Consider the following 57,069-nt stretch of genomic DNA (forward strand, 5'->3'; position numbering starts at 1 on the left):
TAGGATGCGCGCCCTCTTGGCGTCAACCAGCCGACCCTTCGTTCCACAGCCTTTGGAACCCGACACAGCTATGTCATCGCGTAAATTTGGACTTAACCTGGTGGTGGTTCTGGCAATCGCCGCCCTGTTCACCGGTTTCTGGGCGCTGATCAACCGCCCCGTCTCTGCGCCGAACTGGCCGGAGCAGATCTCCGGTTTCTCCTATTCACCGTTCCAGCAGGGACAGTTCCCACAGAAGGATCAGTATCCGTCCGACGATGAAATGCGCCGCGACCTGGAGATCATGAGCAAGCTGACGGACAACATCCGCATCTACTCGGTCGACGGCTCCCTGCAGGACATCCCGAAACTGGCGGAAGAGTTCGGCCTTCGCGTGACCCTGGGGATCTGGATCAGCCCCGACCAGGAGCGCAACGAGCGGGAAATCACCCGCGCCATCGAACTGGCCAACACTTCGCGCAGCGTGGTTCGCGTGGTCGTCGGCAACGAAGCGATCTTCCGCAAGGAAATCACCGCCGAACAACTCAGCGTGCTGCTCGACCGCGTGCGCGCGGCCGTAAAAGTGCCGGTGACCACCTCCGAACAGTGGCACGTCTGGGAAGAGCACCCGGAGCTGGCCAAGCACGTCGACCTGATCGCCGCGCACGTTTTGCCGTACTGGGAATTCATTCCGGTGGACAAGGCCGGGCAGTTCGTTTTCGATCGCGCCCGTGACCTGAAAAAGATGTTCCCGAAAAAACCGCTGCTGCTGTCCGAAGTGGGCTGGCCGAGCAACGGCCGCATGCGCGGTGGCGCCGATGCGTCGCCGGCGGATCAGGCGATCTACCTGCGCACACTGGTCAACAAGCTCAACCGTCAGGGTTTCAACTACTTCGTGATCGAAGCGTTCGACCAGCCATGGAAGGCCAGCGACGAAGGTTCGGTCGGCGCTTACTGGGGCGTGTTCAACGCCGCGCGCCAACAGAAATTCAACTTCGAAGGCCCGGTGGTAGCGATCCCGCAATGGCGCGTGCTGGCAATCGGTTCGGTGGTGCTGGCGCTGTTGTCGCTGACCCTGCTGATGATCGACGGCTCGGCCCTGCGTCAGCGCGGTCGTACCTTCCTGACCTTTATCGCGTTCCTGTGCGGTTCGGTACTGGTGTGGATCGGCTACGACTACAGTCAGCAATACAGCACGTGGTTCAGCCTGACGGTGGGCTTCCTGCTGGCGCTCGGTGCGCTCGGGGTGTTCATCGTGCTGCTGACCGAGGCCCACGAACTGGCCGAAGCGGTGTGGATTCACAAGCGCCGCCGTGAATTCCTGCCGGTGGTCGGCGATTCGGACTATCGCCCGAAAGTCTCGATTCACGTGCCCTGCTACAACGAGCCGCCGGAGATGGTCAAACAGACCCTCAACGCCTTGGCCAACCTCGACTATCCGGACTTCGAAGTCCTGATCATCGACAACAACACCAAGGATCCGGCGGTCTGGGAACCGGTGCGCGACTACTGCGAAACCCTCGGCCCGCGCTTCAAGTTCTTCCACGTCTCGCCCCTGGCCGGTTTCAAGGGCGGCGCGCTGAACTACCTGATCCCGCATACCGCCAAGGACGCCGAAGTGATCGCGGTGATCGACTCCGACTACTGCGTGCACCCGAACTGGCTCAAGCACATGGTGCCGCACTTCGCCGACCCGAAAATCGCCGTGGTGCAGTCGCCGCAGGACTATCGCGACCAGAACGAAAGCACCTTCAAGAAGCTCTGCTATGCCGAATACAAAGGCTTCTTCCACATCGGCATGGTCACCCGCAACGACCGCGACGCGATCATCCAGCACGGCACCATGACCATGACCCGTCGCTCGGTTCTGGAAGAACTGGGCTGGGCCGACTGGTGCATCTGTGAAGACGCCGAACTCGGTCTGCGGGTATTTGAGAAAGGCCTGTCGGCGGCGTATTACCACGACAGTTACGGCAAGGGTCTGATGCCGGACACCTTCATCGACTTCAAGAAACAGCGTTTCCGCTGGGCCTACGGTGCGATCCAGATCATCAAGCGTCACACCCGCAGCCTGCTGCGCGGCAAGGACACCGAGCTGACGCGCGGCCAGCGTTATCACTTCCTCGCGGGCTGGCTGCCGTGGGTCGCGGACGGCATGAACATCTTCTTCACCGTCGGCGCACTGTTGTGGTCGGCGGCGATGATCATCGTTCCGCAACGGGTCGATCCGCCGCTGCTGATCTTCGCTATCCCGCCGCTGGCGCTTTTCGTGTTCAAGGTCGGCAAGATCATCTTCCTCTACCGTCGCGCCGTGGGCGTGAACCTCAAGGATGCGTTCTGCGCGGCACTGGCCGGACTGGCGTTGTCGCACACCATCGCCAAAGCGGTGCTGTACGGTTTCTTCACCAGCAGCATTCCGTTCTTCCGCACCCCGAAAAACGCCGACAACCACGGCTTCTGGGTGGCGATTTCCGAGGCTCGGGAAGAGCTGTTCATCATGCTGCTGTTGTGGGGCGCGGCGCTGGGGATCTTCCTGGTGCAGGGCATTCCGAGCAACGACATGCGCTTCTGGGTGGCCATGCTGCTGGTGCAGTCGCTGCCGTACGTGGCGGCGCTGATCATGGCGTTCCTGTCGTCGCTGCCAAAACCTTCGGCGGCGCCTGAACCGGCACCGGTGGTCTAAATCCTCCCGGATGCACTAAACGGCGGCCAATGGTCGCCGTTTTGCTTTAAGATAACCGCCATTTTGCGCGCCTTGCCCCCCAGCTTTCGGAGTTTTCCATGACGGCCCACGCCGACCTTTCGCCGACCCTTCAACTCGCCATCGACCTGATCCGCCGTCCGTCCGTGACGCCGGTCGACGCCGATTGCCAGAAGCAGATGATGCAGCGCTTGGGCGATGCCGGTTTCCAGCTGGAACCGATGCGCATCGAAGATGTGGATAACTTCTGGGCGACTCACGGTAAAGGCGACGGCCCGGTGCTGTGCTTCGCCGGCCACACCGACGTGGTGCCGACCGGCCCGGTGACTGCCTGGCAGATCGACCCGTTCAACGCGGTGATCGACGAGCACGGCATGCTCTGCGGCCGTGGCGCGGCGGACATGAAAGGCAGCCTCGCATCGATGACTGTGGCCGCCGAGCGCTTTGTCGCCGACTACCCGGATCACAAGGGCAAGGTCGCGTTCCTGATCACCAGCGACGAGGAAGGCCCGGCGCATCACGGCACCAAGGCCGTGGTCGAGCGTCTGGCAGCCCGTAACGAGCGTCTGGACTGGTGCATCGTCGGCGAACCGTCGAGCACCACGCTGGTGGGCGACGTGGTGAAGAACGGCCGTCGCGGCTCCCTCGGCGCCAAACTGACCGTGCGCGGTGTGCAGGGCCACGTGGCCTATCCGCACCTGGCGAAGAACCCGATCCACCTCGCTGCCCCGGCTCTGGCCGAACTGGCCGCCGAGCACTGGGATCACGGCAACGACTTCTTCCCGCCGACCAGTTTCCAGATTTCCAACGTCAACTCCGGCACCGGCGCGACCAACGTGATTCCGGGCGATCTGGTGGCGTTGTTCAACTTCCGTTTCTCTACCGAATCGACCGTTGAAGGCCTGCAGAAACGCGTCGCCGACATCCTCGACAAGCACGGCCTGGACTGGCACATCGACTGGGCGCTGTCCGGTCTGCCGTTCCTCACCGAGCCGGGCGCGCTGCTCGACGCAGTGTCGTCGAGCATCAAGCAGATCACCGGCCGCGAGACCAAGGCGTCCACCAGCGGCGGCACCTCCGATGGCCGTTTCATCGCGACCATGGGCACCCAGGTTGTTGAACTGGGCCCGGTCAACGCGACCATCCACCAGGTCAACGAGCGCGTATTGGCGGCCGATCTCGACGTGCTGACCGAGATCTACTACCAGACCCTGATCAAGTTGCTCGCCTGATGCTCGCGTGCCCGATCTGCAGTGAACCGCTGAACGCGGTGGACAACGGCGTGGTCTGCCCTGCGGGCCACCGCTTTGACCGTGCGCGCCAGGGTTACCTGAACCTGCTGCCGGTGCAGCACAAAAACAGCCGCGATCCCGGCGACAACCAGGCGATGGTCGAGGCCCGCCGCGACTTTCTGAACGCCGGGCATTACGCGCCGGTGGCCAAGCGTCTGGCGGAGCTGGCGGCGGGTTATGCGCCGGCGCGCTGGGTCGATATCGGTTGTGGCGAGGGTTATTACACCGCGCAGATCGCCGAGGCCTTGCCGGATGCTGACGGTTACGCGCTGGATATTTCGAAGGAAGCGGTCAAGCGCGCCTGCAAACGCAATCCGGCGCTGACCTGGTTGATCGCCAGCATGGCCCGGGTGCCTTTGGCCTCCGGCAGTTGCCAGTTTCTGGCCAGCGTCTTCAGTCCACTGGATTGGGAAGAAGCCAAGCGTCTGCTCAGCGTCGGCGGCGGCCTGATGAAAGTCGGCCCGACCAGCGGCCATCTGATGGAACTGCGCGAGCGCCTGTACGACGAAGTGCGCGAGTACACCGACGACAAGCACCTGGCCCTGGTGCCGGAAGGCATGGCGCTGGCGCACAGTGAAACCCTCGAATTCAAACTGACGCTGGACAAGCCCGAGGATCGCGCCAACCTGCTGGCGATGACACCCCACGGCTGGCGCGCCAGTGCCGAGCGCCGCGCGGCGGTGATCGAACAGCCCGAGCCGTTCGTGACCACCGTCTCGATGCGCTACGATTATTTCGTTCTTCAATAACTTTTGGTCTCGGGCAACGACCCGGGGCCGGCTAAATCCGCGAATGGATTTTTCAGACCCGCAGTGAGGACATCCATGCGCCAACCGGACATCGAGATTTACCTGAAAGACGCCGACGTCGACCACAAGGCCATTTCCGCCTGGCTGGGCGCCGCCCTCGGCCCTTGCAGCGACTGGGTACAGAAAGGTCAGACCTACAAGTGCAAGGCCGGCAACATCCCGGTGACCTGGCTGCCGAAAGCCGTGGGCAAGTGGAACAGCTTGTACCTGGAAAGCGACCAGACGCCGTGGGACGACGACATCGCCTGCGCCCGCGCAGCCTTTGCCGCGCTGAACGTTGAGGTGCGCTGCGCGCCGGGGACGTGGGTCGAGGAAGAAGGTGAAGAGACAGCGGATCGCTGGATTCGCATCAGCGAAGATGGTGAAGAAGAGATCACCTGGAAAACTGCGTAACCCTGATCGCTCGCATGCTGCGCGCTCTGATCGTTCCCACGCTCCGCGTGGGAATGCAGCCCGGGACGCTCCGCGTCCCAAAGCGGACGCAGAGCGTCCATTGAGGCATTCCCACGCAGAGCGTGGGAACGATCATTACAGACCTACAACGTCTTCAGCCTGCAACCCCTTCTGCCCTTCCACCACCGCATATTCAACCTGCTGACCCTCGGTCAGCGAACGGTGGCCTTCGCCGCGGATCGCGCGGTAGTGCACGAACACGTCCACCCCGTCTTCGCGCTGAATGAAGCCGTAGCCCTTGGCGTCGTTGAACCACTTCACGTTGCCGGTTTCACGTGTTGCCATCTGTTCATACTCCTTTTTTATTATTGAACAGGCTTTTCGCAGGAAAGCCTTTGAGGAACGTCAGCCTGCGTCCGACGTCCATAAAAGGGCCCCGGCGACAGATCGCCGAGTATATGACAGGCGGCAAAACTCTCAACAGGAGATTACTTCGCCGCTTTTTTGCCGATTTTCCGTGAATCCGGCAAACTGTCGACCGCCCGAGCAAACGCTCGGTTTATCCACTCACGCAGAAGCCGTATGACCCGTTCCCCGTTCCGCCGTCTTGTGTTTGGCACCTTGCGCCGACTGTTGTATCTCTGGGTTCGCTCCGAGACGATCAACCAGTCGTCGTTCACCCTCAACCTCGACCGCAGTCGTCCGGTGTTCTACGTCCTGCAAAATCCATCGCTGACCGATCTGGCGGTGGTCGACACCGAGTGCACCAAGGCCGGCCTGCCGCGCCCGGTGCTGCCGGTGTCCGTGGGTTCGCTGATCGAACCGGCGGCGTTCTTCTACCTGACACCGGACCCGGACTGGCTCGGTCGCCAGGACAAGCGCGGTGCGCCGCCGACCCTGACCCGACTGGTCAGCGCCCTCAGTCAGAACGCTGCCGAAGACGCGCAGATCATTCCGGTCAGCGTGTTCTGGGGCCAGTCGCCGGACAGCGAAAACAGCCCGTGGAAACTGCTGTTCGCCGACAGCTGGGCCGTCACCGGGCGTCTGCGTCGCCTGCTGAGCATCATGATTCTGGGCCGCAAGACCCGCGTGCAATTCTCCGCACCGATCCACCTGCGCGAACTGATCGAACACAACAAGGGCCACGAACGCACCGTGCGCATGGCCCAGCGGATCCTGCGGGTGCACTTCCGCAACCTCAAGGCTGCGGTGATCGGCCCGGACATTTCCCACCGCCGCAACCTGGTCAAAGGCCTGCTCAACCAGCCGCTGGTCAAGCAAGCGATCCTCGACGAAGCCGAGCGCGAAAACATCTCCCCGGAAAAAGCCAAGGCCCAGGCCCTGCGCTACGGCAACGAGATCGCCTCGGACTACACCTACACCGCGATCCGTTTTCTGGAAGTGGTGCTGAGCTGGTTCTGGAACAAGATCTACGACGGGATCAAGGTCAACCACATCGAAGGCGTGCAGAAGGTCGCCCAGGGTCACGAAGTGATCTACGTGCCGTGCCACCGCAGCCACATCGACTACCTGCTGCTTTCGTATTTGCTGTTTCGCAACGGCCTGACCCCACCGCACATCGCCGCCGGGATCAACCTGAACATGCCGGTGATCGGCAGCCTGCTGCGCCGTGGCGGTGCGTTCTTCATGCGCCGCACGTTCAAGGGCAACCCGCTGTACACCTCGGTGTTCAACGAATACCTGCACACCCTGTTTACCAAAGGTTTCCCGGTCGAATACTTCGTCGAGGGCGGGCGCTCGCGTACCGGGCGCATGCTGCAACCGAAAACCGGGATGCTGGCGATCACCATGCGCAGCTTCCTGCGTTCGTCGCGGATGCCGATCGTGTTCGTGCCGGTGTACATCGGTTATGAGCGCGTGCTCGAAGGCCGCACCTACCTCGGCGAGCTGCGTGGCGCGAGCAAGAAGAAAGAGTCGATCTTCGACATCTTCAAAGTCATCGGCGCGCTCAAGCAGCGCTTCGGCCAGGTGGCGGTGAACTTCGGCGAGCCGATCAAACTCGCCGAATTCCTCGACAACGAACAGCCGGACTGGCGCCAGCAGGAACTCGGCCCGCAGTACAAACCGGCCTGGCTCAACGAAACCACCAACCGCCTCGGCGAGAAGGTCGCGCAGCACCTGAACGAAGCGGCGGCGATCAACCCGGTCAACCTGGTAGCTCTGGCCCTTCTGTCGACCACCCGACTGGCACTCGACGATCGGGCCATGGCGCGGGTGCTGGATCTGTATCTGGCGCTGCTGCGCAAGGTTCCGTACTCGCCGCACACCACCTTGCCGGAAGGCGATGGCCGGGCGCTGATCGAGCATGTGAAGGACATGGATCTGCTGTCCGAGCAGAACGATGCGCTGGGCAAGATTCTGTATCTGGACGAGCAGAACGCCGTCCTGATGACCTACTACCGCAACAACGTGCTGCACATCTTCGCCCTGCCGGCGCTGCTGGCGAGTTTCTTCCAGAGTGCATCGCGCATGAGCCGCGAACAGATCCTGCGCTACACCCGCGCGCTGTATCCGTACCTGCAATCGGAGCTGTTCATCCGCTGGACCCTGGACGAACTGGATGCGGTGATCGATCAGTGGCTGGACGCGTTCGTCGAACAAGGCCTGCTGCGTTTCGAAAAAGACGTGTACCTGCGCCCGGCGCCGAGCTCGCGGCATTTCGTGCTGCTGACCCTGCTGTCGAAGAGCATCGCCCAGACCCTGCAACGCTTCTACATGACCGTATCGTTGCTGCTCAACGCAGGCCAGAACACCATCAGCGCCGAAGAACTGGAAGACCTGTGCACGGTCATGGCCCAGCGCCTGTCGATCCTGCATGGCCTCAATGCCCCGGAATTCTTCGACAAGAGCCTGTTCCGTCATTTCATCCAGACCATGCTCGACCTCGACGTGTTGCGTCGCGACGAAGCCGGCAAGTTGAGCTATCACGAACTGCTCGGCGAACTGGCCGAGGGCGCAGCCAAACGGGTGTTGCCGGCGGAGATTCGCTTGTCGATCCGTCAGGTGGCATTGCATCGCAGCGAAGACGCGGCCGATCAGGTCGCTGCCCCTGTGCAAAGCGACTAAATTCCTACAGGCGCCAGGCTTCTTCTGGCGCCGTCGATACGGAGATCTCCGATGAAAAAACTTTCCCTGCTTGCCGCCGCCACCCTGCTCAGCGCCTGCCAGTCGACCTCACCGGCCGGCAAGGTCAGCCTCGACGGCGAAGTGTTTTGCCTGCAACGCATCGCCCTGCCGCCCAGTGCGACCTTGAGCGTGAGCCTGCAGGACGTTTCGCTGGCCGACGCTCCGGCGGTGGTGCTCGACGAACAGAAAGGCCCGGTCAAAGGCCAGGTGCCACTACCGTTCCACTTGAGCTACGATCCGGCCCAGGTCAAACCCGGTCACCGCTATTCGGTCAGCGCACGCATCGAAGTCAACGGCGAGCTGATGTTCATCACCACCGAAAACCATGCCGTGCAGCTTGATGGCAAGGATCCGCAACCGCTGAAGATCCGCGTCGACGCCGCACGCTAATTCTTTTGAACAAGGAAGCTTTCATGCTCCGTCCAACCCTTCGCTTCGCCGGCCTGTGCGCGGGCCTGATGATCTCCGTCAACGCTATGGCCCTGTCACTGAGCGACCTGTCGCAAGGCGACGCCACCGGCGGCCTCAAAGATGCCCTGACCCAGGGCGCGCAACTGGCCGTCAAACAACTCGGCACCCCGGGCGGCTTCAGCAACAACCCGGACGTGAAGATCGAACTGCCGGGCAAACTCGGCAAAGTCGCCGGCAAGATGAAAGCCTTCGGCATGGGCGCCCAGGTCGACGAACTGGAAACTGCCATGAACAAGGCCGCGGAAACCGCCGTCACCCAGGCCCAGCCGATCCTCGTCGACGCCGTTAAGAAAATGAGCGTGGAAGACGCCAAAGGCATCCTCAGCGGCGGCAACGACTCGGCCACCCAATACCTGGACAAATCCAGCCGCGAACAGATCCGCACCAAGTTCCTGCCCATCGTCAAACAGGCAACCGACAAAGTCGGCGTAGCCCAGAAATACAACACCTTCGCCGGTCAGGCCGCGACCTTCGGCGTGGTGGATGCGAAAAGCGCCAATATCGAAAGCTACGTGACCGAACAAGCGCTCAACGGCCTGTTCGAAATGATCGGCAAACAGGAAGAAACCATCCGCAAGAACCCGGCCGCTGCGGCGACGAGTCTGGCGAAAAAAGTGTTCGGTACGCTCTAAGCCGACACGACACGGGAGTGAGCTGTCTCACTCCCGTTATTCAATCCGCCACCAGCAGATACACGTAAAAAGTACACCCACTCGCGCCCCATTTTCTTCTTCTCGAAAACCTGCAGCTCAACCAACCCGCTCAACGCCGACACCGCTGTGTTGTAGGCACAACCAAGGTGCTCCTTGACGTTCCCCGCCGTGAACTCCTTCGCCACCCCGCTTCTGGCCACCTGATAAATCGCCCGCTGCCGCTCTGTCAGCCGATCAAAAAAACCCGAACAGGTCAGCCAGTGCTCGAAGTCTTCGCTGTACGCCACACTCTTGCGATATACATCGGTAAACCCCTCCACCGCCCGCAGAATCACCGAACACTGAAACTCGATGAAGTACGTCAGATCGAGCTCATCGGCTTCGCTGTGCAAATACGACCGCCCGTACTTCACCGGCGCGTTGCGCAGTAAAAGACTGATCGCGATATAGCGGAACGCCGAAAACTCATGCTTGAACATGAACCAGTAAAACAGCGCCCTGGCGACCCGCCCGTTGCCGTCGCGAAACGGATGTTCGTAACCCAGGGCAAAGTGCAGCGTGATCGCCTTGATCAGCGGATGCAGGTAGTTTTTTTGCCGAGGTGAAACCTGTGGTTGATTGATCCACTGCGAGAGCAAATCCAGTCGCCTCACCAGTCCGGCCGCAGGCGGTGGCGAGTGCACAGTATTCCCTTCGCCGTCCTGCACCACCACTTCATCGTTGGTCCTGAAAAGCCCAGGGTCATACTGCTCGTCATCAATGCCTTCGACACCGACTCGATGGATTGACGCAATCAACTCCACGCTCAATGGCTCGTAACGCTTTTCCCAGGCGAAATTCATCATCCGGTAATTGCCCATGACCATCCGCTCATCCGGCGTTCGCGGCTGACGCCGTTGCTTGAGCATGTCCTTGGCAACACGAGTGGTGGTCGCGGCGCCCTCCAGCTGACTGCTGCTGATCGCCTCATCCTCGATCAGATCGTTAAGCAAATAACTGAAATGCGCCCGCTCGCCTATCTGGCTGGTCATGTACTCCAGCGACGCCGTCGTGGTTTGCCGATCAACCACTGAAAGGGCCTTCTGCGCGGTGGGCGTCGGCACAAACTTCCCCCACTGCGCCGGCTCCCCCAGCGGCAGAAGATGAATGTACTGAGCTACCCGCGCCTTCTTGACCAACGCCCAACACAAACGCAAATCCAGCCCGCTGGCCCAGCGATACCGCAAATCCTCAAAAGGCAGATACCGCCCCTGATCATCCAGCGGCTTGAGCAACGCAAGATAATCCGCCAGACGCTGCTTGTGAGGCGCGCGCATCAACAACTCAAAGACGGGATCGGCCCGACCCTTCAATACCGGCGGTTTCTTCATCAAAGCTGACTCAAACAAGGCTGAAAAACAGCCTCGAGTACAGCACCGCCAACACAGCGACTCAATATCGGAGCCGTCTGAAAAACATGTAGGAGAGAACACCCCCTCCTACAACGAGCAAATAAAGGCGTAAACCACAATGAGCGTTAGCTCGAGTAACGCTTTTGACGTGCCGGCCCCTTCGGCCGGCTGAGTGGAGGGATTTATCCGGGGGTAGGCGCGAAGCGCCGTTCGACGAAGTCGAACACATCGAGAGGAGGTGCAGCGAAGCAAACCGGAGGCGATGCCCCCGGATGAATCCCGGAACGAAGGAACCCCGAGCCCCAGCGAGGGGCCAACGCCGGGGCCCAGCGTTTTGGTTACTTTTGGGCGTCTGCAAAAGTGACCCGCCGTAAGGGCGGAACCATAAGAAGCCGTTACCGCAGCAACGGATATGTACCCAAAACACCCAGAGCATGGCCGGCCCAAAGGCCGCCAAGCTCACCAAACCAAATCAAGCCTCCTTGCGAACCCTGAACCAAGCCGCATACAACGCCGGCAAAAACAAAAGCGTCAAAGCAGTAGCCACAATCAACCCCCCCATAATCGCCACCGCCATCGGCCCAAAAAACACACTGCGAGAAAGCGGAATCATCGCCAGCACCGCCGCCAAAGCCGTCAACACAATCGGCCGGAACCGCCGCACGGTCGCCTCGATAATCGCCTGCCAGGGCCTCAGCCCCGCCGCAATATCCTGCTCGATCTGATCCACCAGAATCACCGAGTTACGCATGATCATCCCCGACAGCGCGATCGTCCCGAGCATCGCCACAAACCCGAACGGCTGACGGAACACCAGCAGAAACAGCGTCACCCCGATCAACCCCAGCGGCGCCGTCAGAAACACCATCGCCGTGCGCGAAAAACTGCGCAACTGCACCATCAGCAACGTCAGCACCACGACAATGAACATCGGCACCCCGGCGTTCACCGACTTCTGCCCACGCTCCGAATCCTCCACCGTACCGCCTACATCCAGCAGATAGCCGTCCGGCAATTCGGCGCGGATCGGATCAAGCGTCGGCATGATCTGCTTCACCAGCGTCGCCGGCTGCTCCTTGCCATAGATGTCCGCGCGCACGGTCACGTTCGGCAGACGATTGCGGTGCCAGATGATGCCTTCCTCGAAACCATATTCCAGCGTGGCAATCTGCGACAGCGCGACGCTGCGACCGTTGTCGGTCGGCACCGCCAGACTCGGCAGCAACGACAGCTCGGTGCGCTCGTGCACGGTGCCGCGCAGGAGGATTTCGATCAGTTCGTTGTCCTCGCGGTACTGGCTGACACTGGAGCCGGTCAGCGAACTCTGGAGGAATTTCGCCAGATTCGCCGTGCTCACACCCAACGCCCGGGCGCGATCCTGATCGATGTTCAGGTACACGACCTTGCTCGGCTCTTCCCAGTCCAGATGCACGTTCACCACATGGGGGTTCTCGCGCACCTTGGCCGCGACTTTCCGCGCCAGCGCACGGACTTCCTCGATGTGCTCGCCAGTGACGCGGAACTGCACCGGATAGCCAACCGGAGGACCGTTTTCAAGGCGCGTGACACGCGAGCGCAGGGACGGGAACTGCTCGTTCAACGTGTCGATCAGCCACGTGCGCAGCGCTTCGCGCTCCTCGATGGTTTTCGCCAGCACGACAAATTGGGCGAAGCTCGCCGCCGGCAGTTGTTGATCCAGCGGCAGGTAAAAACGCGGCGAACCGGTGCCAACGTAAGCGACATAGTTGTCGATGCCGGCGTGATCCTTGAGCATCGCTTCCAGGCGTTTGACCTCACCCGTGGTATTGGCCAGCGAGGCGCCTTCGGCAAGCTTCAGATCGACCATCAACTCCAGTCGCCCGGAGGCCGGGAAGAACTGCTGCGGCACGAACCGGAACAACGCCACCGACGCCACGAACAGCAGCACAGTGAGCACGATCACGGTTTTGCGCCGACGCACGCACCACTCCACCAGACGCCGCACCCGTTGGTAGAACGGCGTGCCGTAGGGGTCGGTCTGACCGTTAGCCGTACCGTGTTTGGCTGCGTGAATCTTCGCCAGATCCGGCAGGAGTTTTTCCCCCAGATACGGCACGAACACCACGGCCGCTACCCAGGATGCGAGCAAGGCGATGGTCACCACCTGGAAGATCGAACGGGTGTATTCGCCGGTGCCGGACTGCGCCGTGGCAATCGGCAGGAAGCCTGCCGCGGTGATCAGCGTACCGGTGAGCATCGGGAACGCGGTGCTGGTCCAGGCATAACTGGCAGCCTTGATCCGGTCGAAGCCCTGCTCCATTTTGATCGCCATCATTTCCACGGCGATGATCGCGTCGTCCACCAGCAAGCCCAGCGCCAGTACCAGCGCACCGAGGGAGATCTTGTGCAGGCCGATGCCGAGGTAATACATGCAGGCGAATGTCATCGCCAGTACCAGCGGAATGGTCAGCGCCACCACCATGCCGGTGCGCACGCCGAGGGAGAAGAAGCTCACCAGCAACACGATGGCCAGCGCTTCGACCAGCACCTGGACGAACTCTCCGACGCCGGTTTTCACTGCGGCGGGCTGATCGGAGACCTTGCGCAACTGCATGCCAGCCGGGAGGTTTTTCTGAATGCGGGCGAACTCGATTTCCAGAGCCTTGCCCAGCACCAGAATGTCGCCGCCGTCCTTCATGGCCACCGCAAGACCGATGGCATCTTCGCCCATGAAGCGCATGCGCGGGGCCGGAGGATCGTTGAAACCGCGCCGCACGTCAGCGACATCGGAGATGCGGAACGTACGATCACCGACCCGGATCGGGAAGTTCTTGATCTCGTCGACCGTCTGAAAATTCCCCGAGACCCGTAGCTGCAATCGCTCGCTGCCGGTTTCGAAGAAGCCGGCGGTAGACACCGCGTTCTGTTCCTCCAGCGCCTGTTGAACCGCCGCCAATGGCAAACCGAGGGTGGCGAGTTTGACGTTGGACAGCTCGACCCAGATTTTCTCGTCCTGCAAACCGAGCAGATCGACCTTGCCCACGTCCTTGACCCGTTGCAGCTGGATCTGGATGCGGTCGGCGTAATCCTTGAGCACCGCGTAGTCGAAACCGTCGCCGGTCAGCGCATAGATATTGCCGAAGGTGGTGCCGAACTCATCGTTGAAAAACGGCCCCTGAATCCCCGGCGGCAGGGTCTGGCGAATGTCGCTGACCTTCTTGCGCACCTGATACCAGAGATCCGGAATCTCCACCGAATGCATGGAGTCGCGGGCGATGAACGTGACCTGGGATTCACCGGGGCGCGAGAACGAAACAATCCGCTCGTACTCGCCGGTTTCCATCAGTTTCTTTTCGATGCGTTCGGTGACCTGGCGCGAGACTTCCTGGGCCGTTGCGCCGGGCCAGCGGGTCTGGATGACCATCGCCTTGAAGGTGAACGGCGGGTCTTCGCTCTGGCCGAGCTTGGTGTAGGACAAGGCGCCGACGATCGCCAGCAAAAGCATCAGGAACAGTACGATCTGGCGATTGCGCAGCGCCCAGGCGGAAAGATTGAAACCCATCGGGGATTACTCCTTGTCCGCCAGATTGACCACGCGGTTGGAGCGATCCACCGGACGCACCTGCTGCCCTTCCAGCAGCACGTGGACGCCGGCGGCGACCACCCAGTCGCTGGCGTTCAGGCCTTCGAGCACCGGCACGGTTTTCTCACCGAACGGGCCGGTGCGCACCGGGGTCTTTTTCAACGTGTTGTTGGCGCTGACAACCCAGACGTAGGTCGCGCCGTTTTCGGCCGTCAGCGCCGAGAGCGGCACCGACAGCGGGATGACATCGGCGGTCTGCACGAAGACCCGGGCGCTCTGGCCCAGTTCTGCCGGGACCTTGCCGGAGGTGAATGAAATGCGTGCAGCGAAGGTGCGGGATTTCGGGTCGGCGGCCGGCGACAGCTCGCGGATCTGCCCGGCGAAGCGCTGGTTCTGTTGCGTCCACAGCTCCACCGAGACCGGCTGGCCGACCTTGAAGCGGCCGAAACTCTGCTCCGGCAGGCTGATCAGCACTTCCCGTTCGCCATCAGTGGCGAGAGTGAAAACGGTTTGCCCGGCGGCGACCACTTGCCCGACTTCCACCGAACGCTTGGCCACCACGCCATCCTGCGGCGCGCGCAGCACGGCGTAACTGGCCTGATTGGTCGAGACGTTGAATTCGGCTTTGATCTGTTTGAGGCGGGCTTCGCCGGAGCGATAGAGGTTCTCGGCATTGTCGTAGGCCGAGCGGCTGACCATCTGCCGTTCCATCAGGGTCTTGTAACGGTCACGCTCGGCGCGCACCAGATTCAGGTTGGCTTCGGCGGCCGCAACCTGGGCCCGGGTCGCTTCCAGTTGCAGGCGTACATCCTGCGGATCGAGTTCGGCGAGCGGCTGATCGGCCTTCACGCGCTGGCCTTCCTCGACCAGTCGTCGGCTGACTTTGCCGCCGATGCGGAACGCCAGATCCGGTTCGTAGCGGGCGCGAACCTCGCCCGGATAACTTTCCATCGCCTGCGCCGAAGGCTCTGGCTGCACCACCATGGCCGGTCGCACGCTGACTTGCGTCACCTCTTCCTTGCCACATGCCGACAATAAAAACGCCAGACTGACTGGCACCGCAAAGGACAACGCATGGCGGAACATGGTGAAGGACCTTTCGCTAAGGAGGCTTGGAATAATTATACTGGCCGGTATGTTATTAATAGCAAACTCACCAGTCCAGTATTAAAAGCGAAGAATGTCGAACAATCTTTCAGCTCCAAACGGCCCCGGCCGCCCGAAGGATCCGGCCAAGCGCCAGGCGATTCTCGAGGCGGCAAAAATCCTGTTCCTGAGTCATGGCTATGCCAACACCAGCATGGACGCGGTGGCCGCCGAGGCTGGCGTGTCGAAGCTGACGGTCTACAGCCATTTCAACGACAAGGAGACGCTGTTCTCTGCCGCCGTAGTGGCCAAATGCGAGGAGCAATTGCCGCCGCTGTTCTTCGAATTGCCGGACGGCATCGCGGTGGAAAATGTGTTGCTGAACATTGCGCGAGGCTTTCACCACCTGATCAACAGCGATGAATCGGTGAACCTGCATCGCCTGATCATGGCGCTGGGCAGTCAGGATCCGAAGCTGTCGCTGATCTTCTTCGAGGCCGGCCCCCAGCGCATGGTGCTGGGGATGGAACGGTTGCTGCGGCGGATTCACGAAACCGGCGTGCTGAGCATCGACAACCCGCACAACGCCGCCGAGCACTTCTTTTGCCTGATCAAGGGCGCCGGGAATTTCCGCCTGTTGTACGGCTGCGGTGAGCCACTGACCGGAGAGGCGGCGGAAAGTCATGTGCAGGAAGTGGTCGGGCTGTTCATGCGGGCCTTTCGCCCCTGAAAACAAAAATCCCACGCCATGCGTGGGATTTTCTTATGCGACGGCTCAGGCCTTGAGCGCTTTCTTCGGGTAGATGTCATAACGGCTGGATTTGCCATCCAGCGCATGACTCGGCTTCGGCCCATCGATGCAAGGTGCCTTGCGCGGGCGCTTGACGACCACCCGGTGCGTGGCCAGTGCCAACGCCGCCTCCAGCAAGGCCGGCGCATCCGGATCATCGCCTACCAGCGGACGGAACAGGCGCATTTCCTTCTTCACCAGCGCGGTTTTCTCACGGTGCGGGAACATCGGGTCGAGGTAGATCACCTGCGGCGGCTCGCCCTCCCAATTGCGCATCACCTCGATGGAGTTGCCCTTGAGCAGCTTCATCCGCGCTACGATCGGCGCCACATCGAAGTCTTCCGCCGCACGGGCCAGACCATCCTCCAGCAACGCGCCGATCAATGGCTGACGTTCGATCAGGCTCATCTCGCAACCGAGACTCGCCAGCACGAACGCATCTTTCCCGAGCCCCGCCGTCGCATCCAGCACCCGAGGACGCACGCCTTGGGCGATGCCGACCGCCTTGGCGATCATCTGCCCGCTGCCGCCGCCGTACAACCGGCGATGGGCCGCGCCACCTTCGACGAAGTCGACCCGCACCGGGCCCGGCGCATCCGGCCCCAGTTGTTGCAGCTGCAAACCCTGCTCGCCGACCTGCAGGGCAAACTCGCCGTCAGCCACCTGCAACGGCAGATCCAGGCGCTGCGCCCACTGCTCGGCCTGCGCTTCGAACGTCGGGCCGAGGGCCTCGACATGGATGCGGCAGGCCGCGGGTTGCTCAATCATGGAAAACACGCTCAAAAAAGTTAAGGATCGGCAAAATCCGCCGATAACCCAATCAACGCGCATTTTGCCAGAGCTGAGCGTCAACCGAAAAAAATGTCAGGCATTCTTCCCACATCGATTGGCTACATTTCGCCCACAGGCGACTTCAGCCGTCATAACACTCAAGCATTGGGCGGCGTCAGCCACCTGTGGCAGGATTTCTTTGCCCAGGCACTGGCCGAACAATCGAGTGATGTGGTGCCGGCCTGCGGCACTTTCCCGCCGGTCGATCTGCAAAGCCCTGAAGAACCGACCGTCGGCAGCGAACTGCACGCGCACATCGTCAGCCAGCGTGAATGCGATGTGGTTGAAACCGAGGTGCGTCCGCCGGAGCCGCTGTTCCTGCCGATCGCCGAAATCGACATGACACTGGCCGAGCCGTACCCTCCGTTCCCGGCAGAAGAAATCAAGACTCAGCAAAAGCAGCAGGACTTCGACAGCAGCTGGGTTCGTCCGGTCGTGATCAACAACGGCCAGCCGATTCCGGAGCCGGGCCCTGCCCCGCAGAAAAAACCGCTGTACCTGCCGATTGCCGAGTTCGACCTGGATCTGCTGCAGCCTTACCCGCCGTTCCCGCCGGAAGAAATCGTCGAGCAGCAGAAAGCCCTGGACTTCGATAACGGCTGGGTGCGCCCAATCGTTCAGCAGAACCTGCGCATCGCCGCCTGATCCCTCAGCGACACACGCTCCAGCGCCCGACATCGACATGAAAGTGATTGCGATGGGCGGCGTTGTAATCCGGACTCAACACCACACTGAACGCCTCGCAGGCGCCATCGCGCACCTGCCGTAGAAACTGCGCGTCCTGGTTTTGCTTCGGCCAGTCCTTGAGCACGCTGATCGCGCGACCATCCGCCAGGCGGAAGCCGGCGATGTCCAGCGCATCGGCGCTGGCATGACGACTGAGCGCGCCGTTCTCGCGGTTGTAGACGTTGCGGCAGGCGAAGCTGCCGAGGTGATCGACACGCGCCACAGGCTGACCGTAGACCTGCTGCGCCGCCGGTTGCAGCGTGTGGCGCTCGAACATCGCAAACGCCACGGCCAAGGGACAACTGGCGAGAAAGCTGCTGCTGAGCCCCACCCCGCCGCCCTGCACGCGCAAGGCGCCGATCAGCGGGCATTTGGCATCGGGACTGTCAGCCTGTGGCGAAACCCGCAGGCCGGAGCTGCCCAATGCCTGCTCGCACAAGGCCGGATCGCTGCGCAGGCGCATCAACTTGTAGCCCGTGAGCCAGTTGGGCGTCGCCTGCACGTCCAGTGGCGCCCACGGGTTCCACTGCGGCGGCACATCGAGCCAACCGCGCCAGACGCCGATCAGCCCACCACCAATGATCAGCAGCCCTGCCAACAGCAGCCAGCGCCCCATGCTCATCCCTTGAAGAATTGATTGGCCTTGGCGTACGGCATCGAACGGGAGGTGAAGGTGAACGTGCCGGACTGCTGGATTTCTTCCGCCGCGCGGAAAAACTCGCCGAACGCCGCCAGTGCCAGCGCCGAACCGGTGCTGATCCGTTTCACGCCCATTTCTTCCAGCTGCTGCACGGTCAGTTTCAAGCCGCCGGACATCAACACATTGACCGGTTTCGGCGCCACCGCACGCACCACCGCCAGGACTTCTTCGGCGGTGCGCAGGCCCGGCGCGTACAGCACGTCGGCGCCGGCTTCGGCAAAGGCCTGCAAGCGGCGGATGGTGTCGTTGATATCGGGATTGCCGTGCAGGTAATTTTCCGCGCGGGCCGTCAGGATGAAGGGAAACGGCAAGGTGCGCACGGCAGCGACAGCGGCTTCGATCCGCGCCACCGCGTGTTCGAAGCAGTAAATCGGCGAGTCTTCCCGGCCGGTGGCATCTTCGATCGAACCACCCACGGCGCCCGCCTCGGCTGCGCGGATCAAACTCTGCGCCGATTCAGCCGGAGCGTCGGCGAAGCCGTTTTCCAGATCCACCGCCACCGGCAGATCGGTGGCCGCGACAATCGCCCGGACATTGGCCAGCGTATCGTCGAGACTCAGGCCGCCATCGGCTCTGCCCTGGGAGAACGCATAACCGGCGCTGGTGGTCGCCAGCGCCTGATAGCCGAGACTGGCGAGCATCTTCGCGGAACCGGCATCCCATGGATTGGGAATCACGAAAATCCCGGGCCGTTCGTGCAGGGCTTTGAAGGTTTCGGCTTTACGGGCTTGAGCGTCCATCGGCAGGCTCCTGGGCAGGAAAGAAATCCGCCTCAGAGCAGGCCAAGTTGCTCGGCGGCGGGTTCTCTGTATAGCTCAGGCAAGGATCGCAGGCCAGGCAAACGTTGCATCAGTTGTGCGTGAAAACGTTGCGCCAGCTTCGCCGCGAGGAGGTTGTCGGCGGTGTGCAAGAAGATATACGGCGTGCGGCCTTCTTCGATCCACTCGGCGATTTTCGCCACCCACGGCACCAGGAACGGATCGTTGGCCTCAAGCTCCGGATGGCCGATGAAGCGCACCTGCGGGAATTGAGTGAACGCTGCCGGACGCGTCGGTACGCGGGGCTTTTTCGATTGGGCGTGGATCACCGACGACTCGGTGGACAGACAACTGAACAAGGCGCGCGGATCGAGGCAGATGCGCTCCACGCCGCGATCCAGCAACAGCCGGTTGAGCAGACGCTCACTCTCACCCTTGGCAAAGAACTGCTCGTGCCGCACTTCCACCGCCAGCGGGCAATCCAGCGCATCGATGAATGAGGCGAGTTCCGGCAAGCGGTGCGGCGTGAAGCTTTTCGACAGTTGCAGCCACATTGGCGAGACGCGCTCACCGAGCGGCTTGAGCAATTGGAGGAAGGTTTCGGCGGCAGTCAGTTGATCGCGCAAGTCGCCGCTGTGGCTGATGTCACCGGGGAACTTGGCGGTGAAGCGAAAGTGTTCCGGCATCACCTCGGCCCAGCGCTGCACGGTGGCAGGCGACGGGCTGGCGTAGAAGGTCGTGTTGCCTTCCACGGCGTTGAATACTTGCGAATAGAGTCCGAGGAAATCGGAGGTCTTGGCATCTACCGGATACAGATACTCGCGCCAGGCGTTTTCGCTCCAGGACGGGCAACCGAGGTAGTAAGGCAGATCCATCAGATGTACAGATCGAGGCCCAGCACGTCTGCATCCCAATCGACAAAACCGGCGGTGCTCAGGTAGCTGGCCAGGGCCATGGCCACGCTTTTCTTCATCGCGCGGTGATAAATCATGTCTTGTTGGCGGGCGGGCAGATTGCTCAGGCGTTGCGCGGTGGCTTTGGCGGCACGGGCAGCCAGTTGCTCTTCGGTCGGAAATTCCAGCTCGCCGTCGATATCGTCGACGGACTCATCCAGCGCCGGATTGCCTTTGCGAGGCTTGCGCTTGATGGGGTAGGAATGAGTGGAAACGCCGTCTATACGCATAAAGTCATGCTCGGTATCGATGATGGCAATTTAGCGGCACCTGACCGACTTAGCAAATCGCCGAGTGATAACTAGAACACATAAAAGACAAAAGGTTTAAAGCGCGGGGTTAGAAACGGACGATTGGCAGGAACGGGAGAACCCTGCGGCGAATGCCACAGGGTCAATGGCCTCAGCGGGCTTTCGGGGTGGCCACTTTGTCGCGCAGGTAAACCGGCTGGGCGTCGTCCGCCGGAATCGCTTCACCGCGCTCCCAGGCAAATCGCGCCAGGGTCAGCAAGTCTTCAGCATGGGGCAGCATGCCAGCGTCGGACCCGCTCAGGTTTACCGCGATGCGTTCGCCATAACCCCAGCCTGTGCCGGCACCGAACCAGTCACCCGATGCATCGTCCGGCAGCGCGGCCACTTCCGGCGGCAGCACCGCCTCGGCGCCCACCAGACGCATCTCCCCGGCCGTCTCGCGGTAGCAGCCCCAATACACCTCATCCATCCGCGCATCGATGGCGGCCGCGACCTGGCTCACGCCGTGCTCGCGATAAGCCCGTTGCGCCAGCACGGCCAGGTTCGACACCGGCAACACCGGGCGATCCAGCGCAAACGCCAGGCCTTGCACCACGCCGATGGCGATCCGCACGCCGGTGAATGCGCCCGGGCCACGGCCGAAGGCGATGGCGTCCACCGCTTGCAGGGTGGTGCCTGCGTCGGCCAGCAGTTGCTGGATCATCGGCAGCAGTTTCTGCGCATGCAGGCGCGGGATCACCTCGTAATGGCTCGTGACCTTGCCGTCATGCAGCAAGGCAACGGAGCAAGCTTCAGTCGCGGTGTCCAGGGCCAGCAAGGTGCTCATCGATGTGTCCGTAAATCAGGTGGGAAAAAGTGCGCCAGTATAAACAACTACGGCCCGCAAGCGGGCCGTGGATGATGCAGCGGATCAGGTTTTTCAGCTCAGCGCTTCCAGCACCTTGGCGGTGATCGCTTCTACCGAACCGACGCCAGGGATGTGGCTGTACTTCGGCTTGCCACCGTTCTTGGCGGACAGGTTCTGGTAGAACTCCACCAGCGGCTTGGTCTGCGAGTGGTAGACCGACAGGCGATGACGCACGGTTTCTTCGGTGTCGTCCTTGCGCTGTACCAGCTCTTCGCCGGTGATGTCGTCTTTACCGGCAATTTTCGGCGGGTTGTAGACGATGTGGTAAACGCGGCCGCTGGCCTCGTGAACGCGACGACCGGCGATACGCTGAACGATTTCTTCGTCTTCAACGGCGATTTCGACCACGGCGTCCAGCTCGACACCGGCAGTCACCAGCGCTTCAGCCTGAGGAATGGTGCGCGGGAAGCCATCGAACAGGAAACCCTTGGCGCAATCGGCTTGAGCGATACGGTCCTTGACCAGCGCGATGATCAGGTCATCCGACACCAGGCCACCGGCATCCATGATGCTCTTGGCCTTGATGCCCAGCTCGGTGCCGGCCTTGACCGCAGCACGCAGCATGTCGCCGGTGGAGATTTGCGGAATGCCGAATTTCTCGGTGATGAACTTAGCCTGAGTACCTTTACCGGCCCCGGGAGCTCCCAGCAGAATGACGCGCATCGATGTGCTCCTCAATTTTTTATATAAAAAACAACGGATTCGCCTCGTGGGGCCAATCTCATAAAACGGGTCGTGGCCGCCCAAACGGCCAAAGGCTGATCAAGATACACAGCAGGCTGCGCCCACACAAGACGCCAAAAGTCGGAGAAACCGGCGCCCGCCGCGACCTTGCGACGCGGTTCCCCAAGTCGCAACCCCATCATTAACTGTCGCCTGACCGCATTTTTCCCACGGCCAATAAACGGCACCCGAGGTTCGCCCCGGGTGCCCCGCCCCACGCAGAAAACCTTAGCCGGTATTTCGCAAACCGGCGGCAATCCCCGCCACAGACACCAGCAACGCCTGTTCCACCGGGCTGCCCTGCTCGACATTCTGCTGCCGCGAACGCGCCAGCAACTCGGCCTGCAATAGATGCAGCGGGTCGAGGTAGGTGTTGCGCAGACGGATGAATTCCAGGGTGTCCGGGCTATGTGCCAGCAGCTGCGACTGACCGGTCAGGCCGAGGACTACGGAACACGCCTGCGACAATAGGTCGCGTAAGTGCGCACCCAAAGGCAGCAAGTCCGACTCCACCAGACGCTCGTCGTAGGACAACGCGATGTCGGCGTCGGCCTTGGCCAGCACCATCTCCAGCATGTCGATGCGCGTGCGGAAGAACGGCCACTGCTCGCGCATCTGCCCGAGCATTTCGCCTTCACCACGCTCCAACGCCTTGCTCAATGCGGTTTCCCAGCCGAGCCAGGCCGGCAGCATCAAACGGGTCTGGGTCCAGCCGAAGATCCACGGAATCGCCCGCAGACTTTCGATCCCGCCGGCGCGGCGCTTGGCCGGACGGCTGCCCAATGGCAAGCGGCCCAACTCCTGCTCCGGCGTCGACTGCCGGAAATACTCGACAAACTGTGGATTCTCCCGCACCACCGCGCGGTAAGCGGCGACACCGTCGGCGGCCAGTTCATCCATCAGATGCCGCCATTCAGGCGTCGGTGGCGGCGGTGGCAACAGGGTCGCTTCAAGCACGGCGGCCAGATACAGATTGAGGTTTTGCTCGGCGATGTCCGGCAGGCCGAATTTGAATCTAATCATTTCCCCCTGCTCGGTGGTGCGGAAACGTCCGGCCACCGAACCCGGCGGCTGCGACAGGATCGCCGCGTGCGCCGGACCGCCGCCACGGCCCACGGTGCCACCGCGACCGTGGAACAGCAGCAGTTCGACTTGCTGCTCACGACAGATTTCCACCAGCCGTTCCTGAGCCCGGTATTGCGCCCAGGCCGCCGCAGTGGTGCCGGCATCCTTGGCCGAATCGGAATAACCGATCATCACTTCCTGCGGGCCTTGCAGGCGCGCGCGGTAACCCGGAAGCAGCAACAGACGTTCGATCACAGGTCCTGCGTTGTCGAGGTCGGCGAGGGTTTCAAACAGCGGCACCACTCGCATCGGCCGCAAAACGCCGGACTCTTTCAGCAGCAATTGCACCGCCAGCACATCGGAAGCCGCACCGGCCATGGAGATCACGTAGGAGCCCAGCGAAGCGCCCGGCGCGGCGGCGATTTCCTTGCAGGTGGCGAGCACTTCGGCGGTGTCGGCCGAGGGTTTGAAATGCGCCGGCAGCAGCGGCCGACGGTTTTGCAGTTCGCGGGTGAGGAAGCTGATGCGCTGTTCTTCGTCCCAATCCTCGTACTTGCCGAGGCCGAGGTAATCAGTGATTTCGGTCATGGCCGCGCTGTGGCGCGACGAGTCCTGACGCACATCGAGGCGCACCAGGAACAGGCCGAAGGTCACCGCCCGACGCAGGCAATCGAGCAATGGCCCGTCAGCGATCACGCCCATGCCGCATTCGTGCAGCGAGTTGAAACACAGTTCCAGCGGATCGAGCAGGTCGCGGTTGTTGTGCAGCACATCGGCCGGGGCCGGAGTGGTCGCTGTCAAAGATGCATGGGCCCAGTTGCGCGTGGCGCGCAGCCGCTCACGCAATTGCTTGAGCACCGCACGATACGGCTCGGCACTGTCGCCGGCGCGGGCCTTGAGCGCATCGCTGGCCTGCTGCATCGACAGTTCGGCGGCCAGGTGATCGACATCACGCAAGTAGAGATCCGCCGCCATCCAGCGCGCCAGCAACAGCACTTCGCGGGTCACGGCAGCGGTCACGTTCGGGTTACCGTCACGGTCGCCGCCCATCCACGAAGCGAAGCGGATCGGCGCAGCTTCCAGCGGCAAACGCAGGCCAGTGGCGGCGAACAGCGCCTGATCGGCCTTGCGCATGTGGTTGGGAATCGCCTGCCACAGCGAGTGTTCGATCACCGCAAAACCCCACTTCGCTTCGTCCACCGGGGTTGGCCGGGTGCGGCGGATTTCTTCGGTGTGCCAGGCTTCGGCGATCAAGCGTTGCAGGGTGTTGTGGATTTGCTCGCGCTCGGCCGTGGTCAGGTCGCGGTGATCCTGGGCGGCCAGTTGCGCGGCAATCGCGTCGTACTTCTGGATCAGCGTGCGCCGGGCCACTTCGGTCGGGTGCGCGGTGAGCACCAGTTCGATTTCCAGCCGCGCCAGTTGCCGGGCCAGGGATTCGGCGCTGTGCCCTTCGTTGCGCAGGCGGGCGAGCAGTTCCGGCAGCACGCGGGACTCGAACGGCGCGGCCTGGGTCTCTTCGCGGCGATGGATGAGCTGGTACTGCTCGGCGATGTTCGCCAGGTTGAGAAACTGGTTGAAGGCCCGCGCCACCGGCAGCAGTTCGTCTTCGCTCAATTGATTGAGGCTGGCGCTGAGTTCGGCGTCCATCGAGCCGCGCCGGTCGGCCTTGGCGCCCTTGCGGATCTGCTCGATCTTGTCGAGAAACGCCTCGCCGTACTGGTCACGAATGGTGTTGCCCAGCAGCTCACCGAGCAGGTGAACGTCTTCGCGCAAGCGTGCATCAATATCGGTCATCAGCATCTCTCCAGCAGTAATCGGTGACGGATCGCAAGTGAGTGGATGAACAGAGAGTGCCGCTCTGGGACGCTTCTTACAAGCAGACGACGAAGGGACTTTAAACCTTGAGGGTTGAAGCTAGTCTCAACAGTAAGCCGCACAACGGCTTGCCGCCGGCTGACGCCGGACACTCACCAAGACCTGCCATGAGCAGGTGCGACATGAGGTTTTTATGAAAATCCGTGAACTCGCCCAGCATTGGGAAGAAACCGCCAAGGGTCGCCTGACCGATACCGGCTACACGATTCATCTGGATGTGGAAGCTGCCGCACGGCTGGCGGCGATCGCCGAGATGTACCCCAAACGCCACGCCGAAGAACTGCTCGGCGAGCTGATCGGCGCCGCCCTCGAAGAGTTCGAAGCGAGCCTGCCGTATGTGAAAGGTTCGACCGTGGTCGCCACCGACGAGGAAGGCGATCCGCTGTATGAGGATGTCGGCCCGACCCCGCGTTTTCTCGCGTTGTCGCGGCGTCATCTGCACGATTTGTCGGCTGCTGCCGGTAAGCAAAAACACTGATCCCTGACCCTTCAAAACTGTGGGAAACGGTTTGCCCTCGATGGCGTCAGTTCAGCCGCAAACGGGTTGAATTTGATGGCCTCATCGCTGGCAAGCCAGCTCCCACAGAGACTGTATTTCTCCTCCGCTTTTACGCCATTTTTCGCCCGCGCGTACCACTCTCCCCCGCCAAAGTTCCCGGTTTAGAGCCTTGTCTGTTTGGTCAGAATATTTTTTGGCGATGAGCCATCTTTTCTGAACTTTTGAAAAATGCCTTCGGTCGGAACAGGTAACCACGCCTGGAACGAGCGTTTCAAAACGCACTTGCACATGACGGTTGCGGCTCCGCTACCAGGATGGATTTCGAAGCTTTCAAGGAGTTAACCAATGGAGTTGAAGACCATGAAGACCCAAACCTCGTTTTCCCACCTGCGCGGTCTGAAACTGGCCGCTCTCGCCATCGGCACCAGCTTCGTGCTGGCCGGTTGCGCCGGCAATCCACCGACCGAGCAGTACGCCGTGACTCAATCGGCGGTCAACAGTGCGGTCAGCGCCGGCGGTACCGAATTCGCCGCCGTGGAAATGAAGCAGGCGCAGGACAAACTGAAACAAGCCGAAATCGCCATGCACGACAAGAAGTATGACGAGGCTCGCACATTGTCCGAACAGGCCGAGTGGGACGCCCGCGTAGCGGAACGCAAGGCTCAGGCGATGAAAGCCGAACAAGCGGTGAAGGATTCCCAGAAAGGTGTTCAGGAACTGCGTCAGGAAAGTCAGCGCACCGTGCAGTAAGCGCGCATCCCGACCGCAAGGCTGAAACTCTTATCGATAGAAAGGACGAACGATTATGCGTAAACAACTGATGATCCCCGCTCTCCTGGCCGCAAGCGTTGCCCTGGCTGCCTGCTCGACGCCGCCGAACCCGAACCTGGAACAGGCACGCACCAACTACGCCGGCCTGCAAGCCAACCCGCAGGCCAGCAAAGTCGCAGCGCTGGAAACCAAGGATGCCAGTGATTACCTGGACAAGGCCGACAAGGCTTATCTGGACAAGGAAGACCAGCACAAGGTCGACCAGCTGGCTTATCTGACCAACCAGCGCGTGGAAGTGGCCAAGCAGACCATCGCCCTGCGTACCGCTGAAAACAATCTGAAGAACGCCGCCGCCCAACGTGCCCAGGCCCGTCTGGATGCTCGCGATCAGCAGATCAAACAGCTGCAGGACAGCCTCAACGCCAAGCAGACCGATCGCGGTACTTTGGTGACCTTCGGTGACGTGCTGTTCGCCACCAACAAGGCCGACCTGAAATCCAGCGGTCTGGTGAACATCAACAAACTGGCGCAATTCCTCCAGGAAAACCCTGATCGCAAAGTGATCGTCGAGGGCTACACCGACAGCACTGGCGCAGCGAACTACAACCAGTCTCTGTCGGAGCGTCGTGCGACTTCGGTGCAGGTTGCACTGATCAAGATGGGCGTCGATCCGTCGCGCATCGTTGCCCAGGGTTACGGCAAGGAATACCCGGTAGCGGATAACACCTCTGTCTCGGGCCGTGCCATGAACCGTCGGGTGGAAGTGACTATTTCCAACGACAACCAGCCAGTGGTACCGCGTTCGGCCGTGAGCTCGACCGCGCACTGATTCGCTGAGCTGTAAATGAAAAGCCCCGCCTGATTTGATCAGGCGGGGCTTTTTTTGTCCGTCGCAGTTTTATTCTTCGAGCTTCTGCGGGGTCTCCTGGCCCATGCAGCGCACGGCCTTTTTCTGGCTGTTGACCAGCACCCCGGTCAGGCCTTTCTGTTCGGTGTCGAACAGCACCAGCACGCCATCGATGCACTGCGCCACTTGCGGCGCCGGGGTCAGGGAGACTTTGTAGTCTTCGCCGGGAATGGTCTTGAGCATGGTGAATTCGTTGAGCAGCAACGCATCCTCGGGTTTGGCGAAGTGCAGGTAGCCGTAGTACCACAGGGCGCCGACGGTGCCGAGGATGCTGCAGATGCCGGTGATGATCAGCGGGATGGCGTTACGTTCTTCACTCATTGCGGGCTCTCTGGTGGTTCGTCTTCAGAATTCGGGGGGGTTGGATAGTTCGGGATCTCGCCGAGGCGGCGCAGGCCGTTGAAGTGTTCGGGATCGTCGAGGTAGCGCAGCATCACCTGACGCCAGACCGGATCGCCGAACGTCTGCACATGCCCGCCCCGGGTCAGTTGCAGCACGCGCGGTGGCGGCGCAGCTTGATACAGACGGATGCCGTTGGAAAGGGGCACCAGCGGATCGTCGAGGCTGTGGAAGATCAGTTTCGGCACGCCGTTGAGCTGCGGCATCGCGTTGATCGCACTGTCGCCATCGGGCACCAGCCACGACAGCGGCACCTGAAACGGCCACGTCAGCCATGAGGTGCTGAGGGCGTATTGGCCGACGCTGCGGTAACTGGCGGGCACGCCGTCGAGGACCAGGGCCTTGAGCTGTTTTTGTCTTTCCGGATGTTGCACCAGCCAATGCACGGCCATTGCACCACCCAAGCTTTGGCCCAACAGCACCAGCGGTTTGCCTTTGACCTCCGGCGCCTTGTCCAGCCAGGCGAAGGCGGCATCGATGTCCTGATAGATCGCCGGCAGGCTCGGTTCGCCCTCGGACAAACCGTAACCGCGATAGTCCACCAGCAGCACTTGATAGCCGTTTTTCGGCAACCACCAGCTCCCGCCCAGGTGCATCGGCAGGTTGCCGCCGTTGCCGTGCAGATGCAGCACCGTGCCCTTGACCTCGACACCGGGCTTGGCCGGCAGCCACCAGGCGTTCAGTTTGAGGCCGTCGGCGGTGATCAGGGTGACAGTGCGGTATTCGAGTTTGGCCTTTTCCGGGGTGAAGATCTGGCCTGGCTCGGGGTAGAACAGCAAGGAGCTGCAACCGCCGAGGGTCAGGAGCAGGCAAAGGATGCCGAGGATTCTCATCCGGTGAAACCTCGCGAAAGATTCGGGTTTAGATCGTTCCCACGCTCTGCGTGGGAATGCATCCCGTGACGCTCCGCGTCACAGTGGACGCGGAGCGTCCATGGCGGCATTCCCACGCAGAGCGTGGGAACGATCAACGGTGATCGGTGTGGTTAAAGGATATTCGAGTAATCCGCCTCGATCCGGTCCAGGCTCAAATGGTTGAGGAAGTTGGAGAAGCACATCCAGGCCGACAACGCGTTCATGTCGCGGAACTGGTCCGGCAGGTACTTGGGCGGCACCACCAGGCCCTCGTCCACCAACTGACGCAGGGTTCGCATGTCCTCAAGCGTGGTCTTGCCGCAGAACAGCAACGGGATCTGCTCGAGCTTGCCCTTGCGCACGGCCAACTGAATGTAGTTGTAAACCATGATGAAGCCCTTGAGGTAGGACAAGTCTTTGGTGAATGGCAGACCGGTCGGCGTCGATCCGCGGAAAACCCGACTGGCGTTGCCGTAGCTTTCCGCCATTTCGAAGCCCTGCTCGCGGAAGAACTCGAAGATCTGCAGGAAGTCCGCGCCCTCCTCGACCATGTGAATGGCGCGGGTGCGGTTGGTCAGTTTGCGCAGGCGGCTCGGATAGGAGGCGAAGGTGATGATTTCCATCAGGATCGCCAGACCTTCCTGAGTCACCGTCGACGAGGGCGGACCCTTGGACAGGAAGGTGCAGATCGGCTGGTTCAAGCCGTTGAGCGTGGTGCCGACGTGCACCAGGCCTTCGTGGACTTCCAGCGCGCGCACGTCGCGGTCGTTGAACATCGCGTCAGTGCGGATCTTGATGTAGTCGGCGCCCGCCGCCGCGTCGGCGACGATGCCGTCGGACTCGAACACGCGGATGGTTTCCTCGGCCTCGCCGAACACCTTGTTCAGGCGGGTTTGCAGCAGATGAACGGCGTCCTTGGCGGTGAGGATCTTCGGTTCGTCCTTCAGGTCACCACGGCCGTCGATGTTGTTCAGGTAATCCGACATCATCAGGCCGAGGTCGGCCAGGGTCGGGTCACCGGCGTGGAACGCGTCGGACGCGGCGCCGTACAGTTCCTGGGAAATCAGGCCGAAATCCTCGGTGCCGCGCGCTTCGAGCATGCGCACCACCATCCGGTATTCCTTGCACATGCGGCGCATGATCTGGCCGACCGGGTTGAACTGGCCGAGCTGACGGGTGATGTCCCGTTCGATGTTCTGGAATTCCAGCTTCACCTTGCTCGAATCGAAGGACAGCGGCCGGTTGAGGTAGTAGTCGCGATCCACCGCCGGCAATTCCTTGCCCTTGGCCTTGAGGAACCCCTTGCGGATGTTCTCGTCCCACTTGACCGCGTCGAGCACGCGGATCGGCGTCTGCGCCAGCACTATGCGATCGGACAGAATGCGTATCGTCTGCTGGTAATCGTCCACCCGAAACTCCTGTAGAAAACGTGACGAACTGAATTATTTGGCTTTGGCCTGATGCTGATAGCGCGCCGCTTCGACGAAAACGTCGGAATTGGCCGGGTCGTCGAGGTAAGCAAAGACCTTTTCAAGCGGGCTGTCGACCTGCACGCCCTCGCCGTCATCGGTCTGGAAGCCCTGGCCGTCGAGGGTCTTCTGGGCGATGGCCTGGTTGATCTGTTCGAGGTCGAGGTTGTAGATCACCAGTTCGCGCTTGTCGGTGATCTCGAAACCGGCAATGGTGAAGTGCCCGCCGTATTGCGCCGGCACCTTCGCCGACAGGTACCAGCGGTTGCCGTGGCGCGACACCGTGAACGGATAGGCTTCACGCTCGCGGGGTTTGGCTTTGAAGTAAGCAACCGCCTGATAACGATCGTTGCCCAGGCGCGTCAATTCCAGATTCATCGGCTCGCCCCAGGCATTGGTGCTCGACCATTGGCCGAGCAGGCCCTTGGGCGCCGGTTCACTGGCGGGCAGCGGCTCGCGGAAGGTCACCAGACAACCGCTGAGCAGCAGGAACGACAAGGCGATCAGCACGCCACGCCAGGCTTTCATTCGACACTCCCTTGAACACCCGTTTCTTCTGATCGTTCCTACGCTCCGCGTGGGAACGATCATGGTCGAGAATTACACCGACGCGAGTACCAGGTGCATATAGCGCGTCAGAATGCCGAGCATGTCCTCTTCGGCCAAAGGCTCGGCGTCGTTGAGCAGGCCCTGATATTCCATCCGTCCGATAATCGCCGTCAACACCTTGGCATCCTGCTGCGGCTCGCGCGAGCCCAATACCTGGAACAACTGGCAGGTGCCCTGCAACAGAATCTGCTGATGGGAGCGCACCAGTTCCGCCAGACGCGGGTTGAGCAGCGCTTCCTGACGGAACGCCTGCTCGGCCATCAAATGCTCGCGACGGTTGACCAGTTGCCGGTGCACGTAGTCAGCCATCAACCGGGCGATATCGTCGGCCAATTGCGAACGCGACTCCGGACTGCCGTCACCGCTGACCACCATTTCGCGCAGCAGGCCTTCGTTGTTGATCCACAGCTTGGCCATGTAGGCCGCGCTGCGTTCGACGTACTGGGCGAAGGTATCGGTGAGCAGGTCATCGATGTCCTTGAAGTAATACGTGGTGGCCGACAGCGGCACACCGGCCTCGGCCGCCACCGCCCGGTGACGCACGGCCCGCACGCCGTCGCGCACGACAATGCGCATCGCCGCATCGAGAATGTCCTGTCGACGCTGTTCACTGCCCTGCCGGCTGGCCTTGCGGCCCTGGTACTGAACACTTTCAGCGACCGCAGTGGCGATTCCCGCTGCACCCTCTTGAGCCATTGCACCGATCACGACAGGCATACCTCTGTTGTTTTCTTCAAAATTAACCATTTGATACGTTTGTACCAGACAGGCAATAAAAAGCCGCCCATTTCAGGCGGCTTTTTTATTGAAACACTTACGCTTGTGGCCGCATGTGCGGGAACAGGATCACGTCGCGGATCGACGGGGAGTTGGTCAGCAGCATCACCAGACGGTCGATGCCGATACCTTCGCCGGCCGTTGGCGGCATGCCGTACTCCAGCGCGCGAACGAAGTCGGCGTCGTAGTGCATGGCTTCGTCGTCGCCGGCGTCCTTGTCGGCCACCTGCGCCATGAAGCGCTCGGCCTGGTCTTCCGCGTCGTTCAACTCGGAGTAGGCGTTGGCGATTTCACGGCCGCCGATGAACAGCTCGAAGCGGTCGGTGACGTTCGGGTTGTCGTCGTTGCGACGGGCCAGCGGCGACACTTCGAACGGGTACTGGGTAATGAAGTGCGGCTGTTCCAGCTTGTGCTCGACCAGCTCTTCGAAAATCATCACCTGCAGCTTGCCCAGACCTTCGAAGCCCAGCACCTTGGCGCCGGCCTTCTTGGCGATGGCGCGAGCCTTGTCGATGTCGTTCAGGTCATCGGCAGCCAGCTCAGGGTTGTACTTGAGGATCGAGTCGAACACCGACAGGCGCACGAACGGCTCGCCGAAGTGGAACACCTTGTCGCCGTACGGCACGTCGGTGCTGCCCAGAACCAGCTGCGCCAGTTCGCGGAACAGTTCTTCGGTCAGGTCCATGTTGTCTTCGTAGTCGGCGTAGGCCTGGTAGAACTCCAACATGGTGAATTCAGGGTTGTGACGAGTCGAAACGCCTTCGTTACGGAAGTTGCGGTTGATCTCGAACACTTTTTCGAAGCCGCCAACCACCAGACGCTTGAGGTACAGCTCTGGGGCGATACGCAGGAACATTTCCATGTCCAGCGCGTTGTGGTGGGTTTCGAACGGCTTGGCAGCGGCGCCGCCAGGAATGGTCTGCAGCATCGGGGTTTCGACTTCGAGGAAGTCGCGCTTCATCAGGAAGCTGCGGATGTGCGCGATCACTTGCGAACGGACGCGGAAGGTCTGACGCACGTCTTCGTTGACGATCAGGTCAACGTAACGCTGACGGTAGCGCTGTTCGGTGTCGGTCAGGCCGTGGTGCTTGTCCGGCAGCGGGCGCAGGGATTTGGTCAGCAGGCGCACGCTGGTCATCTCGACGTACAGGTCGCCCTTGCCGGAACGGGCCAGGGTGCCTTCGGCGGCGATGATGTCGCCCATGTCCCAGGTTTTCACCGCGGCCAGGGTTTCTTCGGACAGGGTCTTGCGGTTGACGTAGACCTGGATGCGACCGGTCATGTCCTGGATCACCATGAACGAGCCACGGTTGAGCATGATGCGACCTGCAACCTTGACCGGGATCGCAGCCTCTGCCAGCTCTTCCTTGGTCTTGTCCGCGTACTGTTTCTGCAGTGCTTCGCAGTAGTTTTCGCGGCGGAAGTCGTTCGGGAAGGCATTGCCCTTGGCGCGCTCGGCAGCAAGCTTTTCCTTGCGCAGGGCGATCAGGGAGTTTTCTTCCTGTTGCAGGGCTTGCGGGTCGAGTTGTTGGTCGCTCATGTCTTTAAATATTCCATCACAGGTTCGTTGCCCCCGCCGATGGCGGGGGACTTGAGGTCGGGTGAAAGCTTACAGGCCCGATTTCAGGCTGGCTTCCAGGTATTCGTCGATGTCGCCGTCGAGCACCTTGTCGCAGTCACTGCGTTCGATGTTGGTGCGCAGATCCTTGATCCGCGACGCATCGAGCACGTACGAACGGATCTGGTGACCCCAGCCGATATCCGACTTGGTGTCTTCCAGCGCCTGGGACGCCGCGTTGCGCTTCTGCATTTCCTGCTCGTACAACTTGGCCCGCAGCATTTTCATGGCGGTGTCCTTGTTGGCGTGCTGGGAACGTTCGTTCTGGCAGCTCACCACGGTGTTGGTCGGTACGTGGGTGATACGTACGGCCGAGTCGGTGGTGTTTACGTGCTGACCACCGGCACCGGAGGAACGATAGGTGTCGATCCGCAGGTCTGCCGGGTTGATTTCGATTTCCACCTTGTCGTCGATCTCTGGCGAGACGAAAACCGCGGAGAACGAGGTGTGGCGACGGTTGCCGGAGTCGAACGGGCTCTTGCGCACCAGACGGTGCACGCCGATCTCGGTACGCAGCCAGCCAAAGGCGTATTCACCCTTGATGTGCACGGTCGCACCCTTGATCCCGGCGACTTCACCGGCTGACAGTTCCATGATGGTCGCGTCGAAACCGCGTTTGTCGGCCCAGCGCAGGTACATGCGCAGCAGGATGTTGGCCCAGTCCTGGGCTTCGGTGCCGCCGGAACCGGCCTGGATGTCCAGGTAGGCGTTGTTCGGGTCCATCTCGTGGCTGAACATACGGCGGAATTCGAGCTTGGACAGGGACTCTTCGAGACCTTGAAGGACTTCGACGACGTCGTTGACCGCGCCCTCGTCGTTCTCTTCAACGGCCATGTCCAGCAGCTCGCGGCAATCGGCCAGGCCACCGTTCAGTTCGTCGAGGGTGTCGACGATCTGCGCCAGCGCAGCGCGCTCGCGGCCCAGTTCCTGGGCGTATTCAGGTTTGTTCCAGACTGCAGGATCTTCAAGCTCGCGATTGACTTCGATCAGACGCTCATGCTTTTGATCGTAGTCAAAGATACCCCCGAATAGTTTCGGAGCGCTCGGACAGGTCCTTGATGGTGTTCAGGATCGGGTTGATTTCCATGACGGGCAGCACTCGTTGGCGAACTTTTGAAAGCCGGCGAGTATAACGTAATCAAGCTGTCACGGCAGCCCGTCTGGCGGCTCTTGAGGCGAATGAACCCAATGGTTCATTCGATCCCCACCTGATTGCGCCCGTTGTTCTTGGCCAGGTACAGGCCGCGATCCGCCGCCGAGATCAGCAACCGGCAGTCGCTGCCCGACTCCGGCACCATCGTCGCCAGGCCGATGCTGATGGTCAGGCTCGAGCCTTCGGCCGGGGCATTGTGCGGAATCTTCAGCGCCGCGACCGTCTGGCGCAGCTTTTCCGCCACCAGTCGCGCCCCGCCCGGCGAGGTGTTGGGCAGCACCAGCGCAAACTCTTCGCCGCCATAACGCGCCGGCAGATCGGACGGCCGGGCACTGGCCTCGCGGATTGCCGTGGCGACCTTGCGCAAGGCCTCGTCGCCTTCGACGTGGCCGAAGGTGTCGTTGTAGGACTTGAAGTAATCGACGTCGATCATCAGCAGCGACAACTGGCTCTGGTCGCGCAGCGAGCGGCGCCATTCCAGTTCCAGGTATTCGTCGAAGTGCCGGCGGTTGGACAGCCCGGTCAGGCCGTCGGAGTTCATCAGGCGTTGCAACACCAGATTGGTGTCGAGCAATTGCTGCTGGCTGACCCGCAACGCGCGGTAGGCCGCGTCCCGTTGCAGCAGGGTCATGTAGGAGCGCGAGTGATAGCGGATGCGCGCCACCAGCTCGATGTTGTCCGGCAGTTTCACCAGATAATCGTTGGCCCCGGCGGAGAACGCCGCGCTCTTGATCAGCGGGTCTTCCTTGGTCGACAGGACGATGATCGGAATGTCCTTGGTCGCCGGGTGATTGCGGTACTCGCGCACCAGGCTCAGACCGTCGAGGCCGGGCATCACCAGATCCTGCAGGATCACGGTCGGCTTGATCCGCACCGCGTGGGCCACGGCCTGATGCGGGTCGGAGCAGAAGTGGAAGTCGATGTTCTCTTCATTCGACAGCCCACGGCGCACGGCTTCGCCGATCATCGCCTGATCGTCCACCAACAACACCATGGCGGCGTTCTCGTCGGTTTTGATGTCATCGATCTGTAAGTCATTCATGGGCGGTCACCTGAGTGCTGCGGGGGCCAGGATTGCGGATGGATGTGTTCATTTGGGGAAAATCTCCAGCAATCGTGGCGCTATCTTTTCCAGTGGGCGGATTTCTACGGCCGCGTCGATGGCTGCGGCAGCCTTGGGCATGCCGTACACCGCACTGCTTTGCTGATCCTGCGCGATGGTCAGGTAACCCTGTTGGCGCATGAGCTTAAGCCCTTGAGCCCCGTCGCGTCCCATCCCTGTCAATAAAACCCCTACTGCGTCACCGTTCCAGTAGTTGGCGACGCTTTCGAAAAACACGTCGATCGAGGGGCGGTAGATCTCGTTGACCGGCTCGGCGGTGTAGGCCAGCGTGCCGTTCTTGAGCAAACGAATATGGTGGTTGGTGCCGGCCAGCAGCACCGCGCCGGCCTGCGGCGGTTCGCCTTCGCGGGCCAGGCGCACGTCCAGGCCGCTGGCGCTGGCCAGCCATTCAGCCATGCCGGCGGCAAACACCTGGTCGACATGCTGCACCAGCACGATGGCCGCCGAAAAGTGGCGCGGCAGGCCTTTGAGCAAGACTTCCAGCGCCGCCGGGCCACCGGCCGAAGAGCCAATCGCCACCAGCCGCTGGCGCGAGGCGGTACTGCGCGGTGTCGCAGGGGCCGGGCGCGAGCGGGCGGTTTTCTCGCCGATCAGCCAGCCGATGTTGAGGATCTTGCGCAGCAGCGGTGCCGCCGCTTCCTGAGGATTGCCACCGCCGATGGCCGGGGTGTCGACCACGTCCAGCGCGCCGTGGCCCATGGCTTCGAACACCCGGTGCACGTTCTGCTGGCGGTCCACGGTGACGATGACGATCGCACACGGGCTCTCGGCCATGATCCGGCGGGTGGCCTCGACGCCATCCATCACCGGCATGATCAGGTCCATCAGGATCAGGTCCGGGGTGTTTTCCGCGCACAGGCGCACCGCTTCGGCGCCGTTATTGGCGACCCACACCACCTGATGCGCCGGCTCGAAGGCCAGCGCACGGCGCAGGGCCTCCACCGCCAGAGGCATGTCGTTGACGATTGCGATCTTCATGCCCGCGCTCCTCCGATGAGCTCAACCACCGCGTCGAGCAGGGCGTCGTCATGAAAACTGGCCTTGGCTAGATAATAGTCGGCGCCGGCGTCCAGTCCACGGCGGCGGTCTTCCTCGCGATCCTTGTAGGACACCACCATCACCGGCAGCGATTGCAGACGGTTGTCGCGGCGCAGCAGCGAGACCAGCTCGATGCCGTCCATGCGCGGCATGTCGATGTCGGTGATCAGCAGATCGAAGTCCTCTGAGCGCAGGGCGTTCCAGCCGTCCATGCCGTCCACCGCGACGGCTACGTCGTAGCCGCGATTGAGCAGCAGCTTGCGTTGCAACTCGCGCACAGTCAGCGAGTCGTCGACCACCAGAATCCGCTTGCGCGCCGCTTCTGCGGCCTGATGGCCGTGGCGCGCGATGCGTTCCAGACGCCCGGTGTTGAGCAGTTTATCCACTGAACGCAGCATGTCTTCGACATCGACGATCAGCACCACCGAGCCATCGTCGAGCAAGGCACCGGCTGAAATGTCTTGCACCTTGCCCAGCCGCTCGTCCAGCGGCAGCACCACCAGCGTGCGCTCGCCGATGAAGCGCTCGACCGCCACGCCGTAGATCTCGTCGCGCTCGCGGATCACCACGACTTTCAGGGTGTCGCCGCTGTTCTGGCTGGCGGGTCGTTGCAACAACTGACTGGCCGCAACCAGCCCGACATGGCGGCCTTCGTGCCAGAAATGCTGGCGCCCTTCGACCTGCACGATGTCCTCCGGCGCCAGATCGCACATGCGCTCGATGTGCGCCAGCGGGAAGGCGTAAGCCTCGTCGCCGACTTCCACCACCAGGCTGCGCACCACGGAAAGCGTCAGCGGCACTTCCAGATGGAAGCGACTGCCCTCGCCCGCCGTTTGCTCCAGCACCACAGCGCCGCGCAACTGGCGAACCATGTGCTGAACGGCGTCGAGACCGACGCCACGGCCGGACACTTCGGTAACCTTGTCCCGCAGGCTGAAACCCGGCAGGAACAGGAAGGTCAGCAGTTCTTCTTCGCTCAACTGGGCGGCGGTTTCCGCTGGCGACAACTGGCGTTCAACGATGCTGCGGCGGACCTTTTCCAGATCCACACCATTGCCATCGTCGCTCAATTCCAGCACCAGCAGACCGGCCTGATGCGAGGCGCGCAGACGGATCAGGCCTTCCTCGGACTTGCCTTTGAGCAGGCGTTCTTCCGGGGTTTCGATGCCGTGATCGACCGCGTTGCGCAGCAGGTGCGTCAGAGGTGCTTCGAGTTTTTCCAGCACATCGCGGTCGACCTGAGTCTTCTCGCCCTCGATCTCCAGTCGCACCTGCTTGCCGAGGCTGCGACCGAGGTCCCGCACCATCCGCACCTGCCCCGACAGCACATCGGCGAACGGCCGCATGCGGCAGGCCAGCGCAGTGTCGTAGAGCACTTGTGCGCGCTGACTCGCTTGCCAGGCAAACTCGTCGAGTTCGGCGTTTTTCTCGGCCAGCAGTTGCTGGGATTCGGCGAGCAAACGGCGCGCGTCTTCCAGTGCCTCTTGAGCCTCAAGGCTCAGGGCGTGTTCCTTGAGATGAACGTTGAGACTTTCCAGCGCCCGCAGGCCGTTGTTCTGCATGCGCTTGAGGCGCTGCATCGTGGCCAGGTGCGGCTTGAGGCGCTGGGTTTCCACCAGGGATTTGCTCGACAGATCGAGCAGGCTGTTCAGGCGTTCGGCGGTGACCCGCAGCACCCGCTCGCCACCTTCGGTGGTGCGTTTGCTCTTGCGCGGCGCGGGTTCCGGCTCGGCAACCTCAACGGGGATTTCAACGGGCGCGGGCTCAACCACCGGCGGTGGCTGAAGCTGCAACTCGGCCATCACTGGGGCACTCGGAGCGGCGGGCACCACGGCCGGTGCCGCCGGGTCGAGCAAACCGCCCATCAACGCCACGTATGCCTCTATGTCCGCAGGCTGCGGGCCATTGGCCGGGGTGGCGATGCGCATCAGCAAGTCGGTGCCCTGCAACAGCGCGTCGATATGTTCCGGGCGCAGGAACAACCGCCCTTCCTGGGCGCTGACCAGGCAATCTTCCATCACATGGGCGACGCTGACGCCGCTGTCGATGCCGACGATCCGCGCCGCGCCTTTCAGCGAGTGCGCCGCACGCATGCACGACTCTAGTTGATCGGCCTGGGTCGGGTTGCGCTCCAGCGCCAGCAGCCCGGCGCTGAGCACCTGGGTCTGGGCTTCGGCTTCGAGGCTGAACAGCTCAAGCAAGGAGGCGTCGCGCATTTGCTCGGGGGTCATGTAAGGCTCCGGGACACGGCGGACAACAGCTGTTCTTCATCCAGCCAACGCAGGCTGCGACCTTTGAAAGGCAGCACGCCTCGGGTGTATTTGGCGCTGGCCTGTGCGCCGGACCGCGACGCGGCATCGAGAATTCGCTCGTCGATGGCGTGAATCCCGTCGACTTCGTCCACCGGCACCACCACCGGCCCGCCCTGGGCCGAGATGATCAGCATGCGCGGCATGATCCGCGCGCCGGTCGCCGGGGCCGCGTTGCTGTCGAGGTCGAGCAGTTCGACCAGCGACAGGCACGCCACCAGCGCACCGCGCACGTTCGCCACGCCGAGCAAGGCCCGGGAGCGCTGGTGCGGCAATGAGTGAATCGCCTGCAACGGCGCGACCTCCACCAGACTGCGGGTGGCCAGGCCGAGCCATTCTTCACCGAGGCGGAACATCAGCAGTGAACGGGTCTTCAGCTCGGTTTCGACCTGGGTCGCCACCGGGTCGCGCTCGTCCTGCTGCAATGCATAGCGGTCGAGCAGGCGCGTGGCGGCGGCGGAATACACCGAGCAATTGCGGCAATGGATGTGCTCGTCCAGCAGCGGACAGGACTTGTCGCCGTGGATGCCGATGCGATTCCAGCAATCGTCGATGGCCCGGGCGTCTTCGTGGGTGACGTTCAAGGTGTCGGACGGGATCATCGTTTACGCTCACTGTCGGCGGTGCGGTCGCTGCGGGCGGCGCGCTCCTGCAATCGTCTGGCGCCGGCCGTGTCGCCCTGGGCTTGCAGCAAAGCAGCCAGGTGCATCAAGGCTTCGGGGTGTTGCGGTTCGAGGTACAGCGCCTTGCGGTAAAAGCCCTGGGCTTCGAGGGCGCTGCCGGCGACATCGCTCAGCAGACCAAGCCAGTAGAACACCTGGGCCACCGGCTCATGGCTGCGCAAATACTGTTCGCACGCGGCACGGGCCTCGGCACTTTTGCCTTCGTTGGCGAGGGCGGCGATGTTGGCCAGCAAGGTCGCGGCGTCGGGGTTGGTGCTTTTAACCGTCGCGGGCAAAGGCGTCACGCCAGCAAACGGACGATTGCGCACCGGCGGCGGTGGCGTGCTGCGTACCGGTTGGCGCACAGGCAACGGCACCGGAATCGCGGTCGGCATCGGCAACGGTTCGGGCTGCGGTTCGCTGTGACGACTGAAGGCGAAGGACTGCGGAATTCCGATCGAACGCATGCCCAGCCGCCCGAGCAGACTGCCCTCGGCCGGGCCGATAAACAGCACGCCATCGACATGGGTCAGGCGCTTCAGCACGGCGAATACCTGCTGCTGGGTCGGCTGGTCGAAATAGATCAGCAGGTTGCGACAAAACACGAAATCGAACGGCGGCTCGTTGACCAGCAATGACGGATCGAGCACGTTGCCGACATGCAGGCGCACCTGCTCGCGGACAATTTCATTCACCCGATAGCCCTCGTTTTCGGCGAAAAAATGCCGCTCACGAAAGTCCAGGTCCTGGCCGCGAAACGAGTTCTTGCCGTATAGCGCCCGCCGCGCCTTGTCCACCGACAAGGGGCTGACGTCCATGCCATCGACCTTGAACTGATGGGGTTTGAGACCCGCATCGAGCAAAGCCATGGCAATCGAATAGGGTTCTTCACCGGTGGAACACGGCAGGCTGAGGATGCGCAACGCACGCATGTTGTTCAGCTCGCCCAGGCGTTTGCGCGCCAGTTTGCCCAGGGTGGCGAAGGATTCCGGGTAACGGAAAAACCAGGTCTCGGGGACGATCACCGCTTCGATCAGCGCCTGCTGTTCATCCCGCGAGCCTTGCAGGGTCTGCCAGTACTCATCGGCATTCACGGTTTGCGACAGGGTGATGCGCTGGCGCACGGCCCGCTCGATGATCGCCGGGCCGACCGAGGCGACGTCGAGGCCGATGCGTTCCTTGAGGAAGTCGAAGAAGCGCTGGTCGCTGCTCATGGCTGCTCCTCAAGCCGCGCCGGGTCCAGCGGCGGTGTCGGGAACAGCAGCGTACGCACCGTCTCGTCCAGCAAGTCGTTGACCCGCACCCACTGCACCAGCCCTTGCGCGTCTTCACGCACCGGGCCGAGGTACGGCGCCTGACGATTGTCGAGGCCGTACGGCCGGAAATCCTCCGGGTTGCAGCGCAGGGTGTCGGTGGCCTGTTCGAGGATCAGGCCGAGCCATTGCGAGGGTTGCGAGTCATCTGCGCGGTAATGCACCAGCACCAGCCGTGTGCTGGTGCGCGCTTCGGCAGGATGGCCGAACGTCAGGGCACTGAGGTCGATCACCGGCACCACCGTGCCGCGATAGGCGAACACCCCCGCCACCCAGTGCGGCGCCCGGGCAATCGGCTTCAACGGCAGGCGCGGCAGCACTTCGGCCACTTCTGTGGCGCGCAAGGCGTAGCGTTCGCTGCCGATGCGAAACAGCAGGAACAACGCCTGCTTCGCCACCGGTGCAGCGCTGCGTTTGGCGGTGATTTCGCTCATCAGACTTTGAATCGCGAAACGCCGCTGCGCAGGCCCACGGCCACCTGGCTCAGTTCGTCGATGGCGAAACTGGCCTGACGCAACGACTCGACCGTCTGGCTGCTGGCATCACCCAGCTGCACCAGCGCGTGGTTGATCTGCTCGGCGCCGGTGGCCTGGGCCTGCATGCCTTCGTTGACCATCAACACCCGCGGCGCCAGCGCCTGCACCTGATGGATGATCTGCGACAGTTGCTCGCCGACCTGCTGCACTTCAGCCATGCCGCGCCGCACTTCCTCGGAGAACTTGTCCATGCCCATCACCCCGGCGGAGACCGCCGACTGGATCTCGCGAACCATCTGTTCGATGTCGTAAGTCGCGACAGCGGTCTGATCCGCCAGACGCCGCACTTCGGTGGCGACCACGGCAAAACCACGGCCGTATTCACCAGCCTTTTCCGCTTCGATCGCAGCGTTCAGGGACAGCAGGTTGGTCTGGTCGGCGACCTTGACGATGGTCACGACCACCTGATTGATGTTGCCGGCCTTCTCGTTGAGGATCGCCAGTTTGGCGTTCACCAGATCCGCCGCGCCCATCACCGAATGCATGGTGTCTTCCATGCGCGCCAGGCCTTGCTGCCCGGAACCGGCCAGCACCGAGGCCTGATCGGCGGCGGTGGAGACTTCGGTCATGGTGCGTACGAGGTCGCGGGAGGTCGCCGCGATCTCGCGGGACGTTGCGCCGATTTCTGTCGTGGTCGCAGCGGTTTCGGTGGCGGTGGCCTGCTGTTGTTTGGAGGTGGCGGCGATCTCGGTCACCGAGGTGGTGACCTGCACCGACGAGCGCTGGGCCTGGGACACCAGCGAGGTGAGCTCGGTCATCATGTCGTTGAAGCCGGTTTCCACGGCGCCGAACTCGTCCTTGCGGTCGAGGTTCAAGCGGCTGCTCAGATCGCCGGTGCGCATGATGTCGAGGATCTGCACGATGCGGTTCATCGGCGCCATGATCGCGCGCATCAGCAGCAGACCACAGAAACCGGCCGCCAGCACGGCCACCAGCAGCGAGACGAACATGCTGACCTTGGCCGCCGCCACGGCTTCGTCGATGTTGGACATGGCCTGGTCGGCGACTTTCTTGTTCTCGCCGATGATGTCGTTGAGTTTCATCCGACCCGAGTACCAGGTCGGTGTCAGTTGTTCGTGGAACAGCTTGACGGCTTCGGCTTCCAGATTGCGTTTGTGCAGATCCAGCACGGTGTCCTGAATCTTCATGTAGGTGTCGTGATACTTCTCGAAAGACGCGAATTCGAGCTTGTCCTCGTCCGTCACGACCGTGTTGCGGTAATTGGTCATCTGCTCCTGAAGACGGGATTCGAAGGCTTTGTAATCGGCCGCGTCTTCGCTGCTGACACCCTGCCCTTCCTTGAGCCCCAGCAGCTCCTGGGTCTGCAGGTAGCTGTCGACCCACGCGCCACGAATCATCGAGCTGTAATAGACGCCGGGAATCGCGTCGTCACGGACGCTGTTTTCACTGGCTTCGATCTTCAGCAACCGCGAATACGAGACGACCACCATCAGCAGCATGATGGCGATAATCACCGCAAAGCTCGCCAAAATGCGTTGGCGCAACGTCCAGTTCTTCACAGTCAGTCCTCGGGGCGGGTCGAAATGCGGGGGAGTATAGCTGAGGGCGGTGTTTCATTTATAAGACGGTTTGCCGCGCTCCGGCCTTCCGCTCATAAAACACGACGGGCTCTGGACAAGGACTTTCCGGCAATCGGAGGTCGACGTGCCAGTGGCGCATTGGCAAAAAGGGGCGATGGATCGGCCATTTCAGCGGCAGACGATCCGGCGGCACCCTAACGCGTGCTTGCCGGCGCTTTTTCAGCCGCAACGAAAGAACCCGCCATCCTGTGCGGGATCGCGGGTTCCTGTAACGCTGAGCGGTTTTACTGGATAGCTACACGGACCTGCTTCTCCAGCTCCACCTTCAAACCCGGCTCCAGCTTCAGCTGCCGCGCCAGTTCATCCAGATAGCTCTTCTCCATGAAGTTCTCCTCATCCACCATCATCACGCTCGCCACGTACATTTCGGCGGCCATCTCCGGCGTGCTTGCCGCGCGGGCGACGTCGGTGGGGTCGAGGGGTTTGTTGAGTTCGGCGTGGAGCCAGTGTTTGAGCTCCTGATCGTTGTCTAGTCGGGTGAATTCACCTTCGATCAGTTGGCGCTCGCGGTCGTCGATATGGCCGTCGGCCTTGGCGGCGGCGACCAGGGCTTTGAGGATGGCCTGGCTGTGTTGTTCGACTTGCGCCGGTGGCAGGCGATCGAGGGTTTGCGGTTCGCTTTGCGGGGCGGTGCCTTTTTGGGCGTTCCAGTTGCCGTAGGCTTTGTAGGCGATCACGCCGAGGGCGGCGAGGCCGCCGTAGATGGCGACTTTACCGCCGACCTTGCGGGCCTTTTTGCTGCCCAGCAGCAGGCCCATGGCCCCGGCTGCCAAGGCGCCTCCGCCGGCACCGGAGAGCAGGCTGCCGAGGCCGTTGGCGCCGGAAGATCCGCCCAGCAAGCCGCCCAAACCACCGGCAGCCGGTTTGTTCTGCGCCCCGCCCGCCTTGTTCTGCAGCAGATCCTGGCCGGACTTGAGGAGTTGATCGAGCAATCCACGGGTGTTCATGTTCCGTCTCCAAACAGGGGTTATCCGGATCAATAAGGCCCTCAGCCTAGTTCGAAAGTGCCCGTCGTTTGGGTGCGAGTGTGCTTCCAGATGTTGCCTGGCCCACCGCGGCCATTCGCGAAAATAGATATACACTCGGGGCAATCTATAAAAACCGCCCACCGGGTAATCCTTCCATGATGACCTTGCGTCAGATCCGCCATTTCATCGCCGTGGCCGAGACCGGCTCGATCTCCGCCGCTGCGCAAACCGCGTTCATTTCCCAATCGACCCTGACCCTGGCCATCCAGCAACTGGAGGAAGAAATCGGCGTCAGCCTGTTCAACCGCCACGCCAAGGGCATGACGCTCACCCATCAGGGCCACCAGTTCCTGCGCCAGGCGCACCTGATTCTGGCGACCGTGGACAACGCCAAACGCAGCCTGCAACAGAGCACCGATCAGGTCGCCGGGCAGTTGATCGTCGGCGTGACCAGTCTGGTGGCCGGTTATTACCTGGCGGATTTGCTGACCCGTTTCCAGCGCGCCTATCCCAATGTCGAGATCCGGGTGATGGAGGACGAGCGGCCGTACATCGAGCATCTGCTGGTCAGCGGCGAGATCGATGTCGGTGTGCTGATCCTCTCCAACCTCGAAGACCGCCACGCCTTGCAGACCGAAGTGCTGACCCACTCGCCGCACCGGCTGTGGTTGCCGGCCCAGCATCCGCTGCTGGAACACGACAGCATCAACCTCGCCGATGTCGCCCGCGAGCCGTTGATTCAACTGAACGTCGACGAGATGGATCGCAACGCCCAACGTCTATGGCGCGGCGCCGGACTGCAACCGAAGATCACCCTCAGAACCGCGTCCACCGAAGCCGTGCGAAGTCTGGTGGCGGCGGGCCTCGGCGTTTCAATCCAGCCCGACATGACCTACCGCCCATGGTCACTGGAAGGCGACATCATCGAAGCCCGGCCGATTGCCGACCTCAGCCAGACCCTCGACGTCGGTCTGGCCTGGCGTCGTGGCACTGCGCGACCCGCGCTGGTCGATCCCTTCCTGACCGTTGCCCGCGAACAGCCACACGGCGGACGCAAGCCATCTATTTAATCGAATGCCACCTTCAGTATTTAGAATTTGTCGACCCCGGAGCCGCGCACTAGTCTTGCTGCATCTATAAGACGGTCGGCTCCCGGAACAGGGAGCCACATGGCCATACAAGAAAAGAGATCACGGAAAATGGCTGGCGCGCAGACCCACATGCACACCGCGTTGCTGATCGACGGCGAACTGGTCGCCGGCCAGGGTTTTGTCGAACCGATCCTCAACCCGGCCACCGGCGAAGTCCTGACCCAGATCGCCGAAGCCAGCACCGAGCAAGTCGAAGCCGCCATCCTCGCCGCCCACCGCGCCTTTGCCGAGTGGTCGCGCACCACCCCGCAACAACGCTCCAACCTCTTGCTGGAAATCGCCAACGCCGTCGAAAAACACGCTGACCACCTCGCCCGCCTCGAAGCCCTGAACTGCGGCAAGCCACTGCACCTGGCGCGGCAGGACGATCTCACCGCCACCGTCGATGTATTCCGCTTCTTCGCCGGCGCCGTGCGTTGCCAGACCGGCCAGCTCAGCGGCGAATACGTGCCGGGCTACACCAGCATGGTGCGCCGGGATCCGATTGGCGTGGTCGCCTCGATTGCACCGTGGAACTACCCGATCATGATGGCCGCGTGGAAGATCGCCCCGGCCCTCGCCGCGGGCAATACGCTGGTGTTCAAGCCGTCCGAACACACGCCGCTGTCGATTCTGGCACTGGCTCCGGCGCTGGCCGAAATTCTGCCGCGCGGGGTGATCAACATCGTCTGCGGTGGCGGCGAAGGCGTCGGGAGTCACCTGGTTGGCCACCCGAAAGTGCGCATGGTGTCGCTGACCGGCGATATCGTCACCGGCCAGAAAATCCTCCAGGCCGCCGCCAAAACCCTCAAGCGCACGCACCTCGAACTTGGCGGCAAGGCCCCGGTGATCGTCTGCAACGACGCCGACCTCAAAGCCGTGGTCGAAGGCGTGCGCACTTATGGCTATTACAACGCCGGGCAGGATTGCACGGCGGCTTGCCGGATCTACGCCCAGGCCGGGATTCACGACAAATTGGTCGCCGAGCTCGGTGCGGCGGTCAGCAGCCTGCGCTTCGCCGGCAAACGCGATGCCGACAACGAAATCGGCCCGCTGATCAGCACCCGTCAGCGCGACCGCGTGGCCAGTTTCGTCGAGCGCGCCCTCGGTCAGCCGCACATCGAACGGGTGACCGGCGCCGCAGTGCATTCCGGCGCCGGGTTCTTCTATCAGCCAACCCTGCTGGCCGGTTGCAAACAGAGCGATGAAATCGTCCAGCGCGAAGTGTTCGGCCCGGTGGTGACCGTGACCCGCTTCGACGAACTGGCGCAAGCGGTGGACTGGGCCAACGACTCGGAATACGGCCTGGCTTCGTCGGTCTGGACCCAGAACCTGGACAAGGCGATGCAGGTCGCCGCGCGGCTGCAATACGGCTGCACCTGGATCAACAGCCATTTCATGCTGGTCAGCGAAATGCCCCACGGCGGGCTGAAACGCTCCGGTTACGGCAAAGACTTATCCAGCGATTCGCTACAGGACTACAGCGTGGTGCGGCACATCATGGCCCGCCACGGCCAGCATCTCTGACTACGCTAATAACAAGCCGACCACGGCATGCTTCACCGCGTTCACAACTGCCCCGACCATAATTTAAAGAAGAGGGTTCACCATGTTCGTGCACAAGACCGCACTGCTCAGTGCAATCACCACGGCCCTGCTGGCCAGCGCCAGCCTGCAGGCCGCCGAGCCGCTGAAAGCCGTCGGCGCCGGCGAAGGCCAGCTGGATATCGTCGCCTGGCCCGGCTACATCGAACGCGGTGAAAGCGACAAGGCCTACGACTGGGTGACCGGTTTCGAGAAGGAAACCGGCTGCAAGGTCAATGTGAAAACCGCCGCCACCTCTGACGAAATGGTCAGTCTGATGGCCAAGGGCGGTTACGACCTGGTGACGGCGTCGGGCGATGCCTCGCTGCGGTTGATCGTCGGCAAGCGTGTGCAACCGATCAACACCGCGTTGATCCCGAACTGGAAATCCCTCGACCCGCGCCTGAAAGACGCGCCGTGGTACGTGGTCAACAACCAGACCTACGGCACCCCGTACCAGTGGGGCCCGAACGTGCTGATGTACAACACCAACGTGTTCAAGACCGCGCCGACCAGCTGGAACGTGGTGTTCGACGCGCAGAACCTGCCTGACGGCAAGCCGAACAAGGGTCGCGTGCAAGCCTACGACGGCCCGATCTACATCGCCGACGCGGCGCTCTATCTGAAATCCACCAAGCCTGAGCTGGGGATCAAGGATCCGTACCAGCTCACTGAAGATCAGTACAAGGCTATGCTGGATCTGTTGCGCGCCCAGCAGAAGCTGATTCACCGCTACTGGCACGACACCACGGTGCAGATGAGCGACTTCAAGAACGAGGGCGTGGTCGCGTCCAGCGCCTGGCCGTATCAGGTCAACGGCCTGATCAACGAGAAACAGCCGATCGCTTCGACCGTGCCGAAAGAAGGCGCCACCGGCTGGGCCGATACCACCATGCTGCACGCCGAGGCCAAGCACCCGAACTGCGCCTACAAGTGGATGGACTGGTCGCTGCAGCCGAAAGTCCAGGGTGATGTGGCGGCTTGGTTCGGTTCGTTGCCGGCGGTTCCGGCGGCGTGTCAGGGCAGTGAGTTGCTCGGCGCTGAAGGTTGCAAGACCAACGGGTTCGATCAGTTCGACAAGATCGCCTTCTGGAAAACACCGCAGGCTGAGGGTGGGAAGTTTGTGCCGTATAGCCGGTGGACGCAGGACTACATTGCGATTATGGGCGGTAGGTAGCACTCCGGAACGACGCGGTCTGCCCCCTTTCCCCCTCGCCCCCCTGGGGGAGAGGGCTGGGCGGGCGGCGTGCCGATGAGGGGGTGGCTTTTGATCTTGCTCTTAATTTCAGGGCAAAGGCCGAAACCGCTGCCCTCATCCCCCGCCCTCTCCCGGAGGGAGAGGGAGCTAAAAGCAGATCGCGGTGTATCGACCAAATGAGTTAGCCAAAAACAATCGCATACACCGCCAAACGATCCAGTTTTTTCAGAAGTCCAGGCAGGGCCGCTGCGACGGCCTTCGCCTTTTTGGAGCACCGCATCATGACGCTTGCAGTCCAGTTCACCAACGTTTCCCGGCAGTTCGGCGAGGTGAAGGCCGTTGACCGGGTTTCCATCGACATCCAGGACGGCGAGTTCTTTTCCATGCTCGGCCCCTCCGGTTCGGGCAAGACCACGTGCCTGCGCCTGATCGCCGGGTTCGAACAACCGAGCGCCGGCTCGATCCGCATTCACGGCGCCGAAGCCGCCGGTCTGCCGCCTTATCAACGCGACGTAAACACTGTATTTCAGGATTACGCGCTGTTCCCGCACATGAACGTGCTGGACAACGTCGCCTACGGCCTGAAGGTCAAAGGCGTGAGCAAAACCGAGCGCCACAAGCGCGCCGAAGAAGCGTTGGACATGGTCGCCCTCGGTGGCTACGGCGCCCGCAAACCGGTGCAGTTGTCCGGCGGTCAGCGCCAGCGTGTCGCCCTCGCCCGCGCGCTGGTCAATCGCCCGCGAGTGCTGTTGCTCGACGAGCCGTTGGGCGCTCTCGACCTGAAGCTGCGCGAACAGATGCAGAGCGAGCTGAAGAAGCTGCAACGCCAGCTCGGCATCACCTTCATCTTCGTCACTCACGACCAGACCGAAGCGCTGTCGATGTCCGACCGCGTGGCCGTGTTCAACAAGGGCCGCATCGAGCAGGTCGACACCCCGCGCAATCTGTACATGAAACCCACCACAACGTTCGTCGCCGAATTCGTCGGCACTTCGAACGTGATTCGCGGCGATCTGGCGCGCCAGCTCAGCGGCCATCCGCAGCCGTTTTCGATCCGTCCGGAACACGTGCGTTTCGCCGAAGGCCCGTTGGCCAGTCATGAAATCGAAGTCAGCGGCCTGCTCCACGACATCCAGTATCAAGGCAGCGCCACCCGCTATGAACTGACCCTGGAAAACGGCCAGACCCTGAGCATCAGCCAGGCCAACAATCAGTGGATCGACAGCAGCGCGCAACACCAGACCGGTCAGCGCATCAGCGCACGTTGGGCGCGGGAAGCGATGATTCCGTTGCACGACACCGTTGCGAGCGGGGTGTGACATGACCGCCCTCGCCCTCCCTCAATCGGCGCCGTTGCGCAGGTTTTCCAACCTGCTCTATCGCAAGCCGAACCTGTACCTGTCGATGCTGCTGGTGCCGCCTCTGCTGTGGTTCGGCGCGATCTATCTGGGCTCGCTGCTGGTGCTGTTGTGGCAAGGTTTCTACACCTTCGACGACTTCACCATGGCGGTCACGCCCGACCTGACCCTGGCCAATTTCGCCGCACTGTTTCAGCCGTCGAATTTCGACATCATCCTGCGCACCCTGAGCATGGCTGTCGTGGTGTCGATCGCCAGCGCCATCGTCGCGTTCCCGATTGCCTACTACATGGCGCGCTACACCACCGGGAAGACCAAGGCGTTTTTCTACATCGCGGTGATGATGCCGATGTGGGCCAGTTACATCGTCAAGGCCTACGCCTGGACGCTGCTGCTGGCCAAGGGCGGCGTGGCGCAGTGGTTCGTTCAGCACCTGGGGCTGGAGCCGGTGCTGCAGTTCATTCTGGGGATTCCCGGGGTCGGCGGCAGCACCTTGTCGACCTCGCATCTGGGGCGGTTCATGGTGTTCGTCTACATCTGGCTGCCGTTCATGATCCTGCCGATCCAGGCCTCGCTGGAACGCCTGCCGCCGTCGTTGCTGCAAGCCTCCGCCGACCTCGGGGCCAAACCGCGCCAGACTTTCATGCAGGTGATTCTGCCGCTGTCGGTGCCGGGGATTGCCGCAGGCTCGATCTTCACGTTCTCGCTGACGTTGGGCGACTTCATCGTGCCGCAGCTGGTGGGCCCGCCTGGCTACTTCGTCGGCAGCATGGTTTACGCCCAGCAAGGCGCGATCGGCAACATGCCGATGGCTGCGGCGTTCACGCTGGTGCCGATCGTGCTGATCGCCATTTACCTGTCCATCGTCAAACGACTGGGGGCCTTCGATGCACTCTGAAAAGGCTTCAATAGGCTTGCGCATCGCAGCCTGGGGCGGGTTGGTGTTCCTGCACTTCCCGATCCTGATCATCTTCCTCTACGCCTTCAACACCGAAGACGCGGCGTTCAGCTTTCCGCCGAAAGGCTTCACGCTGCACTGGTTCAGCGTGGCGTTTTCACGGCCGGACGTGCTGGAAGCGATCAAGCTGTCGTTGCAGATCGCGGCCATCGCCACGCTGATCGCGATGGTGCTCGGCACCCTCGCTTCGGCGGCGTTGTACCGCCGGGATTTCTTCGGCAAACAGGGCATTTCGCTGATGCTGATCCTGCCGATCGCATTGCCGGGGATCATCACCGGGATCGCGCTGCTGGCGACCTTCAAGACGCTGGGGATCGAGCCGGGGATGTTCACCATCATCGTCGGCCACGCGACCTTCTGCGTGGTGATCGTCTACAACAACGTCATCGCCCGTTTGCGCCGCACCTCGCACAGCCTGATCGAAGCGTCGATGGACCTCGGCGCCGACGGCTGGCAGACCTTCCGCTACATCATCCTGCCGAACCTCGGCTCGGCGTTGCTCGCCGGCGGCATGCTCGCGTTCGCGTTGTCGTTCGACGAAATCATCGTCACCACCTTCACCGCCGGCCATGAACGCACCTTGCCGCTGTGGTTGCTCAACCAGTTGAGCCGCCCACGGGACGTGCCGGTGACCAACGTCGTGGCGATGCTCGTGATGCTGGTGACCATGCTGCCGATCCTCGGCGCCTACTACCTGACCCGGGGTGGCGAGAGCGTGGCCGGCAGCGGCGGCAAATGATTTCCCTGACCTTTCCCACCCTGAATTTGCAGTAGAAAGAGGACAACAACATGCAAACCAAACTCTTGATCAACGGCCAACTGGTCAACGGCGAAGGCCCGGCGCAACCGGTGCTCAACCCGGCGCGCGGTGACGTGCTGGTGGAAATCAACGAGGCCACCGAAGCCCAGGTCGATGCCGCGGTGCGCGCCGCCGACAGTGCCTTCGCCGAATGGTCGCAGACCACGCCAAAGGACCGTTCGCTGTTGCTGCTCAAACTCGCTGACGCCATCGAAGCCCACGGCGAAGAACTGGCCAAACTGGAGTCGGACAACTGTGGCAAACCCTACAGCGCCGCGTTGAATGACGAGATCCCGGCGATTGCCGACGTGTTCCGTTTCTTCGCCGGCGCCAGCCGTTGCATGAGCGGTTCGGCCGGCGGCGAATACCTGCCCGGCCACACCTCGATGATCCGCCGCGACCCGGTGGGCGTGATCGCCTCCATCGCGCCGTGGAACTACCCGCTGATGATGGTCGCCTGGAAAATCGCCCCGGCCCTCGCCGCCGGTAATACCGTGGTGCTCAAGCCGTCGGAACAAACCCCGCTGACCGCGTTGCGTCTGGCCGAACTGGCGTCGGATATTTTCCCGGCCGGTGTGCTCAATCTAGTGTTCGGTCGTGGGCCGAGCGTGGGTAGCCCGCTGGTGACCCATCCGAAAGTGCGCATGGTGTCGCTGACCGGCTCCATCGCCACCGGTTCGAACATCATTTCCAGCACCGCCGACAGCGTCAAACGCATGCACATGGAACTGGGCGGCAAGGCCCCGGTGATCATCTTCGACGACGCCGACATCGATGCAGCGGTCGAAGGCATTCGTACCTTCGGTTTCTACAACGCCGGCCAGGACTGCACCGCCGCATGCCGGATCTACGCCCAGCAAGGCATCTACGACAAGTTCGTGGAGAAGCTCGGCGCGGCGGTCAGCAGCATCAAGTACGGCTTGCAGGACGATCCATCCACCGAACTGGGGCCGCTGATCACCGCCCAGCATCGCGACCGTGTGGCGGGGTTTGTAGAGCGCGCCGTGGCGCAGCCGCACATTCGCTTGATCACTGGTGGCAAAGCGGTGGACGGCAATGGATTCTTCTTCGAACCAACGGTGCTGGCCGACGCCCAGCAGGACGACGAAATCGTCCGTCGCGAAGTGTTCGGGCCGGTGGTGTCGGTGACCAAGTTCACCGATGAAGCCCAGGCGCTGGAGTGGGCCAACGATTCGGACTACGGCCTGGCGTCCTCGGTGTGGACGGCGGATGTAGGACGTGCGCATCGACTGTCCGCGCGGTTGCAGTACGGCTGCACCTGGGTGAATACGCACTTCATGCTTGTCAGCGAAATGCCTCATGGCGGTCAGAAACTGTCCGGCTACGGCAAGGACATGTCCATGTACGGGCTGGAGGACTACACCACGGTTCGGCATGTGATGTTCAAGCACTAAAGGCATCCTCCGGCTTCAAGGCAGAAACCGGTCATTCGCATCACCAGGCATTCAAAACAATAACTACCGATCCGGGCGGCGCCTTCACGGCACCGCCACGGTTTCGGCCATCCGAAATCTGCCGATTTCACGGAGCAAACACACATGAGTGCATCACCCGATCTCTCAGCTGCCGTTGCCGACAGCGATGCCGAGCAACTGCGCCAGCTGGGCTACACCTCCAACTTCAACCGCAGCATGAGCCTGTGGGAAAACTTCGCGCTGGGTTTCACTTATCTGTCACCGGTCGTAGGGGTTTATACCCTGTTCGGCCTGTGCCTGGCCGCTGGCGGGCCACCGATGTTCTGGGCCTATTTGCTGGTCGGTTGCGGGCAATTGCTGGTGTGCCTGATCTTCGGCGAAGTGGTTTCGCAGTTCCCGATTTCCGGCGGTGTTTACCCGTGGGCGCGGCGTCTGGTGGGCAAGAAATGGGCGTGGATGGTCGGCTGGATCTACTCCATCGCCCTGTGCGTGACCATCGCCGCCGTTGCGGTCGGCGCCGGCCCGTACCTCGCGGCCATGCTGGGTTTTGAGCCGAGCAACAACACCAACATCGTCATCGCTCTGGTGCTGACGCTGTTCGCCACACTGGTGAACCTCAGCGGCACCAAAGTGCTGGCGCGGATCGCCATGTTCGGCTTCCTCTGCGAACTGGTGGGCGCGGTGATCGTTGGCGTGTACCTGCTGATTTTCGAGCGTCACCAACCGATCAGCGTGCTGTTCAACACTTTCGACATCAGCGTCGACGGCTCCTATTTGCCGGCGTTCCTCACCGCGTCGCTGGCGGGGATGTTCCTCTACTACGGCTTCGAGGCCTGCGGCGACGTCGCCGAAGAAACCCCAAACCCGAGCGCAAAAATCCCGGTGGCCATGCGCATGACCATCTACATCGGCGGCATCGCGGCGATGTTCGCCTGCCTGGCGCTGATCCTCGCCGTGCCGGACATGCAAGCGGTGATCAACGGCACCGACAAGGACCCGGTCACCACCATCCTCAACAACGCCTTCGGCCCGGTCGGTTCAAAAGTAGTGATGGGCGTGGTGATGATTTCCTTCATCTCCTGCGTCATCAGCCTGCAAGCGGCGGCGAGTCGTCTGCTGTACTCCTACGCTCGCGATGAAATGGTCATCGGTAGCCGACTGCTGAAAAAGATTTCTCCTACGACCCAGGTGCCGGTTGCTGCACTGTTCGTGTCCGGCGTCCTGCCCGGCCTGATCATCGCCCTCGGCTTCTTCCTGCAAGACGCCGTGGCCACCATCGTCAGCTTCGCCGCCATCGGCATCTACCTCGCGTTCCAGATGATCGTCCTCGCCGCCCTGTACGCCCGCAGCAAAGGCTGGAAACCCAGCGGCAAATTCACCCTCGGTGCCTGGGGCTGGCCGGTGAACATCGGCGCGCTGGTGTACGGCGTCGGCGCCATCATCAACATGGCCTGGCCACGCACGCCGGATGCGGCGTGGTACATCAATTACGCGATGGTGCTGAGCACGGCGATCGTGATTGGGCTGGGGTTGATTTACATGTGGATTGGCAAGCCGTATGACCATGGGAAGGCGCCGGCTGGGGATGCCTGGAAGGTGAGTCGCTGATATGAATAGCCCCGGCATCGTTGTTTGATTCCGGGGCTTGATCGGCATCGTCTCCGCGAAGCAAAACCATCAAATCGTCGGTACGCCATTTGATATCCGCTTTTCCGCGCACTTTGTCGAAACAATCTTCAGGATCTTTCGGACGGCTGTCCTTGATGTGTTTGTTCAATGGTCTGCTCCGGGTCACCGCAGTAATCGGTTTCAGTTGGATAGATATAGGAAATTCACGGGGAGAAGTGGAGCTTTCGTAAGCTCACGGCAAATACAGGAAACTCCTACAGATCCGCCCTTCTTGAAATAGCTGCAATTCCTACAACATCCGTCGGCAGAGTAGACTTGGCGCCGCTAGCGCCTGACCGATAGGCTTTACCCCGTCGCTGCCCAATCAGCGGCCCGGGGTCGAAGCCGGTACATCATCAACATGGCGCAACTGCGTCCTCCATAGAAACCGAGGCTTTTTTGCCTTTCGGATTCGCGTTATGGCGGACCGTGTGGCGCGGGCCTCTCGGCTTCCATGTTGATCGAGAATGTTCCGACTTCGAACGCCGCACGGTTCGCCACCCAAATCTGTCGAAGGATTAGTGGCGGCTCTCATTTCAACATGGAGTAGAAATTGACTATGCACGCGCCAAATTCACCAGAGACCCAGACGCACTTTATCCCTACGGTCTTCACTCGCCACAACCGCTTCCTCCACGCCCTCCTGCTCGATCACCAAGCCTGGTTCTGCGCTCAGGATCTCGGCCGCATGATGGGCCATCCCTTGAACTCACGCGTCACGCTCAAACTCGACCCCGACCAACGCCGCATCGTCCGCCTGCGCAAGTACGGCAAAGTTGTCGAGACACCGATGGTCAGCGAATCCGGCATGTACGCGCTGCTCGTCCATCATTTCATCCCGGAAAACCGCAACCTGCGCCAATGGCTGAGCAATGAGGTGATTCCCATCCTGCGGGAAACCAGCTCAGCGACAGCAGAAAACTGCCCAAGCCTGAGTTCAGTGCATTGGGCCGGCGTCACCGTGCCGCTGCTGCACTGGCAACAACAGGCCTGGGTGAAATGGCGGGACATGCCTGAGTTGATGCAGGCACAGCGTCCACGGTAAGCCCCAAGAATAAAAAAGGGGCGGACTTCACCGTCCGCCCCTTTTATTTTTCACTTCAAAACCGCGAAACACTCCTCATCGCATCCACCAGATACCGCATCGCAATCCGGTCGCTTTCCGACAACTCCCGGTAACGCTCCACCAGTTTCAGTTCGTCAGGACTGAGCCGGCGTCTTCGCCGGACGTTGGTGAGGCAGGGAAAGATGCCCAACATTTCGGTGATGCCTTGTCCTTTTGTCATGGACGATGTCCTTTTCCAGTACGTCAGAAATTTTCGAAAACCGCATCGCCCTGCTCCTTTAAGCAGCGATTTGAGCCCTGCCGGTCGGATGGGTCGTGACCGGCGATGCCCATAGAATAGAAATTAAATCGGCGCTGAAAAGCTGTTTTTAGAGTAATTAGTCGAAAAAAGCAGATATGCCCTATAAATCAGAAAAGGCTGTGGGATAAGTAACCGTAACGTCTTGTTTCATTGAGACGCTGTCGCCGTGCTATCAATGAATTTTGCAAAATCAGCGAACGGATTAAGCTAGCGGGCATCTGTTACTAGTCCGTAGCGTTTGGCCGAAGGCTTGTCCGAACCGTAATTTCTGATCCAGTACGTGCCAGGAACGGCGCGGGATTGTCCACGACAGGTTGTATCTATGCACCGCAGGAATTTGCTCAAAGCGTCCATGGCCATTGCGGCTTACACCGGCCTTTCCGCCTCCGGCCTGCTTGCCGCACGCGCCTGGGCCGCCTCTGGCGGTGCCGCCGACGGTGAAGCCCAGGCCTTCGACTTTGAAACGCTGAAGCGCCAGGCCAAACAACTGGCCGGCAGCGCGTATCAGGACACCAAACAGGTGCTGCCGCCGACCCTGGCGACCATGACCCCGCAGAACTTCAACGCAATCCGCTACGACGGCGAACATTCGCTGTGGAAGGAGAACAAGGGTCAGCTCGATGTGCAGTTCTTCCACGTAGGCATGGGTTTCCGTCAGCCGGTGCGCATGTACAGCGTAGATCCCAAAACCCGCACGGCCCGCGAGGTGCATTTCCGCCCTCAACTGTTCAACTACGAAAACACCTCGGTCGACACCCAGCAGCTCAAGGGCGACCTGGGTTTTGCCGGCTTCAAGCTGTTCAAGGCGCCGGAACTGGATCGGCATGACGTGGTGTCGTTCCTCGGCGCCAGCTACTTCCGCGCAGTGGACGCCACTGGCCAATATGGCCTCTCCGCCCGTGGCCTGGCGGTCGACACCTACGCCAAGAAACGCGAAGAATTCCCTGACTTCACCAAATTCTGGTTCGAAACTCCGGATCAGAACGCGACCCGCTTTGTGGTCTACGCCCTGCTCGACTCGCCGAGCGCGACCGGCGCCTATCGCTTCGACATCGACTGCCAGGCCGAGCGCGTGGTGATGGAAGTCGACGCCCACATCAATGCCCGCACCGCCATCGAACAACTGGGCATCGCGCCGATGACCAGCATGTTCAGCTGCGGCACCCACGAGCGCCGGATGTGCGACACCATCCACCCGCAGATCCATGACTCGGATCGTCTGGCCATGTGGCGCGGCAACGGCGAGTGGATCTGTCGCCCGCTGAACAACCCGGCGACCCTGCAATTCAACGCCTTCGCCGACACCGATCCGAAAGGTTTCGGTCTGGTGCAGACCGATCACGAATTCGCCAACTATCAGGACACCGTCGACTGGTACAGCAAGCGCCCGAGCCTGTGGGTAGAACCTACAACCGCGTGGGGCGAAGGCTCCATCGATCTGCTGGAAATTCCTACAACCGGCGAGACCCTCGACAACATCGTCGCGTTCTGGACACCGAAGAAACCGGTAGCGGCCGGCGATTCGCTGAACTACGGCTACAAGCTCTACTGGAGCGCCCTGCCGCCGGTCGGCACACCGCTGGCGCGGGTGCATGCAACTCGTTCGGGCATGGGTGGATTCGTCGAAGGCTGGGCACCGGGCGAGCATTACCCGCCGGTCTGGGCCCGTCGTTTCGCCGTGGACTTCACCGGTGGCGGTCTGGATCGCCTGCCGCAGGGCACCGGGATCGAACCGGTGGTGACTTGCTCCAACGGTAAGGTGCAGGACTTCAGCGTGCTGGTGCTGGATGACATCAAGGGCTACCGGATCCTGTTCGACTGGTACCCGACCAATGACAGCGTTGAGCCGGTTGAACTGCGGCTGTTCATCCGCACCAACGACCGCACGCTGAGCGAGACCTG

The 57,069-nt window shown here is 61.8% G+C and carries 50 protein-coding genes (1 of these 50 only partly in view); 22 read left to right on the forward strand and 28 right to left on the reverse strand.

The window, feature by feature from the left end; genetic code table 11:
* Positions 1–70: 70 nt before the first annotated feature.
* The 4 genes from AC1RT4_RS13085 to AC1RT4_RS13100 all read left to right on the forward strand — a co-directional run bounded on the left by AC1RT4_RS13085 (position 71) and on the right by AC1RT4_RS13100 (position 5,174).
* Positions 71–2,662: a glycosyltransferase gene (locus AC1RT4_RS13085; protein ID WP_074691288.1), complete on the forward strand. Its 2,592-nt coding sequence runs from the start codon at positions 71–73 to the stop codon at positions 2,660–2,662.
* A gap of 98 nt (positions 2,663–2,760) precedes the next feature.
* Positions 2,761–3,912, forward strand: coding sequence for a succinyl-diaminopimelate desuccinylase (gene dapE / locus AC1RT4_RS13090; protein ID WP_007954755.1), 1,152 nt, complete (start codon positions 2,761–2,763; stop codon positions 3,910–3,912).
* The gene (locus tag AC1RT4_RS13095; RefSeq protein ID WP_007954754.1) at positions 3,912–4,721 is read left to right on the forward strand and encodes a putative RNA methyltransferase; all 810 of its coding nucleotides are present in this window, start codon (positions 3,912–3,914) and stop codon (positions 4,719–4,721) included. Before dapE ends, AC1RT4_RS13095 begins: the two co-directional genes overlap by 1 nt.
* 75 nt (positions 4,722–4,796) lie before the next feature.
* Positions 4,797–5,174 carry a hypothetical protein gene (locus tag AC1RT4_RS13100; protein WP_085729795.1) on the forward strand — a complete coding sequence of 126 codons (378 nt, stop codon included), beginning with the start codon at positions 4,797–4,799 and terminating at the stop codon, positions 5,172–5,174.
* Between the two features lie 135 nt (positions 5,175–5,309).
* Here the strand turns inward: AC1RT4_RS13100 and AC1RT4_RS13105 are convergent, their stop codons facing one another.
* Positions 5,310–5,519, reverse strand: a complete 210-nt coding sequence (locus AC1RT4_RS13105; RefSeq protein ID WP_007954750.1) for a cold shock domain-containing protein — start codon at positions 5,517–5,519, stop codon at positions 5,310–5,312.
* Positions 5,520–5,756: 237 nt separating this feature from the next.
* On the opposite strand from AC1RT4_RS13105, the gene plsB reads away from it, so the two are divergent.
* Genes plsB through AC1RT4_RS13120 form a run of 3 tightly spaced genes read left to right on the forward strand, consistent with a single transcriptional unit; the run spans position 5,757 to position 9,424 of the window.
* Positions 5,757–8,261: a glycerol-3-phosphate 1-O-acyltransferase PlsB gene (plsB, locus tag AC1RT4_RS13110; protein WP_493085565.1), complete on the forward strand. Its 2,505-nt coding sequence runs from the start codon at positions 5,757–5,759 to the stop codon at positions 8,259–8,261.
* A 51-nt stretch (positions 8,262–8,312) separates the two neighbouring features.
* The gene (locus AC1RT4_RS13115; protein ID WP_493085566.1) at positions 8,313–8,711 is read left to right on the forward strand and encodes a YbaY family lipoprotein; all 399 of its coding nucleotides are present in this window, start codon (positions 8,313–8,315) and stop codon (positions 8,709–8,711) included.
* Positions 8,712–8,734: 23 nt separating this feature from the next.
* Positions 8,735–9,424 carry a DUF4197 domain-containing protein gene (locus tag AC1RT4_RS13120; protein WP_493085567.1) on the forward strand — a complete coding sequence of 230 codons (690 nt, stop codon included), beginning with the start codon at positions 8,735–8,737 and terminating at the stop codon, positions 9,422–9,424.
* Here the strand turns inward: AC1RT4_RS13120 and AC1RT4_RS13125 are convergent.
* The 3 genes from AC1RT4_RS13125 to AC1RT4_RS13135 form a co-directional block, all read right to left on the reverse strand.
* Complete coding sequence (locus tag AC1RT4_RS13125) at positions 9,421–10,815, reverse strand: Fic family protein (protein WP_493085568.1); 1,395 nt, start codon at positions 10,813–10,815, stop codon at positions 9,421–9,423. The genes AC1RT4_RS13120 and AC1RT4_RS13125 overlap by 4 nt on opposite strands.
* A 493-nt stretch (positions 10,816–11,308) precedes the next feature.
* Positions 11,309–14,377 (reverse strand): efflux RND transporter permease subunit, encoded by a 3,069-nt coding sequence (locus AC1RT4_RS13130; protein ID WP_493085569.1) that lies wholly within the window; start codon positions 14,375–14,377, stop codon positions 11,309–11,311.
* 6 nt (positions 14,378–14,383) lie between these two features.
* Positions 14,384–15,484, reverse strand: coding sequence for an efflux RND transporter periplasmic adaptor subunit (locus AC1RT4_RS13135; protein ID WP_007954740.1), 1,101 nt, complete (start codon positions 15,482–15,484; stop codon positions 14,384–14,386).
* Positions 15,485–15,578: 94 nt separating this feature from the next.
* On the opposite strand from AC1RT4_RS13135, the gene AC1RT4_RS13140 reads away from it, so the two are divergent.
* Positions 15,579–16,214 (forward strand): TetR/AcrR family transcriptional regulator, encoded by a 636-nt coding sequence (locus AC1RT4_RS13140; RefSeq protein ID WP_493085570.1) that lies wholly within the window; start codon positions 15,579–15,581, stop codon positions 16,212–16,214.
* 45 nt (positions 16,215–16,259) lie between these two features.
* Here AC1RT4_RS13140 and AC1RT4_RS13145 read toward each other — a convergent pair whose 3' ends face one another.
* On the reverse strand, positions 16,260–17,042 hold the full coding sequence (locus tag AC1RT4_RS13145; protein WP_493085572.1) for a class I SAM-dependent methyltransferase: 783 nt from the start codon (positions 17,040–17,042) through the stop codon (positions 16,260–16,262).
* Between the two features lie 93 nt (positions 17,043–17,135).
* On the opposite strand from AC1RT4_RS13145, the gene AC1RT4_RS13150 reads away from it, so the two are divergent.
* Entirely contained in the window at positions 17,136–17,750 is a 615-nt protein-coding gene (locus AC1RT4_RS13150; protein WP_007954734.1) for a hypothetical protein, read from the forward strand.
* 4 nt (positions 17,751–17,754) lie between these two features.
* On the opposite strand, the gene AC1RT4_RS13155 is transcribed toward AC1RT4_RS13150, so the two are convergent.
* The 7 genes from AC1RT4_RS13155 to ppc form a co-directional block, all read right to left on the reverse strand.
* Positions 17,755–18,447 (reverse strand): extensin-like domain-containing protein, encoded by a 693-nt coding sequence (locus tag AC1RT4_RS13155; protein WP_493085575.1) that lies wholly within the window; start codon positions 18,445–18,447, stop codon positions 17,755–17,757.
* Between the two features lie 2 nt (positions 18,448–18,449).
* Entirely contained in the window at positions 18,450–19,271 is an 822-nt protein-coding gene (locus AC1RT4_RS13160; protein ID WP_493085577.1) for an isocitrate lyase/PEP mutase family protein, read from the reverse strand.
* A gap of 32 nt (positions 19,272–19,303) precedes the next feature.
* Positions 19,304–20,164, reverse strand: coding sequence for a DUF72 domain-containing protein (locus tag AC1RT4_RS13165; protein WP_493085579.1), 861 nt, complete (start codon positions 20,162–20,164; stop codon positions 19,304–19,306).
* On the reverse strand, positions 20,164–20,472 hold the full coding sequence (locus AC1RT4_RS13170) for a hypothetical protein (protein ID WP_007954720.1): 309 nt from the start codon (positions 20,470–20,472) through the stop codon (positions 20,164–20,166). The genes AC1RT4_RS13165 and AC1RT4_RS13170 overlap by 1 nt, the downstream gene beginning before the upstream one ends.
* Positions 20,473–20,644: 172 nt before the next feature.
* Complete coding sequence (tsaB, locus tag AC1RT4_RS13175; RefSeq protein WP_007954718.1) at positions 20,645–21,319, reverse strand: tRNA (adenosine(37)-N6)-threonylcarbamoyltransferase complex dimerization subunit type 1 TsaB; 675 nt, start codon at positions 21,317–21,319, stop codon at positions 20,645–20,647.
* Between the two features lie 93 nt (positions 21,320–21,412).
* The gene (gene adk / locus AC1RT4_RS13180; protein ID WP_007954716.1) at positions 21,413–22,063 is read right to left on the reverse strand and encodes an adenylate kinase; all 651 of its coding nucleotides are present in this window, start codon (positions 22,061–22,063) and stop codon (positions 21,413–21,415) included.
* Between the two features lie 288 nt (positions 22,064–22,351).
* The gene (gene ppc / locus AC1RT4_RS13185; RefSeq protein ID WP_493085582.1) at positions 22,352–24,982 is read right to left on the reverse strand and encodes a phosphoenolpyruvate carboxylase; all 2,631 of its coding nucleotides are present in this window, start codon (positions 24,980–24,982) and stop codon (positions 22,352–22,354) included.
* Between the two features lie 214 nt (positions 24,983–25,196).
* Here ppc and AC1RT4_RS13190 point away from each other — a divergent pair, with 214 nt between their 5' ends.
* The 3 genes from AC1RT4_RS13190 to lptF all read left to right on the forward strand — a co-directional run bounded on the left by AC1RT4_RS13190 (position 25,197) and on the right by lptF (position 27,162).
* Positions 25,197–25,541, forward strand: a complete 345-nt coding sequence (locus tag AC1RT4_RS13190) for a hypothetical protein (RefSeq protein WP_011332654.1) — start codon at positions 25,197–25,199, stop codon at positions 25,539–25,541.
* Positions 25,542–25,907: 366 nt separating this feature from the next.
* Positions 25,908–26,312 (forward strand): DUF4398 domain-containing protein, encoded by a 405-nt coding sequence (locus AC1RT4_RS13195; protein ID WP_007954708.1) that lies wholly within the window; start codon positions 25,908–25,910, stop codon positions 26,310–26,312.
* 55 nt (positions 26,313–26,367) lie between these two features.
* Entirely contained in the window at positions 26,368–27,162 is a 795-nt protein-coding gene (gene lptF, locus AC1RT4_RS13200) for a lipotoxin F family OmpA-related lipoprotein LptF (RefSeq protein ID WP_007954705.1), read from the forward strand.
* Positions 27,163–27,231: 69 nt separating this feature from the next.
* On the opposite strand, the gene AC1RT4_RS13205 is transcribed toward lptF, so the two are convergent.
* The 15 genes from AC1RT4_RS13205 to AC1RT4_RS13275 all read right to left on the reverse strand — a co-directional run bounded on the left by AC1RT4_RS13205 (position 27,232) and on the right by AC1RT4_RS13275 (position 43,648).
* Positions 27,232–27,561 (reverse strand): PA3694 family proteiin, encoded by a 330-nt coding sequence (locus AC1RT4_RS13205; RefSeq protein ID WP_085609172.1) that lies wholly within the window; start codon positions 27,559–27,561, stop codon positions 27,232–27,234.
* Positions 27,558–28,472, reverse strand: coding sequence for an alpha/beta hydrolase (locus AC1RT4_RS13210; protein ID WP_493085585.1), 915 nt, complete (start codon positions 28,470–28,472; stop codon positions 27,558–27,560). Before AC1RT4_RS13210 ends, AC1RT4_RS13205 begins: the two co-directional genes overlap by 4 nt.
* Positions 28,473–28,624: 152 nt before the next feature.
* Entirely contained in the window at positions 28,625–29,902 is a 1,278-nt protein-coding gene (locus AC1RT4_RS13215; RefSeq protein WP_064593712.1) for a flavohemoglobin expression-modulating QEGLA motif protein, read from the reverse strand.
* A gap of 33 nt (positions 29,903–29,935) precedes the next feature.
* Positions 29,936–30,490 carry a hypothetical protein gene (locus AC1RT4_RS13220; protein WP_192563670.1) on the reverse strand — a complete coding sequence of 185 codons (555 nt, stop codon included), beginning with the start codon at positions 30,488–30,490 and terminating at the stop codon, positions 29,936–29,938.
* A 72-nt stretch (positions 30,491–30,562) separates the two neighbouring features.
* Complete coding sequence (locus AC1RT4_RS13225; RefSeq protein WP_011332647.1) at positions 30,563–31,267, reverse strand: TetR/AcrR family transcriptional regulator; 705 nt, start codon at positions 31,265–31,267, stop codon at positions 30,563–30,565.
* A 118-nt stretch (positions 31,268–31,385) separates the two neighbouring features.
* Positions 31,386–32,888, reverse strand: a complete 1,503-nt coding sequence (gene lysS, locus AC1RT4_RS13230) for a lysine--tRNA ligase (RefSeq protein WP_493085588.1) — start codon at positions 32,886–32,888, stop codon at positions 31,386–31,388.
* Between the two features lie 69 nt (positions 32,889–32,957).
* A protein-coding gene (gene prfB / locus AC1RT4_RS13235) for a peptide chain release factor 2 (RefSeq protein ID WP_102621447.1) occupies positions 32,958–34,053 on the reverse strand; the annotation gives its coding sequence in 2 pieces (ribosomal slippage) (positions 32,958–33,980 and positions 33,982–34,053; 1,095 coding nt in all).
* A gap of 106 nt (positions 34,054–34,159) precedes the next feature.
* Positions 34,160–35,161 carry a response regulator gene (locus AC1RT4_RS13240; RefSeq protein WP_039769610.1) on the reverse strand — a complete coding sequence of 334 codons (1,002 nt, stop codon included), beginning with the start codon at positions 35,159–35,161 and terminating at the stop codon, positions 34,160–34,162.
* Between the two features lie 48 nt (positions 35,162–35,209).
* Positions 35,210–36,220 (reverse strand): chemotaxis response regulator protein-glutamate methylesterase, encoded by a 1,011-nt coding sequence (locus AC1RT4_RS13245; protein ID WP_085609170.1) that lies wholly within the window; start codon positions 36,218–36,220, stop codon positions 35,210–35,212.
* Positions 36,217–38,511 (reverse strand): hybrid sensor histidine kinase/response regulator, encoded by a 2,295-nt coding sequence (locus tag AC1RT4_RS13250; protein ID WP_493085591.1) that lies wholly within the window; start codon positions 38,509–38,511, stop codon positions 36,217–36,219. Before AC1RT4_RS13250 ends, AC1RT4_RS13245 begins: the two co-directional genes overlap by 4 nt.
* A complete protein-coding gene (locus tag AC1RT4_RS13255) occupies positions 38,508–39,191 on the reverse strand; it encodes a chemotaxis protein CheW (RefSeq protein WP_007954679.1) in 684 nt (227 codons plus the stop codon). The genes AC1RT4_RS13250 and AC1RT4_RS13255 overlap by 4 nt, the downstream gene beginning before the upstream one ends.
* A complete protein-coding gene (locus tag AC1RT4_RS13260; protein ID WP_493085593.1) occupies positions 39,188–40,465 on the reverse strand; it encodes a CheR family methyltransferase in 1,278 nt (425 codons plus the stop codon). The genes AC1RT4_RS13255 and AC1RT4_RS13260 overlap by 4 nt, the downstream gene beginning before the upstream one ends.
* Positions 40,462–40,998 (reverse strand): chemotaxis protein CheW, encoded by a 537-nt coding sequence (locus AC1RT4_RS13265; protein ID WP_493085595.1) that lies wholly within the window; start codon positions 40,996–40,998, stop codon positions 40,462–40,464. Before AC1RT4_RS13265 ends, AC1RT4_RS13260 begins: the two co-directional genes overlap by 4 nt.
* Complete coding sequence (locus AC1RT4_RS13270) at positions 40,998–42,620, reverse strand: methyl-accepting chemotaxis protein (RefSeq protein ID WP_273896351.1); 1,623 nt, start codon at positions 42,618–42,620, stop codon at positions 40,998–41,000. The genes AC1RT4_RS13265 and AC1RT4_RS13270 overlap by 1 nt, the downstream gene beginning before the upstream one ends.
* A gap of 305 nt (positions 42,621–42,925) precedes the next feature.
* Entirely contained in the window at positions 42,926–43,648 is a 723-nt protein-coding gene (locus tag AC1RT4_RS13275; RefSeq protein ID WP_493085598.1) for a tellurite resistance TerB family protein, read from the reverse strand.
* 176 nt (positions 43,649–43,824) lie between these two features.
* Here AC1RT4_RS13275 and AC1RT4_RS13280 point away from each other — a divergent pair, with 176 nt between their 5' ends.
* From AC1RT4_RS13280 to AC1RT4_RS13320, 9 genes are all read left to right on the forward strand, one after another.
* Positions 43,825–44,739 (forward strand): LysR family transcriptional regulator, encoded by a 915-nt coding sequence (locus AC1RT4_RS13280; protein WP_065259672.1) that lies wholly within the window; start codon positions 43,825–43,827, stop codon positions 44,737–44,739.
* Positions 44,740–44,838: 99 nt separating this feature from the next.
* Complete coding sequence (locus tag AC1RT4_RS13285) at positions 44,839–46,326, forward strand: gamma-aminobutyraldehyde dehydrogenase (protein WP_064593679.1); 1,488 nt, start codon at positions 44,839–44,841, stop codon at positions 46,324–46,326.
* A gap of 82 nt (positions 46,327–46,408) precedes the next feature.
* The gene (gene ydcS / locus AC1RT4_RS13290) at positions 46,409–47,560 is read left to right on the forward strand and encodes a putative ABC transporter substrate-binding protein YdcS (protein ID WP_493085601.1); all 1,152 of its coding nucleotides are present in this window, start codon (positions 46,409–46,411) and stop codon (positions 47,558–47,560) included.
* Positions 47,561–47,862: 302 nt separating this feature from the next.
* Complete coding sequence (locus AC1RT4_RS13295; protein ID WP_085609161.1) at positions 47,863–48,900, forward strand: ABC transporter ATP-binding protein; 1,038 nt, start codon at positions 47,863–47,865, stop codon at positions 48,898–48,900.
* A 1-nt stretch (position 48,901) separates the two neighbouring features.
* Positions 48,902–49,837: an ABC transporter permease gene (locus AC1RT4_RS13300; protein ID WP_007954664.1), complete on the forward strand. Its 936-nt coding sequence runs from the start codon at positions 48,902–48,904 to the stop codon at positions 49,835–49,837.
* On the forward strand, positions 49,827–50,636 hold the full coding sequence (locus AC1RT4_RS13305) for an ABC transporter permease (protein WP_007954663.1): 810 nt from the start codon (positions 49,827–49,829) through the stop codon (positions 50,634–50,636). The genes AC1RT4_RS13300 and AC1RT4_RS13305 overlap by 11 nt, the downstream gene beginning before the upstream one ends.
* 50 nt (positions 50,637–50,686) lie before the next feature.
* Positions 50,687–52,111 carry a gamma-aminobutyraldehyde dehydrogenase gene (locus AC1RT4_RS13310; RefSeq protein ID WP_169429016.1) on the forward strand — a complete coding sequence of 475 codons (1,425 nt, stop codon included), beginning with the start codon at positions 50,687–50,689 and terminating at the stop codon, positions 52,109–52,111.
* A gap of 144 nt (positions 52,112–52,255) precedes the next feature.
* Complete coding sequence (locus AC1RT4_RS13315) at positions 52,256–53,740, forward strand: APC family permease (protein ID WP_493085609.1); 1,485 nt, start codon at positions 52,256–52,258, stop codon at positions 53,738–53,740.
* Between the two features lie 619 nt (positions 53,741–54,359).
* The gene (locus AC1RT4_RS13320) at positions 54,360–54,845 is read left to right on the forward strand and encodes a BRO-N domain-containing protein (protein ID WP_493085611.1); all 486 of its coding nucleotides are present in this window, start codon (positions 54,360–54,362) and stop codon (positions 54,843–54,845) included.
* 55 nt (positions 54,846–54,900) lie between these two features.
* Here the strand turns inward: AC1RT4_RS13320 and AC1RT4_RS13325 are convergent, their stop codons facing one another.
* Positions 54,901–55,086, reverse strand: a complete 186-nt coding sequence (locus tag AC1RT4_RS13325; protein ID WP_007954656.1) for a hypothetical protein — start codon at positions 55,084–55,086, stop codon at positions 54,901–54,903.
* 403 nt (positions 55,087–55,489) lie between these two features.
* On the opposite strand from AC1RT4_RS13325, the gene AC1RT4_RS13330 reads away from it, so the two are divergent.
* Positions 55,490–57,069, forward strand: the 5' portion of a protein-coding gene (locus AC1RT4_RS13330) for a glucan biosynthesis protein D (protein WP_007954654.1). The gene runs 49 nt beyond the window's last position; 1,580 of the gene's 1,629 nt are visible here — the first part of the coding sequence; it begins with the start codon at positions 55,490–55,492; the stop codon falls past the right edge of the window.

It is taken from the genome of Pseudomonas sp. GW821-FHT11D10, from assembly GCF_058808435.1.

What these genes read in the sequence shown, in the direction of transcription:
- AC1RT4_RS13085 (WP_074691288.1), top strand. Translation starts at nt 71, where the DNA reads ATGTCATCGCGTAAATTTGGACTTAACCTGGTGGTGGTTCTGGCAATC.
- dapE (WP_007954755.1), top strand. Translation starts at nt 2,761, where the DNA reads ATGACGGCCCACGCCGACCTTTCGCCGACCCTTCAACTCGCCATCGAC.
- AC1RT4_RS13095 (WP_007954754.1), top strand. Translation starts at nt 3,912, where the DNA reads ATGCTCGCGTGCCCGATCTGCAGTGAACCGCTGAACGCGGTGGACAAC.
- AC1RT4_RS13100 (WP_085729795.1), top strand. Translation starts at nt 4,797, where the DNA reads ATGCGCCAACCGGACATCGAGATTTACCTGAAAGACGCCGACGTCGAC.
- AC1RT4_RS13105 (WP_007954750.1), bottom strand. Translation starts at nt 5,519, where the DNA reads ATGGCAACACGTGAAACCGGCAACGTGAAGTGGTTCAACGACGCCAAG.
- plsB (WP_493085565.1), top strand. Translation starts at nt 5,757, where the DNA reads ATGACCCGTTCCCCGTTCCGCCGTCTTGTGTTTGGCACCTTGCGCCGA.
- AC1RT4_RS13115 (WP_493085566.1), top strand. Translation starts at nt 8,313, where the DNA reads ATGAAAAAACTTTCCCTGCTTGCCGCCGCCACCCTGCTCAGCGCCTGC.
- AC1RT4_RS13120 (WP_493085567.1), top strand. Translation starts at nt 8,735, where the DNA reads ATGCTCCGTCCAACCCTTCGCTTCGCCGGCCTGTGCGCGGGCCTGATG.
- AC1RT4_RS13125 (WP_493085568.1), bottom strand. Translation starts at nt 10,815, where the DNA reads ATGAAGAAACCGCCGGTATTGAAGGGTCGGGCCGATCCCGTCTTTGAG.
- AC1RT4_RS13130 (WP_493085569.1), bottom strand. Translation starts at nt 14,377, where the DNA reads ATGGGTTTCAATCTTTCCGCCTGGGCGCTGCGCAATCGCCAGATCGTA.
- AC1RT4_RS13135 (WP_007954740.1), bottom strand. Translation starts at nt 15,484, where the DNA reads ATGTTCCGCCATGCGTTGTCCTTTGCGGTGCCAGTCAGTCTGGCGTTT.
- AC1RT4_RS13140 (WP_493085570.1), top strand. Translation starts at nt 15,579, where the DNA reads ATGTCGAACAATCTTTCAGCTCCAAACGGCCCCGGCCGCCCGAAGGAT.
- AC1RT4_RS13145 (WP_493085572.1), bottom strand. Translation starts at nt 17,042, where the DNA reads ATGATTGAGCAACCCGCGGCCTGCCGCATCCATGTCGAGGCCCTCGGC.
- AC1RT4_RS13150 (WP_007954734.1), top strand. Translation starts at nt 17,136, where the DNA reads ATGTCAGGCATTCTTCCCACATCGATTGGCTACATTTCGCCCACAGGC.
- AC1RT4_RS13155 (WP_493085575.1), bottom strand. Translation starts at nt 18,447, where the DNA reads ATGGGGCGCTGGCTGCTGTTGGCAGGGCTGCTGATCATTGGTGGTGGG.
- AC1RT4_RS13160 (WP_493085577.1), bottom strand. Translation starts at nt 19,271, where the DNA reads ATGGACGCTCAAGCCCGTAAAGCCGAAACCTTCAAAGCCCTGCACGAA.
- AC1RT4_RS13165 (WP_493085579.1), bottom strand. Translation starts at nt 20,164, where the DNA reads ATGGATCTGCCTTACTACCTCGGTTGCCCGTCCTGGAGCGAAAACGCC.
- AC1RT4_RS13170 (WP_007954720.1), bottom strand. Translation starts at nt 20,472, where the DNA reads ATGCGTATAGACGGCGTTTCCACTCATTCCTACCCCATCAAGCGCAAG.
- tsaB (WP_007954718.1), bottom strand. Translation starts at nt 21,319, where the DNA reads ATGAGCACCTTGCTGGCCCTGGACACCGCGACTGAAGCTTGCTCCGTT.
- adk (WP_007954716.1), bottom strand. Translation starts at nt 22,063, where the DNA reads ATGCGCGTCATTCTGCTGGGAGCTCCCGGGGCCGGTAAAGGTACTCAG.
- ppc (WP_493085582.1), bottom strand. Translation starts at nt 24,982, where the DNA reads ATGACCGATATTGATGCACGCTTGCGCGAAGACGTTCACCTGCTCGGT.
- AC1RT4_RS13190 (WP_011332654.1), top strand. Translation starts at nt 25,197, where the DNA reads ATGAAAATCCGTGAACTCGCCCAGCATTGGGAAGAAACCGCCAAGGGT.
- AC1RT4_RS13195 (WP_007954708.1), top strand. Translation starts at nt 25,908, where the DNA reads ATGGAGTTGAAGACCATGAAGACCCAAACCTCGTTTTCCCACCTGCGC.
- lptF (WP_007954705.1), top strand. Translation starts at nt 26,368, where the DNA reads ATGCGTAAACAACTGATGATCCCCGCTCTCCTGGCCGCAAGCGTTGCC.
- AC1RT4_RS13205 (WP_085609172.1), bottom strand. Translation starts at nt 27,561, where the DNA reads ATGAGTGAAGAACGTAACGCCATCCCGCTGATCATCACCGGCATCTGC.
- AC1RT4_RS13210 (WP_493085585.1), bottom strand. Translation starts at nt 28,472, where the DNA reads ATGAGAATCCTCGGCATCCTTTGCCTGCTCCTGACCCTCGGCGGTTGC.
- AC1RT4_RS13220 (WP_192563670.1), bottom strand. Translation starts at nt 30,490, where the DNA reads ATGAAAGCCTGGCGTGGCGTGCTGATCGCCTTGTCGTTCCTGCTGCTC.
- AC1RT4_RS13225 (WP_011332647.1), bottom strand. Translation starts at nt 31,267, where the DNA reads ATGGCTCAAGAGGGTGCAGCGGGAATCGCCACTGCGGTCGCTGAAAGT.
- lysS (WP_493085588.1), bottom strand. Translation starts at nt 32,888, where the DNA reads ATGAGCGACCAACAACTCGACCCGCAAGCCCTGCAACAGGAAGAAAAC.
- AC1RT4_RS13240 (WP_039769610.1), bottom strand. Translation starts at nt 35,161, where the DNA reads ATGAATGACTTACAGATCGATGACATCAAAACCGACGAGAACGCCGCC.
- AC1RT4_RS13245 (WP_085609170.1), bottom strand. Translation starts at nt 36,220, where the DNA reads ATGAAGATCGCAATCGTCAACGACATGCCTCTGGCGGTGGAGGCCCTG.
- AC1RT4_RS13250 (WP_493085591.1), bottom strand. Translation starts at nt 38,511, where the DNA reads ATGACCCCCGAGCAAATGCGCGACGCCTCCTTGCTTGAGCTGTTCAGC.
- AC1RT4_RS13255 (WP_007954679.1), bottom strand. Translation starts at nt 39,191, where the DNA reads ATGATCCCGTCCGACACCTTGAACGTCACCCACGAAGACGCCCGGGCC.
- AC1RT4_RS13260 (WP_493085593.1), bottom strand. Translation starts at nt 40,465, where the DNA reads ATGAGCAGCGACCAGCGCTTCTTCGACTTCCTCAAGGAACGCATCGGC.
- AC1RT4_RS13265 (WP_493085595.1), bottom strand. Translation starts at nt 40,998, where the DNA reads ATGAGCGAAATCACCGCCAAACGCAGCGCTGCACCGGTGGCGAAGCAG.
- AC1RT4_RS13275 (WP_493085598.1), bottom strand. Translation starts at nt 43,648, where the DNA reads ATGAACACCCGTGGATTGCTCGATCAACTCCTCAAGTCCGGCCAGGAT.
- AC1RT4_RS13280 (WP_065259672.1), top strand. Translation starts at nt 43,825, where the DNA reads ATGATGACCTTGCGTCAGATCCGCCATTTCATCGCCGTGGCCGAGACC.
- AC1RT4_RS13285 (WP_064593679.1), top strand. Translation starts at nt 44,839, where the DNA reads ATGGCCATACAAGAAAAGAGATCACGGAAAATGGCTGGCGCGCAGACC.
- ydcS (WP_493085601.1), top strand. Translation starts at nt 46,409, where the DNA reads ATGTTCGTGCACAAGACCGCACTGCTCAGTGCAATCACCACGGCCCTG.
- AC1RT4_RS13295 (WP_085609161.1), top strand. Translation starts at nt 47,863, where the DNA reads ATGACGCTTGCAGTCCAGTTCACCAACGTTTCCCGGCAGTTCGGCGAG.
- AC1RT4_RS13300 (WP_007954664.1), top strand. Translation starts at nt 48,902, where the DNA reads ATGACCGCCCTCGCCCTCCCTCAATCGGCGCCGTTGCGCAGGTTTTCC.
- AC1RT4_RS13305 (WP_007954663.1), top strand. Translation starts at nt 49,827, where the DNA reads ATGCACTCTGAAAAGGCTTCAATAGGCTTGCGCATCGCAGCCTGGGGC.
- AC1RT4_RS13310 (WP_169429016.1), top strand. Translation starts at nt 50,687, where the DNA reads ATGCAAACCAAACTCTTGATCAACGGCCAACTGGTCAACGGCGAAGGC.
- AC1RT4_RS13315 (WP_493085609.1), top strand. Translation starts at nt 52,256, where the DNA reads ATGAGTGCATCACCCGATCTCTCAGCTGCCGTTGCCGACAGCGATGCC.
- AC1RT4_RS13320 (WP_493085611.1), top strand. Translation starts at nt 54,360, where the DNA reads ATGCACGCGCCAAATTCACCAGAGACCCAGACGCACTTTATCCCTACG.
- AC1RT4_RS13325 (WP_007954656.1), bottom strand. Translation starts at nt 55,086, where the DNA reads ATGACAAAAGGACAAGGCATCACCGAAATGTTGGGCATCTTTCCCTGC.